We start from the raw sequence: 57,671 nt of genomic DNA, 5'->3' as shown, positions 1-57,671 counted from the left end.
TGGGATTTGCCCAATTGAGGAGGCCGTTGAAGAGATTTATTCGCCGGAGCGAGCTGAAAACGCGATTCGACTCGTTGTTGCGAAACTCGTCAAGGCAAGATAGATCAGGGCGTGAGTGGTCGTACTAAGTGCGGAGCAGTCACGCATTGCATCGTCTTGCATCGTCTGCTCTCGCCCGTATAATATGAAGCCGCTGTGCCGAGTAGCTTATCGCCGCATGGATGAGCACTCTTAAGGTCTAGCCGGACTTGACTTTCGGCAGATTGGCACCTAGCTCATCAGCAAACTGTTGAGCTTTTCTCTGGTGCGGAAATTCGGCTCGAGTTCGCTCGTACGCCTCGAGTTTCTGCCCACTACCACTGCGTCGGCATGCGGCGACGAACGAGGATAAAACAATGGTGAACGCAATCGAAGCATTCGACGCCAAGCATCTCAAGGCCGCCGAAGAAATCCCTGCTTTCCGTCCAGGCGACACTGTCGACGTGAACGTGAAGATTCAGGAAGGCAACAACTCGCGTATCCAGACCTTCACGGGCGTTGTGATCGCTCGTCAGGGCACCGGCGTGCGTGAGACCTTCGTGGTCCGCAAGATCAGCTTTGGTACCGGTGTTGAGCGCCGCTTCCCGCTGCACTCCCCATCGATCGATTCGATCAAGCTTGTGCGTAAGGGCCGTGTGCGCCGCGCTAAGCTGTACTACCTGCGCAACCTGCGCGGTAAGGCTGCTCGCATCGTTGAGCGCCGCGACAACTCCGCTAAGTGAGTTTTCTAACCCGGGTTTCGGCCCGGGTTTTCTTTTTATTTTTTGATTTTATTTATTTGTATTTCTGTTATTTCCTCTGTGAGTTTGATACGTTAGAAACCAACGTGTTCAATATTTGATAGGGTTATGCTCATTGTCAGCTCACGCGTCGCTGATATGTTGCGACGACGTATTTTTTCGACGCCCAAAGTGTAGCCCGAGGAGGAAGTATGGATTCGCAGAACCAGCCTCAATCTGCTAATGAACAGCCAAGACTTGATGCAACGATGCAGCCAATGGCGGCTGTAACGGGGGATGTTGCACAAGCTGCTGCTGAGGCTACGCCTACGAAAAAAGACGATAAAGATTTCGGCTGGAAAGACTTATTACTCTGGTGCGGTATTCCGATCCTCGTGATGGTGCTGCTGCGCATCTTTGTGGTCGGCATGTACGTTATTCCATCAGGCTCGATGGAAAACACGATTATGCCGGGCAATCGCGTCATTATTTCTAAGCTCACGCCAGCGCTAACGCCAGTGCAGCGTGGTGACATTATCGTATTCAAGGATCCTGCAGGATGGCTTAGGAATGAGCAGTCTGGCATGGATTCCGACAACCTGATTAAGCGCGTTATTGGTTTGCCTGGCGATGTTGTGGAATGCGATGGCGGCGGTGCGCCAATCAAGATTAATGGCGTTGCTATTAACGAGTCGTCATATATTAAGCCGGGCACCGAGCCAAGTATGTTCCCGTTCAAGGTGACGGTGACGCCAGATCATCTGTTTGTACTCGGCGATAACCGCAATAATTCCTTGGATTCGCGCTATCACCAAGACGATGGTGATCACGGCTTTGTGCCAATATCGGATGTGAAGGGCGTAGCGTTTATGCGTTACTGGCCACTTAATCAGATCAGCACATTGACCTCGCATCACGATGTGTTCGCCAATGTGCCAAATCCGGGTTCGTCTACGAAGTAAGCGAATCTAGGCCTATAAGACGTTGTGCTATGTAGTACATATTGTTTGTACTACATAGCATTTTTTCGATGAGTAAAGCTGAAGTAATTTATGCCCTCTGTGGTTCCTACGCTTGAGCTGGAGCAAGAGCTTGCAGCACAAGGCTTTGATGCAATTGTTGGTTTCGACGAAGTCGGTCGCGGCTCGCTTGCCGGTCCGGTTATGGTCGGATGTGTTGCAATCTGGGCACGCGATCTACCAAAGCTGCAAGTGCCAGCACATGTGGCTGATTCCAAAATGCTGACGGCTCGTCGTCGTGAAAACATGCTCGAAGACCTAGAGAACTGGGTAGCTGCATGGGCTGTTGGTCAGGCTTCGAATCATGAAATCGATGAGTGGGGTATTTCGCATGCGTTGGGTATCGCGGCTTTGCGCGCACTAACTCATGTAGAGCTACAGCTTGGTGCACGTGGTTCTCAGGTGCCTGATGAAACGCAGATTGCAGCACATGGCAAGCTCGATTTGGCAACTGCTGCAAGTAGTGCAACTGTATCTGCTTTACGTGCGGGAGAAGAAACTGCTGCAGCGGCTGATGCTTCCGCAGATGGTTTGCCTCTGCGTATTGGCGCCATTCTTGATGGTCCATATGACTACATCACGAAGGCAGTCTCTACCTTTGAGGCTCCTGATGTGCCAATCCCACCACATGTGGTGACGAAGGTGAAGGGCGATCAGCATTGTGCAACTGTTGCATCGGCTGCCGTTATTGCCAAGGTGATTCGAGATCATCTGATGATGCAGCTTGCCGAGCGCCCAGAATATGCGCCATACCAGTGGGCTTCAAACAAGGGCTATGGATCCAAGGCGCATCGCGAAGCCATTGCAGCTTATGGTCCATGCGACTTGCATCGTATTACGTGGAAACTGAGCTGATTCCCGTCTCGTTTCACGTGAAAACCGTCGGTTTTCACACTGGCGTAGGACTCAGGTTGGCGTAGCACTCAAACTAGCTGAGCGGCAGTAGCAGCCAGTGTGTTTGGTTTCGTTGAATATGCTCGCTGGCACTCATACTAGCTCAGCAGTAGCGCAATAATCGCAATGCTGATTGGGCTCAGTATGGTGCTGATGAGTACGCTATCTCGTGCCAGTGGCACTGAGGCTTTGTACTGATATGACACGTTAAACACGTTCTGCGCACTTGGTAAAGCTGCGAGCACTACGCATCCATAGAGCACTGGACCGCGGAATCCGAGTACAAAGTAGGCGAGTAGGAATGCCACAACTGGCATAATTACATTCTTGATTGCAACTACGGCATACACCGCTTTATGCGAGGCTTGCTGCATTGGTTTCGATCCGTGTATGGACATACCAAATGACATCAGCACAAGCGGAACGGCAGCGCCGCCAATTAACGATGTAGTTTGGCTAAACACTTCAGGCACAATATTGCTTCCAACTGAGGCAGAAATCAGAGAACAAATAATGCCGAGTGAAGTGCCGATAACCATTGGCTGACGCAGCGGACTGGTTAACGCGCGCTTGAGTGACGAACGGCTGGAGGTGAGGCCGTCGAGCGTTGCCAAAACGATCGGCATAAACAAGCCCTGCTGAATAAGTAACAGTGGCGCAACCAAACTGGCGTTGCCAAGAATGTAGGTAGCGACGGGCAGGCCGATGTTATTTGCGTTGCAATAGAACGAGCCGAACGCGCCAACGGCGGTATCAAGCGGCTTGAGTCGCAGCGCAAAGTGACCCACAACAATAAACAGCGCGCTGGCGGTAACGGCGGAACCAAGCGCTACAACAATCGACAAATCGAACACATCGCCAAGCTGCTGACGAGACATCGCAGAAAACAGTAAGCACGGATTCGCAACATAGAACGCCATGCGATTACACACATATTGAGCCTGCGCACCACCGATATGGAATCGAGCGCACATGTATCCAACGCCAATAATGAGGCCAATTATGGCAAAGCCTTGCATGGCATGTATAAAGCCAGACATGAGCCTCTCCTTCTCGCCTTCTTGGACGCGCAGTGCCGGATCTTGCTGCTGGATTTTGCGGTGCTGGCTTTACGGTACTGGAAATCACTTTTGAACACTGAAACTATGTCATTTTCGGAATTTGCTGTGTCAATGGGTGACGGAAATGCTACACAGCCCAGCGCGTTCCTGATACTCTATGCGTAACTTGAAGGATCCGCATGTACAGCAGGCAAAGGTGAGCTGAACACAGCAGACCGCAGCCGCTGTAACTGCAGAAGTAGAAGGCATGTCCATGAACACAGAACGGCACGAATTCGCACAATCTTCGTACGCGCCTCTCACTGTTGACGTCACTATGCCACGTCAGCAAGCGCTGAACTCGATCATGGAACAAATTATGAGCGTCTATTCGGTTAGCGACAACGAGGGTCCGCTCACCGACTTAGTTGAAGATTTTCTTGAGCAGCAGCCACATCTCACGGTGCGCCGTCATGGCGATACGCTCGTTGCCTCTACGAATTTAGGATTGCCAAAGCGCGTTATTATTGCGGGTCATCTCGATACCGTGCCCGTTATTCAGAACTTCCCGCCGCGTTGGCTCGAGCCGGGCGATCCAGCAATTCGCGAGGATGTAGCCAAAGGCCATGAATTTGAGCGCGTGATGTGGGGTAGAGGCGCCACTGATATGAAGGGATCGGACGCTGTATTCCTTTATATGGCCGCTGCGCTGACGAATCCTCGAGTTGATATTACCTACGTGTTCTACGATCACGAAGAAGTTTCGGCTGAGCAGAACGGTTTGCGCAAGGTTGTGGAGGCTCATCCGGACTGGATTCAGGGTGATTTCGCGATTATTGGTGAGCCTACAGACTGCGGTATTGAGGGCGGCTGTAATGGCACGATGCGCTTTGACGTTATTACACACGGTATTGCCGCGCACTCGGCTCGTTCGTGGATGGGTCGTAATGCAATTCATGACGCTGCTCAGGTGCTGAACCGCCTCAACGCTCACGAGAACCGCGCGATTGAAGTGGACGGTCTCGTCTACCAGGAAGGCCTCAATGCCACGCTGATTTCTGGTGGTGCGGGTACGAACATTATTCCTGACGAATGCCGCATTCACGTCAACTATCGTTTCGCTCCTGATAAGACGCTGGCTGAAGCCAAGGCGCTGATGTTTGGTGAAGAGACCTCGGCGCTCGCGGCTGAGCATGCGTATCCGCATCTGGGTAACGGCGAGCAGCTCGCGTTGGGTGGTGTTTTTGAAGGTTTTGGTATTGAGATGCGAGATGAGTCGCCGGCCGCTCGTCCTGGTTTAAAGAATGAGATTTCGGCCTCGCTCGTTGCTCTTGTTAAGGAGCGTTTGGGTGCCGATTCTAAGCCAAAGTTGGGTTGGACTGACGTCGCACGCTTCTCGCAGCTCGGCATTCCTGCTGTCAATTTGGGTGCAGGTAGCCCGCTGCTCGCTCACAAGCACGACGAGCAGCTTCCTGAGTCTGACCTCTTACTTATGGCAGACTTGCTGATCGACTGGCTTTCTTAAGTAAATTATTTATTTCTGCCTAATTTCTCAACAGCTGCGGCCCAAGGGCTCGCAGCTGTTGGCATTCTTACCATGCGTAGGTGTAGCCGTGCATATGAAGCGCTTCAAGTATTGCAATATAAGCGATTTAGAGTTCTTATAGTGGATGCGATATTGCATGTTTAGGGGGAATTGAGTAAATTTTAATTGGTTAAAAAGATATTGCTCAGAGCAATGACGTGTAACGAGTTGAGAAGACAATCCTTGGTTTTGCTGTTGGGGCAGCCATACCAATTTGGAGGATAGCGCAGAGAACTACCGTTCCCGGGGGAGAGAGGGGTATCGGTGATGAAGAAGACGTCGAAGCGAGTCGCGGGTACTCAGACGGTGCTTACTGGTCGCGATGTGAAGACGCGAGTAAAGAAGTGGTGTGCACGAGCGTGTGCATCGCTGGTTGCTGTGTGCATCGGTGTTGCTGCTGGTCCTGCATGGGCTATCGAATCTTCTGCTCGAGCCGATTACATGAATGCGTTCAAGAGCTTGATCGACTTAGCGGATGCAAGAACCGTTACTGAAGATACTGGCAATACGATGCCAGGTTCACCAATCGATGGTGCAACGAATACGCTTGGCGAGGTGAATTCGCCTACTGATGCTGGTGGCTCCAACCATACTGGTCCGGGAACTGGCACTGGCACAACTGACACTGGTACAGACGCTGAACCAGGCACTGGCACGGAACCTGAGCCTGGCACTGGTACGGACGATGCTGATGTCACTGATCCAGCAGATGGTGAGACAACTGACGAGAATCCTGCAACCAATGATGATTCGAATCAGGAACAAGCTGATGCTGATGCTGAGGCAAAAGCCAAGGAAGATGCTGCAACAAAATTAGGTACTACTAAGGCTCCCGCAAAAAGCAAGGCACAAGCATCCAAAGCGCCTCGCGCCGACGATACGGATCCGGTGTATACGCTAAAGACTGATACGCTTTCTCCAACAAGTGCCACCATCAATCTGTTTGATTACTGGGATGATGACAAAGGTAGTGGCGAGCCAGACCCTGGTGGCGGACAAGGCGGCAGAAATAAACTCGAAGCCATTAACCGAGGTCATGCGCTGAGGTTTATCCGTAGCGGCGGTGGCGGATGGGGACTGGCCAATCAATACACTGGTGGTAAACAAGTTCGGCCAGGACTTGTGGCGAAGACGCTGGATTATGGCTATCCACGCTTATCTGGCGATGTCAGCCTGTTCCCTACTGGTTCCAATACCACAGAGTCATTGCGTTACTTATTCGACCCGAATTGGATGCCTAATACAGGTCGACAGGTATATGCCAATGTGAAGAACTTATTCTCTTCGAACGATGGCTATATGACGTATAACAGCCGTGATAGTTTCGCGGAATATGATAAAGCTACGCGTTCATTCAAGGTTTATAACCAAGCGGTGAAGTGTAACCGCAACGGTGATGACGGTCAGTTCTTCCCATTCACCACGCCAGAAAATGTTGTTGCAAAACAGCAAGAAAACTCGGGCTGCCAAGCTGGTGATCTTAATCATTTCTTTGGCATGAATATTTTGGCTAACTTTGTGCAAGCCAATGATGGGTATACCGATGCGCATCACGATAAGCACACGACGTTTGAATTCTCTGGTGACGATGATGTGTGGATCTTTATTGATGATGTACTTGTTGCTGATCTAGGTGGCATTCATAGCGAAGCGTCGGTTGTTATCGACTTCGTTACTGGTGACGTTTCTATTAACGGTACGAAGTCGCATACATTGCGTGATGCATTCACCGAGGCACATCGCCAAGATATGCTCAAAGACTGGGACGCGAACTCTAATACGTTCCCTAATGACACACGTCACTTGCTGAAGTTCTATTACATGGAACGCGGTCATAACGAATCGAATATGAATATTCGTTATAACCTCGTTGATATTCCGAAGACCGCTATCTATAAGGTCGATCAGTATGGCGATCCTTTGGCAGATGTTGCCTTCGCAACGTATCGCGGTCGTCAGCAGGAGCTGTCAACGGGCAAGCTGGGTCCAGTTGAGTATCTCAAAGAAGGTACGACGGATGACTATATTACTTGGCCACACAATGCACATGTTGATGTAGAAACTGGCATCGTTTATGCAAGTGATACGCCTGATGCGCCGATACTGTTTAGGCCAACGTATGTAGCGAAAACTGACCAGTTCGGTGAGATTCTCTTTGCCAATGAATATGGAGCGTACTCCATTGACGATCTGAAGAGAATTCTGGGCGATGAGTTCGTATTGCGTGAACTGGAAGTGCCAGATGGTTACCGCACAGTGGCTGATGAAGCCGTGCTGTATTTTGCAGGTGAATTGCTGCAGTCGAAGGATCCGTATGGTACTGGTGTGTGGTCGGCGCCAAATTCGCTGGTGACGGCTACCAACAGCTTGTATCTGGTCAACGCTGATGGTTCACATTCGTTGGAAGAGTACTACACGCTTCGCAACGACGGCGAATATAAGTCGAGAGGTACGTTGTTTGCCGTTGTGCAGAAGCGCAACGGTGCTCAATGGAGCAACTTGCATGTTGATGGCAACTGGACGCCAGTGTATGGCAACGCTGATGCTGGATACACGGCAATGCCGTCAACGATGGATGGCGTTATTTCTACGGCAAAGCATCAAGATGGTATTGAAGGCGGTGTGAAGTATGGCGCTCCTGTCTTCACTCCTCGAGTGAACGGTATGCAGGCAAACCTGCAGAACTTGCCTGGCTTTACCACGCAGTACTACACCTATGTTGAGCAGACTTATTTCGATGGTGATTCAAGCAGGGTTGCTGCAGTTATTGATGAGTGCAGCAGTTTCGCAAAGGATTACAACATGAAGTCTTGTAGCACAGCCATAACCAAGGGCTTGGCTACGCAGGATCAGCTCAATGCGCTCGATAGTGTTGAGTATTACGTGGCGTACTACTGGACTGATGGATCGTTGGCTGATGCAACGTCTGCGAATACGAGACGTGTGCATTCTCACCGAAATTCGATGCCTGACCTTGGTCCAGATGAGTTTATGGGCTTCAACGTGAAGTGGGGCTCAACAATCAAGGTTCCTAATGCAGAGAATCGCTTGATTGTGCAGAACCATGTGTACGACAAGGCGCCTATGCATACTGACGGCCAAGAGGCTAATCAGCCATATATTGGTTCGTGGTTCGCTATGTATAGCGTTGGTGAAGCGAAGCAGGGCGATAGCACTGGTAAGCATGTCATGTTCTATTGGGCTACCGATAGCAGCGGGAATCAGGTTCCTATTTATCTGAATCCTGATCCTAAGCGAGATGGTCTGTTGACTGATGCTGCATGGATTGTGGATCCAGTTACGGGTCAGCAGAAGGAAGGCACTGAGAAGGGCATATACCGTATTAATCAAACTATGCCTGAAGACCAGAATTCACCTGGTGCACATGGTGGTGATATTACGGTCACGATTAGTGGCGAAACCTATAGCATCCCTGTGGCTCGTAATGCTGAAGGCAAGCGTTGTGTAAAGGCAACGGCGGCTCATGATGATCCTCAGAATCCAACGAATGAGGATGGTGCTATTTACTTCTCGAAGTTGCTGACTGGTGAATATGCAATGCGCCAGATCACAGCACCGTTGGATGCTTCGGGCACACGGTACGGCATTAACATTGCTGAAACGAAGATTGTGGTTGCTGATTCGGCTATTTATGCCAATGCTGGTGGTGATCGCAATGGTGTGCTTGTGGGTAACGGTGCAGGTTACTTGGTGAAGTCGCTGAACATGTTTGCTTCTGATGACGATGTTGATGAGACATTGCGTTGGATTGCACTCCTGCTGCGCACGAATACAGCACAGGCGTTTGCTGACTTCGAACAATTCGTATCATCGGAAGACTTCGATAATGCTCCATATGGCACAGAGAGTGACCCTGCACGCCGTAAGGGTATTGCTACGAAGACTACGGATGAACGTTCAAAGGCAATGGCGACCTATCTGGTCTACTCGCCATCCTCGAAGGCCTCATTCTTTGACTATGTGGCAAACGAGGATCAGAACGAGAAATCTGGTGATATATCACGTCAGTCGACAATGGGTATGGGCATAGGTGAAGGCACTATTCGCCTCTATGCCGACGATGGCTGGAGCAAGGTTGATATTGTGCAGGATTATGACTTCGGCTACGCCACAACGAAGCCGCATACGAATTATGCCAATATGAACGGTCGCGATCTGACTGGTTTGTTCTCGAACTCAACGTTCGTGGATTACTACAATTCGCCACCGAACGGTCCTGCAATTTTCAAGGTGAAAGCAGGAACTGAGAACTACGACGATAATGATCACGCATTGCTGGGGTATAAGACCTTGCTTACCGGTGCTACGTTCCGTGTTTCACGTGAATTCGATGTGCTTGATGAAGCAGGTAATCCGACGGGCGAGAAGGAACGTCGTTACTACTCGCGTATGGGCGCTCCAACATATGAGTTCTACTGGCAGCCAGATAAAGCGAATGCTTACACATTCACCTCTGACGCGAGCGGCATGGTCTGGCAGAACATCATGCTGCAGCCATATGAGGAAGCAACGAATGTGGATTACCGTCTTGAAGAAGTTAAGGCGCCAATCGGCTACCGTCATATCGCGGATTCAATTGACTTCCAGCTGTACAACGTAACGAGCCCAGATACTGGTGTTACAGATGCATCGGTAACAATGATCCGAATCACTGGCGTACATGGTGAAAGTGAAGAGGATATTAAGGATGGACTTGTTGCAGCTCGTACTTCCCCAGATGGTATGAGGCTGTATGTTGGCAACGCAGTTGGATTTGATATTCCACAAGATGACTATGTGGTACTGCCAGATACTGGCGGTGAAACCGCCTGGCCATTAACTGCACTAGGAGCGGCGCTCATACTGCTTGCTCTGAGTGGTGCCAAGATTGTGGAGAGGCGTTCGCAGCAGTCTAGAAATAAAGACAGGAAAGAAAAAGGTTGATCAGAAAACTGACTGTAGGATAGTAGGCTACTGAACGCAGTATCTCGACTAGATTGTTGAGGTACTGCGTTCTGCTTATCTGTCTAATTTCTTGCCGAAATTCGCTCTCATTATTGTTCCCAGTATTTCGTTTGTCCATCTTTCTTAATTAAAACTATTCTTAATGTCTAATTACGGGATGGCTGTAGCGTAAAGTCTGCAACCATTGTCATCTAGGTGGCAGTAAGCATTACGCACTATATGGCGCCGTTTATTGGACCTTAAATCGATCGTTTAACATATCAAATTTCAAAAAAACATTGCGTGTTGTGGACAAAATGTTGTAGTTTTGCTGTGTTGAACATTCGCTCAGAGCGATAATGCAATGAGCTTTTTGTGCAGGCCTCAATGAAGAAGCACGGTTGCACAAATGCCAATAGAACATCTAACGATTTATCTCTATTGCAACTTCAATTCAACGATGGACATATGGTTCGCCAATCAATGGGGAGAAGAGCCATTGAATCGCCGAAAGGGGCATGGGTGATGGAGAAGAAGTTCAGACCGAATGCGGGTGCTAATCGGGGGAACAATGCTAGTAATAAGCAGCATCGCGGCGTTGCATGGTTTATGCGTGCAACGGCTGCTTTTGTTGCGCTAGTGATTTGTACAACTGTTGCTCCTGCCTACGCGGAGGAACTGGAGCCAGCCCCAAATCCATATGCAGATCTCATTATTGACGCAGATGCATTACAAGAAGAGGTAACCGAAGAAACAGAGGCTACCGATGAAGCTGATGCAACTGACGAGGCTCAAGCAACAGAAGAGTCGGATACGAAGAAGGATGCTCCTACTGCGTATGCGAAGAAGGATGCTGCTGCAAAGAAGGATGCTCCTGTAGCTGCGGCTGCTCCAAGGGTTTCTCCTGCTGCAGGAGAGGGCTATACAATTAAGCCAGATACGTTATCGCCTACAAATACCACGATCAACATGTTTGATTACTGGGAGGTAGCCACGTATACCGATGCTAGTGGTCAAAAGCATGATGGTCGTTTGGCACCAACTCCTGGTTGGGACCACGGTGGCCCTACTAATAGCAATCAGGCAATTAATGCTGGACATAAGCTGAAGTTTGCAAGAAATACCAGTAACAATAATTGGGGAACAGCAAATCAGTACACCAATAGTAAGGATGTTAGGCAAAACATCGTTCAGAAGACCATGGACTATGGTTTCCCAAAGCTATCGGCAAATGACGGCACCATGTTCCCTAGGGATGGCGTAGAACAAGAATCTTTAGCTTATTTGTTCGATCCAGAGATGCCAGATTTTGATGGTCGTATGACGTTTGCGAATGTTCAGAATCTATTGTCAGCAACATCTGATGGCTATTTAGAATATGACAGCACAAAAAATGCTGCATGGCTTGATGAAAGCACTAAGACTTTTAGGGTCTATAACGAGTCGGCAACGTGCTCGTCTAATGGTCAGTTCTTCCCATTTAATGATCCTAATCTTGTTGAAAGTAAGCGTACTGAGACAAATGGTTGCCAAGCAGGTGATTTGAATCACTTCTTTGGTATGAGCCTTACTGCTAACTTCTCACAGCGTAATGGTGGATTTACTGATGCGAATCGTTCAAAGCATACAACATTTGAGTTCTCTGGCGACGATGACGTTTGGGTGTTCATCGATGATGTGCTTGTTGCCGATCTTGGCGGTATTCATGGTGCAGCTACGGTCAGCATTGACTTCGTGACAGGAGAAGTGCTAATCAATAACAGAATCGGTAACATTCCGAATCATAATACGACGATTAAGGATGCTTTTATTGCTGCAAATAATGCTCAAGGGGCTAGATCTTGGAAAACGAATACATTCCCGAATGATACGCAACATGTGTTGAATTTCTACTACATGGAACGTGGTAGTGGCGAATCCAATATGCATATCAAGTACAACCTTATTGATACGCCTGTGACCTCGATTTACAAGGTAGATCAGTACGGTGATGCTTTGGCTGGTGCTGTCTTCGCGACTTATAACGGACGTCAGCAGCAGGTTGCTAAGGATAAGCTTGGTCCAATTGAGTATCTGGAAGAAGGTACTGGCAACTATGTTCAGTGGCCTAGCAATGCCTATGTTGATGTAACTACTGGCAATGTGTATACAGACGCATCCAAATCAACATTGCTCTTTAAGCCTACGTATAGGGGCGTGATCAATTCATCTGGTGAATTCCGGTTCGGCACTAATCTTGGCGATTACTCAGTTGAGGATCTTAAGGGCATACTCGGTAATGAGTTCATTTTGCGTGAGATTTATGTTCCGGAAGGTTACCGTACGGTATCTGATGCAGCTGCACTATATTTTACTGGTGATTTGCTGCAGTCAAGGGATCCGTATGGAACAGGTGTGTGGTCTGCACCAAATACCTTGGTGACTGCAACGAATACGCTGTATTTGATTGACGAAAACGGCGGACATAGAAGGCAGAATTACTACACGCTGGATAGCAATGGTACTTACCAAACGAACGGAACGCTGTTCGCTACTGTGCAGAAGCGCAATGGTGCTGCTTGGAATAATCTGCATTCCAGCGGTATTTGGACGCCAATGTATGGCAATCCAGATACTGGTTATAAGACGGAGGAGAGTACGCTCCAGGGCGCGATCAATGCTTCTAAGCATCAGGCAGGTGTATTCAGTGCTGATGAGGGAGCATATGGTGATCCACTTTTTATTGCGCGCGCTAATGGTATGCAGGCAAATCTTGCAATGCTACCTGGCTTTACTACGCAGTACTACTCGTATGTTGAAGAGCAGTACTTTGGCGGCGATTCAAAGAAGATCATCGATGTAGTACGTACGTGCAGCGAGTTTGCTCAGACCTACGAAATGGCGAAGTGTAAAGCAGCTATCGACAGTGGTAAAGCTACGCAGGTGCAGCTTGAGGCCCTTGATTCCGTCGAGTTCTATGTCAGCTATTTCTGGACTTCCGCGGATTCTCTAAGGGGAGCGACTCCAAGTAATACATGGCGTGTGCATTCACATCGAAATTCAGTGGATGAACTTGATACAGATGAGTTCATGGGCTTTGATACCAAGTGGGGTTCAACCATTAAGGTGCCTAATGCTGAGAACCGCTTGATTGTGCAGAATCACGTTTATGACGAGGCTCCACAGCGTACTGACGGCCAAGACGATAGCACGCCTTATGTGGGTTCCTGGTTCGCTATGTATAGCGTAGATGAGGCTAAGAATGGCACGATGTTCTATTGGGCCATACCTGAAGGGGGGACTGAAGAGGATAAAGTAGCGGTCTATTTGAAGCCAGATCCAAAGCGAGGCGGTATTTTGACCGATGTTGCTTGGCTTGTGAATCCTGCTACTGGTGAGAGGCGTCCTGGCACAGGAGAGGGTGTATACCGCATTCTTACTGATACAACGGATGAGCAAACACAGCCAAATGGCGATATTAAGGTCGAAATTGATGGCATGACTTACACGGTTCCAGTGGCTAAAAATGCTGAAGGTAAGCGTTGTGTAAAGGCAACCGCCGAAGCTGCTGATCCGCAGAATCCGACGTACGAAGACGGTGCTATTTACTTCTCGAAGTTGAAGACTGGTAAATATGTAGTGCGTCAGATCACTGCTCCAGTTAATAAGACGACTGGTGTTCGCTATGGCATTAATATTGCTGAGTCGAAAGTAGTTGTTACGGATACAGCTATTTATGCCAATGCTGGCGGTGACCGTAATGGTGTGCTTGTCGGCAATGGCGCAGGCTACTTGGCTAAGACGCTGAATATGTTCGCATTTGAGGACGATGTCGATGAGACATTACGTTGGATTGCAATACTGCTGCGTACCGATGGCTCGCAGTCATTTGCAGCTTTCCAGAACTTCATTTCGTCGAGCGATTTCAAGACCGCACCATATGGTTCGGAAAGTGACGCTGCACATCGTCCAGGTATTGCAAGACAAACTACAACTGAGAAGCATCTAGCTATGACTTCGTACTTGCAGTTCGAGCCGTCATCTCCTGACTCGTTCTTCGACTACGCAGCGAATGCAGATCAGAACCCGCAAGGCGCTGAATTCAATCGTCTAGATGAAAATGAAGGTACTGGAACCGGTATTGGTGAAGGTATGAAGCGCCTGTACGCTGATGATGGCTGGAGCAAGTTAGAGATTATTCAGGACTTTGGCTTTGGTGATTGGGCATCAGCTAAGCACACGAATTACGCTGATCTGCGAGGCCGCGATCTTGTGGGCTTGTTCTCGAACTCTACGTTCGTGGATTACTACAATTCGCCAACGAATGGTCCTGCAATCTTCAAGGTGCTTGAGGGTACGGATCGTTATGTCACCGATGAGAATGATAATTTCGTTCTCGATGAGGATGGTAATAAGCAACTGATCGGATACGATACGACTCTCTCTGGTGCAACGTTCCGCGTCTCGCGTGAAGTCAATGTGACTACTGAATCAGGCGAAACTCAGAAGCAGCGTCTCTACTACTCGAATATGTGCGCAACAAGCGATGACGGTAGTGAAACCTGTGAATATGATTGGCAGCCAAATAGGTCCCAGGCCTATGTGTTCAGGTCCGATGATATTGGCATGGTCTGGCAGAACATATTGCTGGAACCTTATAGCGGTAATGAGGGTGGTATTCCTCAGCCGATTGACTATCGTCTTGAGGAGATTAACGCTCCAGAAGGATATCGCCACATTGCCTCGTCCATTGATTTCCAGCTGTACAATGAAGCAGATCCAGTTAATCCTGGTGTGTTCGATGCTTCGGTGACGAAGATAAGGGTCACTGGTGTCAATGGTGTGAGCGCAGAAGATGCAGATCTGTTGCCAGCACAAGTCACCGATGATGGCATGCGACTCTATATCGCTAATGCTGAAGGCCAGGATGTTCCACCAGATGATTTCGTGCTTCTGCCGAACACGGGTGGTCGCATCCCTTGGGAAATTATTGCCCTCGGACTAGCTCTGATGGTAATTGCAGTGAGTGCTATGAAGCTGGCCCAAAAACGATATCAGCAGCATGCGTGAAGGCTTACGCTGACACCTTGACTAATGTCTCCGTGCACATGCAATATAGTGGTCAGCGGTACTGCAAACCGCTGGCCATTCGGAGGCGTTGATCCCCTCGAGGCGGAGCACTCAGGAATAGTTGCGAGGCTCCCCCGAGCGATGGTGTCCGCTTTCGCATGATGTTGACTTTTTGGATTGCCTCCAATAGGTGCCCTCCGGTGAGAGCGTGGGGCACATTGGAGCTAGGACAGTGCGGCATGATTGCAGCGTGCTGCAAGGAGCTTTGCACTCGTGACTTCCCAGAATTCCCCGACCCCTTCGACCTCACAATCTAAATCCGCGAAAGCTGCGGCCGACTCTACTTCTGATGAAAACGCTGCTGCTTCAACAACTCCTGCACGTCGCCGTCGCGGTGGCCGTCGTGTGGTGCGCGGCGCTGGTGCCGCTGGTGCGCAAGTGCAGTTGACTGTAGAAGAGCATGCTCTGCTTGAACCTCCACAAGAAAAGACTTCTTCCGCTAAGTCGGAAATTTCCTCAGTTGATTCCGCTCAGTCTGAGTCGACCACTCCAGTCAGGCGAACTCGTGGCCGTCGCGTACGCCGCCCACTTTCTGACGATTCGTTAATCGAAACTTCACATGAGTCCACATCTCGAGACTCTTCTAATGATTCTGATGAGGAGCTTCAGCCTCGTCGTCGTAACCGTCGCCGCTCCGCTCTGCATGAGCGTGAGCAGACGTTCCGTGAGCCAGCCGCTCGTTCGCGTCGCCGTTCGGCCCGTAATCCTGAAGATCAGCACGATGCGCTGCTCGATGATTTCGAGGTGCCAACTTCTTCTTCCCGCGGCACTGCCCGTGCAATGACGTCGCTGCTGTTCCAGGAGCCAGTGCTGCCAACGCAGCTTCCAAGTCCATCTCGCTCGGAGCGCTCGTCTCATTCAGAAGAAGATTCTGATTCCCGCCAAACTTCGCATGAGCATTCCACTCGCCGTCGTCGCCTGAACGCTCAGGAGCGACGTGCAGCTGCAGAAGTCGAGCAGATTGAAGAAGATCTCGAGCTCGACGATATTACGTATTCGCCAATCGACGATGAGTCGCAAGAGCCTACGCGCACCACGCGTCGCCGTCGTCGCCGTCGTTCGTCCCAGAATGATGAAGATCAGTCGCAGAACAATACCAATAGTGCGGCTGAAGAGGAATCAGAAGAACAACCAGTGACCACGCGCCGTCGTCGCCGTCGTCGCTCTTCTGAAGAGAACGAAACTGAGCAGAACAACGAGTCGAATAAAGAGGAGTCTTCGAGCCGCAGCTCGCGCAGCGAATCGAAGGATGATGACGAGGAGACCACAACGCTGACGCGTCGCCGTCGCCGTCGTCGTTCGAGCTCTAAGTCGAGTGAAGAAGAAACGACTACGCGTCGTTCGCGTAAGCAGCAGTACATTGACGAAATTACTGATGTTGCTGGCTCCACGCGTCTTGAGGCGAAGAAGCAGCGTCGCCGCGATAACCGTCGCGAGCGTAATCGTCAGAACCAGCTGCTCGAGCAGGACTTCCTCGCACGTCGTGAGAACGTTGACCGCCTGATGGTGGTTCGTCAGCGCGGCCGCCATACGCAGATCTCCGTTATTGAAGACAACGTGCTTGTGGAGCACTATGTCTCCGATATTCAGGAAGTTGCCACGGTTGGCAATATTTACTTGGGTCGCGTGCAGAATGTGCTGCCAAGCATGGAAGCCGCATTCGTTGACATTGGTCAGGCACGTAACGGTGTGCTGTATGCCGGTGAGGTTAACTGGGATACCACGCGTCTTGAAGGTCAGCCTCGTCGTATTGAGCACGCATTCCGTTCGGGTGATCCAGTGCTCGTGCAGGTGACGAAGGATCCAATTGGTCACAAGGGTGCTCGTCTGACAAGCCAGGTCACGCTTGCAGGTCGCTTCTTGGTGCTGGTTCCTTCTGGCGGCATGACAGGTGTGAGCCGTAAACTCAGCGAGCGTGAGCGCTCGAGGCTGAAGTCGATCGTTTCCAAGGTTGCTCCAAAGGATATGGGCGTTATTATCCGTACGGCAGCCGAGGGTGCATCGGAAGATGCTATTACTAAGGACCTGCAGAACCTGCTGCGTCAGTGGGAAGATATCTCGAACAAGCTCGAGGAGTTCCGCCACGGCAAGCGTCCAAAGCTGCTGCAGGGTGAGCCAGATGTGGCTATTCGTGTGGTGCGCGATATCTTCAACGATGACTTCTCACATCTGATTGTTGAAGGCGACGCTGTTTACGATCGCATTGCCGAGTACTTGGACACGATGGCTCCAGATCTCAAGGAAAAGCTTGAACGCTGGGATCCTGAAGAGCATCAGGGCAAGGATGTGTTCGATAAGTGGCAGATCGATTCGCAGCTGCGTAAGGGTATGGAGCGTCAGGTCTATCTGCCAAGCGGTGGTTCGATCGTCATTGATCGTACCGAGGCAATGACGACGATCGATGTGAACACTGGTCGTTTCATTGGCAAGGGTCGCTCGCTGGAAGAGACCGTGACGGCCTGCAACCTTGAAGCTGCAGAAGAGATTGCACGTCAGCTGCGCTTGCGTGATATTGGCGGCATGGTAATGATCGACTTCGTCGATATGGTTATGCCAGCTAACCGCGATCTGGTGCTGCGCCGTCTGCTGGAGTGCTTGGCACGTGATCGTACGAAACATCAGGTTGCAGAAGTGACGAGCTTGGGCCTCGTGCAGATGACGCGTAAGCGTATTGGCCAGGGTCTGGTTGAGGCCTTCTCTGAAGAATGCCCAACGTGTAAGGGTCGTGGCTTCATTGTGCACGATGAGCCTACGGTGTCTGCTGACTTCGAGGATCCTTATGCAATTAAGGGTGGCGATCCATTCGTGAAGACGAATAAGCATGGCCACGGCACTGAAGTACATGCACCAAAGGGTTCGAGCGCTGCAGTAAAGGCCAAGCTTGCACAGATTGCAGCTGCCGCAGTTGCTGCCAGCAATGATGCCACTGCTACGGCAGATGCATTAGATGATGCTGAGCATGCTGAGCAAATTATCGAGCAGTCAGAAGACGCTGAGTGATTTTCTAAGATAATGGCTACTGCCTCAATCGGCAGTAGCCATTTTTTGTTGGTATTGTAATTTTCCCGTTATTTATCTTCTGCACGTGTCCTCTGATTGTTATCTTTTGCATGTTGCAGAGTCCCCATCTTTCTGCCTTCCTTTAGGTGTTACACCTTTTATTTCGAAATCATAACCATATTCGTAATCTCAAATATTGGGCATGACGTATATCACATGTATAAATAGTGTGAAGCTCTTACTTATGCATAGTTCATTCGTTAAAGTTAGTCTCAGTCAGACGGCTAAAACGTTAGGATTCCAGTTATTGCAAGAGCATAAATGTTGTGGATATTCAGTGTGAACTGTGCATATTTTGTAAGAATATTCATTACACATGTGGCTATTAGTTAGAATGAAAGCCATATACTGTTCACGGAGAGGAAAACTGCCTCAAAGTGCTCGTTAATGATGGGACTAACGATTTCAGATGCTCTGCACTGACGCTTGAGAACCAGTTTTTGTGAATAGGAAGCAACTAGGAGAGAGAACACTGCACTACCCAGAAAGGTAACGCAATGTCGAGAAGGATCGACTGGCTGCGACGCGGTGGCGGGGCTAGCCCACAACGCAGCGATCAAAATCAGCAGCAGAGTGCCGACCAGCACAATGCAAATCACTTAATAAATTCAACAGGGGGACAAGTGGCTAACGACACTTCGCGTTCGCAGAAGCGCAAACCATTCTTCCCAGTGGCTGTTTTGTCAGCCCTTTCCATGGTGACCGCTCTGTTTGTTGGTCCGATTGCATATAACACAGCAGTCGCAGATGAAAATCTTTCTGATGGTTCTATCTGTGAACCAAAAAATATCGGCCTTGGTGATGATGTCACGGATTCGTCTACCGATAAAGGTGTTGCTACTTGGGTTGGTGGCAACATGGTCATTGGTTACCCGGATCGAGCTGATCAGACCTATTCTCAAAATAAAGATCCAGAGCATTCTTATGCTGTGGAAGCTGAAGGTTTGACACTGGTAAATAGCAAGTTGCTCAGCAAGGCGCAAAAGCAGTCTTGGGGTAGTAGAGGTTTCCGCTTTGGTGTGGTTGGCTTCGGCTCGCAATATCGTCCAGATTCTGGTAGTGATGCACTTGCTGTTGGTGGTAATGCACCGTTGATAACAGATACTTCGGTATCGCCTAACCTGAAGCTCTACGGAAAGGGCGAAGGCCAGGATGTTGAGGCACTTGCTTTCGGTAATACTGGTCGTATGTGGCTTGGACGTATTGATGGCGTAGGACCTATTTATAACGCAAATATTGCAGGTAAGACTTCAGGTGCGTTAGATGTCAATCCACAAACCAATTCCGTGTACATTGTTGGAAATGATTCTGGAACGGTGAATTGGGGTGCAAGCCAGCCATTAACAAAGGTAAATATTAATGGTAAGGTTCAGGACCTTTCTGGTTATGGCGAAACCGTCACTGAGCTGTCTGAAAAACTTACAGATTTTAAAGCAAACGGTACGGTGAAAACTGATGAGGTAGCCCCTGATCAGTCCAATTACATCCGCGAGAAGTTCAATAATGACCCTAATACGTCGCCGTATATCGGTATGCAGATTGACTTTAACGGTAGCGGCAGGGAAAAGCTTATCCGATTCACTGGTGATGGTAAAAGTAGCATGCAGATCTTCGATCTCAAGGCTAGCGCCCTGAATAGTGATGGATATAACGGTATTACGTTTGCGTTTGAGAATATTCCGACGTATGCGTCCGTGGACATTAATGTTTCGGGTAGCAATCTTGTGTCTTTCCATAATGGTTGGCGCTTCTATTGGGCTGGTCCAAACATGCTCCCAGAAAAAAAGTCGGATTGGACTGGCACCTATAAGGGAACATACAAAAATGCGGCTGGTGAAGTGAAAACTGGTGACATTCCGTACGAAATCAGTACTGGTTACTATCTGCATCTCGCTGAATACAAAGAGCAGATGCATTACATGTACGGAAAAGCTTCACAGAGCATTATGTGGAACTTCTCGGATACCAAAGATTTGACCATCTACGGTGGCCAAGTGAGCAGTGGTCAGAATTCCAAGCGTTGGGCGAGCGAAGTTAAAGGCCAGATTACCGAAACTGGTTGGACTATATCTGATGATCCTGCAGCTGCTATGTTGGGTTCCATTATGGTGCCTAAGGGCACGTTCGAGTCACATGTAACGACTAACGGACGTGTGTGGGTGAACGGCGATTTCTATATGCGAAATCCGACCGAGTCAACCAAGGACGGTTTTGGTCCAGGTATTGGTGAAGGCCAATCCGCATCCATTACTGATATGGATCAGGAACGTCACAACATGCCATGGAGCGGCTACCTTCACGAAGACTGCCCAGCAATTGCTTGGGATAAGGTAGACGCTAAGGGTCAGCTTATTCAGCCTGCCGATGATCAGAAGATGGCTTCATTCGAGGTCTATGGCAATTTGGAAGCTGCCAAGGCGCGTGATGGTAAGAAAATGTTGAAGCAGGTTACGGATAACGAGCCTTTTGTTGATGATGATCAAGTTAAGGGTCAGATTCGTCTGCTGAATATCTCTGCGAATGCAACGTATTTCATCGTTGAGTCTGGTGCTCCAGAAGGCTATACGGCGTCGACGAATATCTACCAGATAAATACGGGGGATGATGCCAAAGCGACCTACAAAAAGATAGTTGCTGTCTACGATGCACAGGGCAATTTGATAACAGATGATAGTAAGAAGTTACTATCCGGAGATGCCGGCATTATTAATAAAAAGCCAGGCGCAACAGTTGAATGGGCAAAGTATGCAGAAGGCGATGACCAGCGTACTCCATTGGCTGGCTCTGAATGGATTTTAAAAGATACGCAATCTGGTGATTCTTGGACGGTTAAAGATAACGTAACGGCACCAGAATCAGTAGATATCTATAACGGTGATGAACGCGTAACTGGCGGACTAATCCCATTAAATGTGGGTGAGCATGTAACGTTGACCACTACTGTTTCTCCTGAGGGAGCTAATCAGCGTGTAACTTGGACGACGAGTGATTCGCACCTTGTTCGCATTACCAATGGGGTCGTCTCTGTTGTTGGTGTTGCCATTGCCGGACATGATGAAGTTACTTTGACGGCAACTACAGTTTCTGAGCCAAATAAATCTGCTTCGGTGAGGATTAAGGTTCCGTCGATCCAGGTGAATTCTGTAACTATTAAGAACACAGATGGCTCTGATGCTCCTGAATCAATTGACATGAATGTCGATGATGCGAAGGCATATCAGGCTGTTACAGATCCTGAAGGCCTTGCAGTTGAGTGGAGTACGTCAAACAACAAAGTCGTTACAGTGGATGCTTACGGCTATGTTAAGGCGGTAGGAGTTGGTGAGGCCGTCGTTACTGCGAGGGTCGGTGATAAAACGGATACCCTGAGGATTCACGTATACAATTACAACTACCTTACCGTTTACTTCAATATGGATATTGTGAGTTATTCTGGTACGCCTTACGTAACTTTCAATATTGGGGCTGATAAAAAGAACTGGGATACCCCACAGCCAATGACTCATCTTTGCGACAATTGGTGGTCTTACACAGTTTGGACTGGCAACAAGCCAGTATTCTTCTACTTCACAAAAAATCAGTACAGTAATGCCATTCTGTATAAAGCAACGAATAATTCTGAATTCTTTGCTAACAACAATGTCACTGATATGAGGGTGGAGTCTCACAACAATACTCCTTCTGGTATTCCGTCTTGTGTCGCAACCATGGATCACGACGTATCCCCAGAAGTAGCAAAGTCAAAGGCCTCTAGCCCGAAAGCAAATGCTTATAGTGGTAAGTCAGCTGCTCGTGCTGGTTCTGGCTCTCAGTGGGAGGACATCGATCCTCGTGCAGGTAGGTTTGAGCTAATTGATGTTCCTGTGGGTGAGTACAGCATCAAGGAGTCACAGGCGCCTGAAGGATATCTTTTGAACTCGAAAGAGTACTTCTTTACTGTGACGAGTGATGGAAATGTGATCTGGAATCCATCGAGCATCGTAGATGCAGATAATGTTGCTTGGATCTCAGATAGTCCTACTCAGATTGAATGGGCTAAGAGGGAGAAAAAGTCAGACGGAAGTACGGATCCTGATAAATTACTTGGTGGTTCCGTTTGGACGCTGTATTACAACGTAAAACAACCGTCACATAGCGAAGATTATCCAACATCCTATGTGATTTACGATTGCACAGAGGATCAAGCAGGATATTGCGTACCTTCTGAGGGTGCTCCTGATTGGGCTGTAGATGTTGACAAGAATCCAGGTGAATTCAAGATTCTTGGTGCGCTGATTGGTTTCTACAAGCTTGTTGAACGTTCGGCACCTAATGGCTATGAGATTGACTCAACGCCTATTGAGTTCCAAGTTAAGTCTGACGCCACTGCTCCAATCGTGATTGGCCCTATTGATAACGCCAAGAAGACTGGTGAAGCTAGCTGGACAAAGGTGGATGATGTTGATGCTTCTCAGAAGTTGAGTGGCGCTGAATTCACTATCACGTATGTTGATAGCGAGGGAAAGTCGAACTCTTACCTGATTAAGGATTGCACAGGCGAAGGCTGCACTCCTGAGCCAGACGCCCCTTCTTGGGCTGTTGATGTTGACAAAACGGCTGGTGAATTTAAGCTCAAGAATTTGCCTTGGGGTAAGTACACACTGGTCGAGACTAAGGCACCAGAAGGCTATGTTGCCTCCACTGATCCGATCGCAACGTTCGAAATGGGTCCAAACAAGGATCACTATATAGAGCAGATCGGTTTGGTAAGGAACATGAAGATGGCAATCCTGCCAAGTACAGGTGCTGGATTCAATGCAATTTCTGCAATGATCATCGGCCTGATACTCGTTGGAGCTGGTATGGCAGTGGCTCTCGAAGTGAATAGGCGTCGTAGGATGCTCTAAACACTAGGAGAGTGGTTGTCTAACCCAAGATGGATGACTAAAACTTAACCCCGATTCCTTCTGGAGTCGGGGTTAAGTTATTTATTTGAACTATTAGTTATCTTCAGGCTCGTGTGTCTTATTAATTAGCTGCTTGTGTGTCGTTGTGTGGTGTGTGCTTATAACGCTGGCTCTATGTCTAATAGACATATAAAATTGAAATGTATAGATAAAACGTTGATGTACCAATAAGAATGTGATGGACATGAAACGTAATCAGCAGTAGCATATAAGTTGTGATGAAATTGCGTGGATACTTAAAATTCATGTTGCATCGATTTGTCTCATAGCATATACTCATAGTCATGACCTGCGGAATTACTAACAGCTCGGTAATTCAGCTAGCGGCAGAGAGATAACGGGGGGGTCCAGAACGGGTTCAGACCTGGGATGGTTCTTATCGGTTGGCTCCTACCACAGAAGTCAATCTCTCACGAAATCTAAATCTTCATCGCTTAGACGACGAGAAGCGATCTGATGATGAAGAAAGTGCGGCAACAGAAAGACGCACGTTCTGATTTCATCTCCTGTTTACTGCCTACGCAGGGCTCAAGCTTCACTTTCGTGGAGCTTATTGATGAACCATTAAAGGAGAATCATGAAGAAAGTAAATAAGGCTCTCGTCGCCTTCGGTGTCTCCGCGGTAATGCTCGCCACCGGTTTTGTGGGTGCAACTTCTGCATTCGCAGACCCTCTGGGACAAGGTGTAATCACCTTTGATAAGGAAACTGTCACCAGCGGTGACAAGGTTGCTGGTTATCGTCTGCTGGACGTAGTAACTGAAGATGCAACAAATGGCACATTCATCTATGATGTGAATTCCACATATAAGAAGAATGTGGTTGAAGCAATCCGTTCCCTCGATGAAAACTTTGCTAAAGATGATGATGGCAAACTGATTCCTTTGGATAAGATTGAAAATCCAGACATTATTAAGTGGCTTGTACAAGATGCAAATCTGAACTCCACGAACATCGATCGTTTTGCTAAGGCATTCAAGGCAACGGATCCTGTTGACGATCCTGGTTTCCCAGAGACTACTCTGAACAAATCGGATGCTGACACTAAGACTGTTCCTACGGGCTATTACCTGATTGAACACAAGTGGCTTGGTGATCAGGGGTCAAATGAAACTTATTCCAAGTACATGGTGAATACGGTCGGCACTAAGGGTGTGACCGTTCAGTTCAAGAATGGTACTGTCACCTTGGAAAAGAAGGTTAAGGATAACGAACTCGGTGTTACGAACAATTGGCAGGATACTGCTGATTACAGCTACGGCGATCTTGTCCCATTCCGACTGACTGGTACTCTTCCAAAGACGTTCAAGAATGGTAAGCCAGAGCAGAACATTCCTAACGATTTCGCGTACTTCGAGTACAAGTTTGAAGATACTTTCGGCAATGGAAAAGACAATGCTCCAGCATTCACTCTCTATAACGCAGTAGGTGGAAAGGACCTGAAGGTCTCTGTGTATGCAAGCGACGGAACCCTTAAGGGTGACCTTGCAAGCAGCGATTACAAGTTTGATGATACCCATGTGACGCCTGGTGATGTCTCTTCGACAAAGAATGGTTTCACGGTTGAAGTCGGTGTTGAGAAGACCATTAACGGTGACGATCCAGCAACGGCTGAAAAAGAAACTTCTTACCAGGTTCGTGACGTTCAGTCAATCGAGACAGTAGACATTCAGGCTACCGATATGATCGTCGTTGAGTACAAGGCAATCTTGCAGAATAATGCAAACCTTGGTGAAACGGGTAATAAGAACACTGCATCGTTGAACTACACGAATAATCCAAATACTCTTATGAGGGGCGATACGCCAGAGGATTACGTAAAGGTGTTCACATTTAGTGTTGATGGTTTGAAGACCTTCTCGATCGATCCTAATGAGACTGATCTTCCAAAGTTTGAGCTTTTCCGTGATAACGGAGAGCGTAACGAAGGCCAGATCGTTTGGCATTCCGTTGGCAAGAAGGATGTAACTAAGGATCCTAAGACGGGTAATTACATCTTTGGCTGGGAAGGCCTTGATGCCGGAGATTACAAGCTCGTAGAGTACTACACTCCTGCAGGCTTCACGGCACCTATGCACCCAGTGTTCTTTACGATTGAAGCAACTCATGGAAACCGCGACGCCGATCAGGAACCTGTCCTGCTGACCCTTGGTGCAGTTGTTTCTTCTGATGAGAGCGATATTGTGAAGGTCAACCCAAGTGCGGACGGTAAGAAGCATTTGACCGGCACTCTGTCTACTGGTGCTATCGCCACTCCGATCTACAACAGGGGTGGTAACGTGCTCCCATCCACGGGTGGTGCTGGTACGGTTGCTCTGTACGTGACGGGTGCTGCTATCGTCCTGTTCGCAGGCCTCGGTATGGCAGTCGCTCTCAAGAAGCGTCGCAACGCCTGAGATTAACAACGATGATTGTTAATCATCAGTAACACTTAAGGCGGGTGTCTTCCATAGGCACCCGCCTTTTTTAGAACACCGCGTAGAATCATTATTAAATAGACAGAAGAGAGGCTAGCGTGGTGACGAAATCTGACCCTGAAATCAAAGAAACGGATCAGACTGCTCGTTCCGTGCAAGAGAATACAACCGAAAAGAAAAAGCAGAGCAACCTAGGTGTCAATATTATGATCACCATCTGCTCACTTGTTCTGCTTATTGGTATTGGTGTGCTGTGCTATCCATCTGTTGCTGATTGGTGGAATCGACTAGTGTCTTCGAGAGCTGTGGGTAGCTACTCGCAGGTAGTTAAAGAAATACCAAAAGTTGATAAAGAGAAGATGCTTGCTGAAGCAAAGCAATATAACGAGGACTTGTTAACTGTTCCAGATCGTTTCCATCCCTCAGAAGAAATGGATGCCCGATATAAGAAGACACTTGATGTAACGGGCACGGGCATTATGGGCTATGTCAGTATTCCAAAGCTGAAGCAGCAGATGCCTATTTACCATGGCACAGCAGAAACGGTGTTGCAGATTGCTACTGGTCATATTGAGGGAACCTCGCTGCCAGTCGGTGGTCCAAGCACGCATGTGGCCATTTCTGGACATACTGGATTACCAAGTGCCAAGCTGTTTACCGGATTAGACACTATGCAAAAAGGTGACCAATTCTCGGTGACTGTGCTTGATAAGCAGCTTTGGTATCAAGTAGACCAAATTAAAGTCGTGCTACCAGGTGAATTGCAGGACCTTGCTATTGAGCAGGGTAAAGATTATATGACGTTAATTACGTGTACGCCATATGGTGTGAACTCGCATCGTTTGCTTGTACGTGGTCATGCTATTCCTGCTCCTACCAATGATCCTACGCATTATGAAGATACGCGTGATCTGATGAACCAAGCTATCGCCTTGGCTGCTCTGGTGTTCTTAGTGCTTGCGCTTATTACGTTCTGGCTGATTCGCAGGCGAGCGAAGAAGCGTGCAGCAGCGGCTTTGGCAGCGAAGGCTACTGAGGAACTGCAGAAATAAAAAAGATAAGAAGGAAGCTGTAGCGCTGGGGGAGTGCTGCAGTACTGAAATAACTATTAAGAAGTGGCAAAAGTAATCTGAAAGAAAGTTAGTGGGGCGAACTTTCTTTCAGAACTTTTGCATCTGAAATCGACAAAGTCTGATAAAAAGCGTGACAATTGTGTACAAATTGAGTACGCTGGAAGCATAACTGTCGTTGCTGATGCGTGCACAAGGTGACAGGGATGCCAACCTGCACGTATCAGAGTTCATAATCACGAATCTGAAAACGCATCAGCGTGACTTTTTGAGTGAGAGAGAAAACATCCTTGGCCTAGCCAAGACCAATGGGAGGAAAGACACTATGACGAAGGCCAACGTTGCGAGACGAGCTCGGTTGGTGCTCGCAGCCATGATGTCTGCCGTGTTCGCATGCAGTGGGCTTGTTGCTGGTTCTGCACAAGCAGATATTGATTACGATCATTTGCCGGCTACTATGTCCATCCCGCCTGAGGAATACGGCAATTCGGTCAGTGTTGGTACGAATTCCATTACGGTGACGTACGAATACGATGTTGATGGAGATCCGAGTACGCCGGATGCTCCAGTACCAGGTGCTGAGTTCTACCTATACCAGGTTGCCGATTGGGATGGCAAGTCGACTCCAATGCAGGAGCACTTGACGCTGACGCCAATGTATCAGTGGTATGAGAAGGAAAAAGACATCAACATTACGGGGCAGCTGAATCCAACCTTTACGGAGGAGGATAAGGAAGAAGGCTGCTTGTCAAGTATGGACGCAACGTATGCCTGCGTCTCTAAGTACTGGGCAAATCTGAATTCAACGTTGTTCCAGACGATGAAGGCGAATACGGAGTTCTATCCAGATAGCCAGAAGACAGAAATTGAGCGCCGTAACGCACTATACGCTGTTACCGATAAGCATGGCCAGGCTCGTTTTGAGGGCATTGGTGATGGTGTGTACTTCGTTGTTTCGCCAATCTTCGCTAATCCTATGATGGTTTACTCCGCACAGCTGGTCTCGCTGCCAAACGAGCTCCCTGCTAAGGAGAAAGAGCACAACATTGAGATTAAGGCCAAGCCAGAAGCATGGAAGGGCGACGATCCTATTCACGTGAAGAAGGTTTGGAAGAACGACAACGCGCAAACGCGTCCAAGGTCGATTACGGTGCAGCTGTTCCTGAATCTGCGTGATGACAACAGGAATATGCTCCAGTTGATTGATGAAGTTGAACTCAACGAAGACAACGACTGGGAGTACACGTGGTCAAAGCTGCCTGATTATCAGGACTTCACGGTTACCGAGGCTAATGTGCCAGACGGCTACAAGGTGAGCGTTGTTGAAGAAGGCGACGGCCCGAATACCAAGTACTTCACACTGACGAATTCGAAGCCGGGAACGCCTCCAAAGCCAACCCCGACTCCAACTCCAACCCCAGCTCCAAGCCATAGCTCGGAGCGACCAGCCCAGACTGGTGCCAATGTGGCAATCATTGCACTCGTAGCTGTGGCTGCATGTGTCTTGGCTGTACTGCTGATTATCGAAAGTCGCCGAGTGGCTAAGTCGAAGCAGTAAAGCCTATCCTGAATAATTCAACTGGCATAAGCATCACTATCAATGAGCTGGCTTATGCCAGGGTTTTTAAAAAGGCGTCCTTAGTGCGAAGGACGCCTTTTTGTTTTGTTATTTGATTTACTATTTTATTACGAGCATAAAATTTCCGATAACGAGCTGAGATATTAGCTGACAGTCAACATCTATGTGTGGAAAATCGTTGATTTGTCTAGTGGTTTGTGAAGATGCTTCGGGGGTACTTGTCGCTCAGCAAAATGTGATGATGCTATTTATTTTATTCCGAGTTAAACAAATAAATACATATAGAACTGTATAGGAAACCACTGCAAAGTAGCTGGCTATGCAGGGTGAGATCTGGCACGTTTCCCCTCGCCTTTATCTATACGAAATATGAGCGTGGACCGCTTGAATTCAGGAGCGGAACCTGCAGGTTATGCTCCGTTTTCATATTTGAAATAAGGAGTATTATGAACCGCGTTCTGAAGGGCACGGTTGCGGCCGTTTCAGGTATCGCATTCGCCCTCGCAGGTATCGTAGGCGCCAGTAGTGCTTATGCAGATGACGCTTCGTCCACAACAACTGCATCTTCTACGCCAACAATTCAAGGTACGCAAGGTGTTGCAGCAACAACCACGAGTACCATCACGGTTACGAACGCACAGGCTGGCGATATGGTTGCTGGCTACCGTCTGCTCAACGTTGAGTCTCAGTCGGGTGACGCATTCGTCTACTTGGTTAATGCCACCTACAAGGACGCCATTATTTCCGCAATTAACGCCATTAACGGTGATGCAGCAGCTCCAAGCACTGATGCACAGATTATTTCGTTCTTGACGACCAAGCTGAATTCGTCAAACGTGTCGCAGTTTGCTACGGCATTTATGTCGTATAAGCCAGCTCCAACGCCAACAATCGCTGCAACTGATGCAACGAAGCCAATTTCGGCTCAGGTTGGTTACTACCTGTTGAACCAGACCGTTCAGGGCGCTGATACGGGTAAGACCATTTCTCGTTTCATGGTCGATACGCTGGGTGCGGCTCCTCTGAACGTCACGCTGAAGAACGGTACGGTTTCGATTTCGAAGAAGGTCAAGCAGAACACTGCAAACACCGATAACGCTACTTGGGCTAACGACGCTGACTATGGTCTCGGCGAGACGGTTCCATTCCAGCTGACCGGTACGCTGCCTTCGACGTATGACAACTTCAGCACGTACCTCTACACGTTCACTGATACGCTTCCTGCCGGCTTGACGCTGGTTCCTGGTTCGGAACAGGTGGAAGCTATCACCAATGGTCAGTCCACTGATATTACGAAGGACTTCACGGTAAGCCCTGCTGATAATCAGGTTTCTGGCGCACCATTCACGATGTCCTGCGCAAACCTGAAGACGATTGCAGGTCTGACTGCTGATTCCCAGATTGTGGTGACCTACAACACCACGCTGAACTCCAACGCAACGGTTGGTAACCCAGGCAATATCAACAAGGCAAATATTACGTTCTCGTCGAACCCTAACGTCAACGACGCAAGCCAGACCGAGACGACGCCTGAAGCCACGGCAACTGTGTTCACCTATGCAGCACAGCTTAAGAAGCTGTTCCAGGATGCTAGCGGCAAGACGGTTGATACGCCAACCGGCGATATGCCTCAGTTCACGATGTACGCCAGCAACGGCACTACGAAGGTTTCTGGCCCAGTAACCGTTGCTACGAATGGTGACTTCTCGTTCAACGACCTTGATACTGGCACCTACGTGCTCAAGGAAACGCATACGCCTGCAGGCTTCAACACTGCAGATCCAATTACGTTCACGATCACTGCCACGCACGGCACCGATGCTTCGACTGGTGCTCCAACGATTTCTGCTCTGACGGTTTCGCAGCAGGGTTGGACGGCAAATGCTAACGCCGGTACGATTTCTGGCACGATCCTCAACGTTAAGGGTGGCCTGCTGCCAAGCACCGGTGGTATGGGCACGACGCTGTTCTACGTCTTCGGTTCGCTGCTCGTTGCCGCAGCAGTAGCCGGCATGGTGTTCGCACTGCGTCGTCGTAACGCCTGAACGTTTTAGCGCTTCAGCATTACGCTAAATAGGCCAGTATTTCTTTGTATAATCAGAGAAGTACTGGCCTCGTTTATGCAGGCTATGAGAGAGACCCCCTACGGTGACGTTTGTTTACTGCGAAAGCGCAGAACGAACGCATACTGATTGCAAGGGCACGAACCAGATTTGGCGTGTTGCGTTTGTACGTGGGTTTGTGTAAATTTGATTGCTGGTGTCTGGCCGCGAGGCTCAAACGTGCTGGACAGTAAGCTTTCCAAGTCAATTGAAGGATTGAGTATGTACGCGATTGTGAAGGCCGGCGGCCATCAGGAAAAGGTCGAGGTCGGTGACGTTATTCTCGTCAACCGTCTCGATGCTAAGAAGGGCGACACTGTGGAATTCCCAGTGGCTCTCGTTGTGGACGGATCTAAGGTGACGCTTGCTTCGGCTGATCTTGCCAAGATCTCGGTGAAGGCTGAAGTTGTCGATGATGAGGCTAAGGGTCCAAAGATCCGCATCATGAAGTTTAAGAACAAGACCGGCGTTGCTCGTCGTAAGGGTCATCGCCAGAAGCTCACGGCCGTCAAGATCACGGCTATCGCCTGAGCTTAACAGTCGGGATAGTTCCGAAAGGATACAGACATGGCACATAAGAAGGGCGCTTCCAGCTCGCGCAACGGTCGCGATTCAAAGCCACAGTACCTTGGTGTGAAGAAGTTCGGCGGTGAAGCAGTGCTCGCCGGTAACATCATCGTTCGTCAGCGTGGTACTAACTTCCACCCAGGCATGAACGTTGGTATGGGCAAGGACCACACGCTGTTCGCTCTGACGGACGGCAAGGTCAAGTACGCTGTCCGCCGTGACCGCAAGGTCGTGGACGTCGTTGAGGCCGCTGAAGCTGTAGAAGCCTGAGGCTAGTTCAACAACATACTCAAGTTTGAGTAATGAGCCGTGAGCTCCGTTTGGGGTTCACGGCTCATTTGTTTTTCTTGAGATTTTTCTTTATTTCTGCTCTTGGAAAATAGGCATTCAACTTTACAGTCAACGGCTTTCTATCAACGAAAAGCGATATGTGAAAATCTATATACTGAGGGAAAAACGCAATAAAAGACGCCGCCTCGAACCATATAGTGAGACATATAAGGGGTAGTACGTATTCCTTCTATTCGTGAACTATGAAAGAAGTCTCCAGTGAATCGGCGTCAGTTGCCACCAACAGCATCAATTACGGCTCGCATCGCTGCAGCCCTTGGTGCATTCGCTTTGATGGCAGCAGCTTGGATCGGCTTCACGCCAGCACAGGCACAAGCACAAGAGACTGAACCTTCTCACGTTGCTGCAACGACTGCAGTATCCACTCCAAACTCGATGAGCGTGACATTTGATTATGACGGTCATGCAGTATCTGATGCACATCTTGTAGCCGTTCGTATTGCTGCTTGGAACGGTCAAGAACCATTCCAGACGCACGTAAGCGTATTACCAGCATTCAAGACTGGTCCATTTGCTGACGTTGATGTACAAGGCTTACTGACGGGCTCCTATGAGGGCATGGAAGAGGATTGGACTGCACTGGCATCCCAATTGGCACCAATCGTGACTGAGCCTGAAGAGGCGGCTGCATTAAATAAGCAGCTCGGTTCTGCATCGATGAGCCCTATGGTTACCAATGCAGCCGGTAAAGCTGCACGTAACGGCTTAGCAAATGGTATTTGGCTGCTTGCTGGTTCTGGTGCAGTTCCTGCCGCAGACGCTGCGGCAAACGGCAATACGGGGCGAACACTGAATGTTGCACAATTGCTGAGCCTGCCTTCATATAGTGAAAGCTCGCCAGAGCATAATGTTGCTGTAGTTGTTAAAGGCGCTTTAGCAAAAACAAAACATGGTCAATCAACGAACCCACAGTCGGGCACCAAGCTGGGCGTACGTACTGCTTCAGCACGTAGTGCACAAGCGCAACAGGCTGCACTAGCCCAAGCTGAGCGGGCTGAACAAGCCGAGCGCGCACGCGAAGAAATGCTGGCAAGTACGGGCGTAGAAGTCACTACGATTTGCCTAATGGCCGTCGCTGCTCTCGTGATGGGCATGGCCATTGTTCTTGAGAGTCGCAAGCTCTCTAACTGAACATTTCGTCATGGTCGTGGCCTTAATGCAGGCTCGCGGCTAAGGTAGAGCGTATGAGTGACTTTGTAGATCGCGTAACCGTACACGTCAAGGGTGGCGACGGTGGCAATGGTTCGGCTGGTGTGCGCCGTGAGAAGTACAAGCCATTAGCAGGTCCTAATGGTGGTAACGGCGGCCGCGGCGGATCGGTCATCTTCGTAGCCGACTCGAACGCGAACTCGTTATTGGATTATCGATTCCTGCCACATCGTTCCGCAGACGACGGCACGATGGGTCTTGGCGATACAAAAGATGGTTCGCAAGGTAAAGATTTAATTCTTCCAGTGCCAGTGGGCACCGTTATTTTTGAAGCCAAGGGTCGCGAGGGCGAGCCAAAGCATCCGGGCAAGCTGCTTGCTGATCTCAAGCATGTAGGTGAGCAGTTCGTTGCCGCTGCAGGTGGTGCCGGCGGTCTTGGTAACGCAGCTCTTGCTAATAAAACGCGTAGGGCTCCAGGCTTCGCTCTGTTGGGCGAGCCAGGTGAGGAGCGCGACGTTATTCTTGAGCTCAAGTCGATTGCAGATGTGGCTCTTGTGGGCTTCCCATCGGCTGGTAAGTCGAGCTTGATTGCAGCAATGAGCGCCGCTAAGCCAAAGATTGCTGATTACCCATTCACAACGCTGGTTCCAAACTTGGGCGTTGTGCAGGCTGGTGACACGCGTTATACGATCGCTGATGTGCCTGGTCTGATTCCAGGTGCTTCTGAGGGCAAGGGCTTGGGCCTGCAGTTCCTGCGTCATATTGAGCGTACGGAAATCATTGCGCACGTTATTGATTGCGCAACGCTTGAGCCAGACCGTGACCCACTGAGCGATTACTACGCACTCGAGAAGGAGCTCGGTGAATACGCCGACGAACTCGAGCTGCCACTGGGCGCTATTCCAATTCCTGAGCGTCCACGCATTATTGTGCTGAACAAGGCTGATGTGCCTGAGGCTAAGGAACTCGCAGAGTTCGTTAAGCCTGAGTTCGAGAAGCTCGATATGCCGGTTTACATTATTTCGACGGCATCGCACGAGGGTCTGAAGGAGCTCAACTTCGCACTGGCCAAGCTCGTTAAGGAAATGCGTGCTGATCTGGCTAGCCGCCAGGTTGAAGAAGAGGAGGAGCGCGTGCTGATTAAGCCGCTTGAGTCTCCTCGTGGCGCACGTCTGCGCGGCCAGGCTGCCGAGTTCACGATTGAGCGTAAGCAGGACGGCAACGGCAACTACTGGTTCGCTGTGCGTGGTGAGAAGCCTGAGCGCTGGGTTATTCAGACGAACTTCGATAACGATGAGGCTGTGGGCTACTTGGCTGATCGCCTTGCTCGTTTGGGCGTTGAAGATGAGCTGCGTAGGCAGGGTGCTCGCCCAGGTGATGAAGTGCACATCGGCCGTGGCGCTCGTGAAGTTGCCTTCGACTGGGATCCAACCATTGCTGCAGGTGCTGAGATGCTTGATGGCTCGCAGCTGGGCTCGCGTGGTAAGGATCTGCGTCTCGAAGAGGACACTGGCCGTACGCGTCGTCGTACGAACGCTGAGCGTCGTCGCCAGTACCACGAGATGATGGATGCTCGCGCTGCAGTGCGTGAGGCCATGATGCAGGAGCGTGCAGCAGGCCACTGGGCTGATCCTTCGAAGGATGATGATCGTCACGATACGCAGGCCATTCTGGGCCGTGGCGAAGATATCGAAGAGATCGCCGAAGAAGCCGCAGAAGAAGCTGTGGACGAGCTCGAAAACTGAGAGAGGACGTAGTGAAGACGCAAGAAGAAGTGCGCCGTGCTATTGCAGCGGCTGAAACAGTCGTCGTGAAAGTCGGCTCAAGTTCTTTAACGCAGCCGAGTGGTCACCTCGACACCAAGAAGCTGGAAGCGCTGGTTGGTGCCGTGGCAAGCGTGCGTTTGCAGGGTGGGCGAGTAGTACTCGTATCGTCTGGTGCAATTGCCGCTGGTTTTGGTCCGCTTGGTTTCGAATCGCGTCCAACTGACGTCGCGTTGCAGCAGGCCACGGCTTCCGTTGGCCAAGGCCTGCTGATGGCGCACTATGAAACGTTGTTCGCCCGTTACGGCCTGCGTGTGGGCCAGCTGCTGCTAACTGCAGAAGATACGATTCGTCCGCAGCAGTACCGTTCCGCTCGCCGTACGATGGCAGCGTTGCTCGACCTTGGCGTCGTCCCAATCGTCAACGAAAACGACGCTCTCGCCTCGAGTGAGATCCGCTTCGGCGATAACGACCGTCTCTCGGCTCTTGTCGCCAACATGGTTTGTGCTGACGCACTTGTTCTTTTGACTGATGTGGATGCACTGTATACAGCTCCACCATCGGAACCTGGTTCGAAGCGTATTTCGTTTGTGCCTGATGTCAATGAAATTTTGGATCAGGTGCAAGTGCGTGGATCTGGTTCCAAAGTCGGCACGGGCGGCATGGTTACGAAGCTTGAAGCGGCACGTATGGCCGCTGTTTCTGGCATTCCATGCGTATTGAGTGCAGCAAAGAATGCAGGACCTGCATTAATGGGTGATCCTGTGGGCACTGTGTTTGCTCCTATTCGCAAGCGTGGTTCGGCTCGTCGTCTGTGGCTGAAGTTCGCTGCAAATCCTCGAGGAACGCTCGTTGTTGATGCTGGTGCTGCGAATGCTGTTCGCGGTGGCCGTGCTTCGCTGCTTGCAGCTGGTGTGCTTGAGACGCAGGGCGATTACTCAGCAGGCGATCCAGTGTGGATTGTTGATGAAGCGGGTAATCGTTTGGCTCGAGGACTGGCTTCATACGATTCTGAAGAAGTGCCACGCATGCTTGGTCGTACCAGTGCGCAGTTGCGTCGATTCTTCGGCGAAGAGTACGCACATCCACTGGTTCACCGAGACAATCTGGTGCTGGTCTGAATTAGTACTTCTAGTTCGACTAGCTCTTACTGTTTTCTAATCCACACGTTGTGCGTAGACGTGTGGATTAGTGCTTTTAGGGTTTTCCACAGTGCATAACTTCAAAAAGCTGGGATTTGTCCACTGAGTTTTCAACGTTCAGTGCAGAACGCTGCTCAGAAACCTTCAATACAGAATACTGGCATGGAACTTCCAGTACAGAACGCTGACATACGACTTTTGGTACAGAACTGATGACACTACATGCTGTGTAGATTCGTTATTACATAACATTGTGGGTTGTCGAGCTGCAATTTCGTAGACTTTTGTCAGAGCCCCTCAGATTTTTACAACAATGTTCGGTTATGCCGATCATGCTGCTGTTGACTTTGGAAATGCCGATTGCAATGAATTCAAGTAGTGCTGAAGTGTATTTTGCTTGGAATTTCAGTCTTTTAGAAACGTGTTTTTTCGTTTTTTAGATTTATTTAGAAATTTATTTATTAATAATTAAAATTTTTTAAATTTATTTTAAATCAAGAAATGCTGTTGGGTGTGGAAAAGTGTTTGAAATGTTGTGCACATGTGGATAGATCATAGGTTCAATATGAACATGTGGAGAGGGATTTTACTGAGTTGTACACATGTGTATAGCGCATGAGGTGCTTATTCACCAGAAAAAGATGTGATATTGCCCTCGATACTGTCCAAATGTGGACAATTTCTTGATTTGTTGTTAGCTTTCGCCGTTACGATAGGGGCATGGCACAGCTCAATGAACTATCTTCGCGTATTTTGAACGTTTCTCCAAGCGCCACGCTTGCTGTGGACGCTAAAGCTAAGGCTATGAAGGCCTCAGGCATTGATGTTATTGGCTTTGGTGCAGGTGAACCTGACTTCCCAACGCCTCCAGAAATCGTTGATGTAGCAGCAACAGCTGTGCGCGATGACCGCAATTACCGTTACACGCCAACTGCTGGCCTTCCTGAACTGCGTCAGGCCATTGCAGATAAGACTCTGCGTGATTCTGGCTACGCTGTTGATGCTTCTCAGGTTGTAGTCACTAATGGCGGTAAGCAGGCCGTTTACGAGACATTCCAGATCCTGCTCAACGACGGCGATGAGGTAATTATTCCAACGCCATATTGGACGAGTTATCCAGAGGCTGTAAAGCTCGCTGGTGGCGTTCCAGTCCCTGTATTTGCAGGCGCTGAGCGCGATTTCGAGCCGAGTATTGAAGCGCTGGAAGCTGCTCGTTCTGAGCGCACCAAGGCCATTATTGTGACGTCGCCAAATAACCCAACAGGCGCTGTTTGGAGCGAACAGACGATTACTGAACTGGCTCATTGGGCTATTGAGCACGGCATTTGGGTGATTAGCGATGAGATTTACGAGCACCTGAATTACGACGATGCTCACACGACGTTTATTGGCGCTGCTGTGCCAGAAGTACGTGATCAGCTCATTGTGCTTAATGGCGTAGCAAAAACCTATGCAATGCCTGGTTGGCGCGTAGGTTGGATGGTTGCTCCGCAAAACATTGCCGCAGCAGCCACCAAGCTGCAGAGCCATATGACGTCAAATGTCAACAATATTGCTCAGAGGGCCGCTCTTGCAGCCGTTTCTGGCCCACTGACCACAGTGCATTCGATGCGCGAAGCATTTGATCGCCGTCGCCAGACGATTGTGCGCATGCTCAACGAGGTTGAAGGCGTTCATTGCCCAACGCCAACGGGTGCTTTTTATGCATTCCCAGATGTGACGGGCCTGCTGAACCGTCCGATCGGCCCAAATGGCAGCATTTTTACGACAACAGCTGAACTTGCAGCAGCATTGCTTGAAGAAGGCCATGTTGCAGCAGTTCCAGGCGAAGCATTTGGTGCTCCAGGCTACTTGCGCTTCTCGTATGCACTTGCCGATGAGGCTCTGGAAGAGGGCATGCGTCGCTTCCAAGCTTGGGCAAAGTAAAACAGCAATTTTTAGCGAATTTTGCACCAAAATTGTGCGCAAAAGCGCCTAACCGGCTCTCACTAAGCAAAATGCTGGATAAAAATCGAAACAATTTTTTTCGATAACGCAAAATTGGCTAAATATCGCCGAAAATAGAAGCTTTTCCTCGACGATGCGCCACGCCGAAAACACAGGTTTCGTGAAAACGATTGGACATCGTCGTGGCTAACGGCTACTATTTCAACTTGGCGGTTTTGAGAGCGAAAAGTTCTCAGAGCTCTTGCCGAAGGGGTGTGGCGCAATTGGTAGCGCAACGGTCTCCAAAACCGTAGGTTGTGGGTTCGAGTCCCGCTGCCCCTGCTCAGACCTCGAGAAGTGCCTCGAGAGCCACAATTGGGAGGTATCCATGGCTAAGTCCACCAAACAATCCAATGGTGACATCGTGGTGAAGCCGAACGTTATTCAGCGTATCGGCATGTTCATCAAGCAGATTATCGACGAAATGCGTAAGGTTGTTACTCCTACGCGTAAGCAGCTGTTCATGTGGGTGCTTGCAGTATTCATCTTTGTTGTACTGCTTATGGTGCTCGTGACTGCAATGGACTTTGGTCTCGGTAATCTGGCATTCTTGATCTTCGGCTAATTCTTTTTATCAAATATCCGAGTATCTGAAAGTGACCGTGCATGACTGACGAAGCAAATCTCGAAGAAACCCAACAGGCTGCTGAAGATGCAGTAGAGGCTGCAGCTGCTGTGGAAGATGCTGAGTTGATGGCTGATGAGGCCGAAGCCGCGATCGATCAGATTGAAGCGGATGCATCCAGCGAAGACGAAGCTGATGGCGTTGCTGAAGCAGAAGTCAATAAGGAAGACGAAGAAGAACTTGACGCCGGCGCAAAGGCTGTGAAGGAATTCTCCGATTCCCTGCGCACGCTGGAAGGCAAGTGGTACGTGCTGCACACGTACTCGGGCTACGAAAAGCGCGTCAAGAGCAACATTGAGTCCCGCGTGGCAAGCTTCGGTCTTGAAGACACGATCTTCCAGGTGGAAGTGCCAATGGAAGAAGTCGAGAAGCACACCGAAAAGGGCAAGAAGGTTGTTACCCGCGTCCGTGTGCCAGGTTACGTGCTGATTCGTATGTACCCAGATGAGAACGCACGCCGTATTGTGCGCGAGACTGAGGGTGTGACGGGCTTCGTTGGTCCAACGCGTGAACCAGCTCCACTGAGCCGCAAGGAAGTCGTGAACATGCTGGCTCCAATGATTGCTTCGCAGGCACTCAAGGATGCCGGCGACAAGCCAGCAGCTGCTAAGAAGCGCACGATCGAAGTTTCGTTCAAGCCAGGCGATCAGGTCACCGTGACGGACGGCCCATTCGCAACGATGAGCGCAGTGGTTTCCGATGTGGAGCCTACGACGCAGAAGCTCAACGTGCTGGTCTCGATCTTCGGCCGCGATACGCCTGTCGAGCTCGGTTTCGAGCAGGTCGAGAAGCTTATGTAATTGCTTCTACGGAAGCAATGAGCCTCGGCTCAAATAAACGTACGGAGAACCTCCTAGATCTTGTTGGTCTAGGAGGTTTTCTTTGTTTAACGAGTAAATGTTCTTCACACAACGCTCACAATTTGAGAAGTTTTTCCGAGCTCTTGGTGATGTCCGTAGAGTATTGACTTGGCAGCGCACTTCGCACTAGCCAACACGTTGATGCTGATTGTGTATTTCACAGCGGCAACACAACATAATCACTAGTAGTATCGCTGACGGATCGAGCAGTAGCTACCGTGCGGCAGTTCCCTGCTGTAGGTATTGCGAGGCATAGCACAAGATGGTTGTGATTGTTCTTGTGCCAATGCATGCAGTGAAGTTCAGCGATCAAGGAGAGAAGGATAAAAATATGCTCTGGAATCTTTTCCGCTTGTGCCTCATCAAGACGTGGAATCGTATGTTCCACTGATTCAATACTTGAAGCTGTTATAGGTATTGAATCCAGAGAGATGCTGACCTCATACAGCAATCTCTACCAAGGAGACATTGCAAGCCGTACTTTTTCTAGTTGATTCTTCCTGGCTCCCCGCATGAACCGAAATCATGCGGGGAGTTTGCTTGTTGCGGTCTGGCGTGAATCATAGTGCTGATCTTGGTGCGAATCGTGCTCTGCAGAGCACAGTTGTCCAAAGTGTGGAGTGCAAAGTGAATTCATGCTAAATCACGCATGAAAAGTGCGTATGAAATGTGGTTACTGAGCGATGAGCCTAAGCTTCTTTGCCATAATCTGAAGAGGGGATAGATACTTCGGATCTCAACCCTGATTCTCAGTAGTACAAGAGTGGCAAGGAGTAACAATGCATTGGATTTTGCTTGGTTTTATGGCGGCATGCGTTATTGCAGGAATTATTACGGTGGTTGTTCTTGAAGCAGTGTGCAAGTAATTGCACAACACACCTCAGATCGTGTCGCAAAATCGGCTTCAAAAAGTCTTGGAGATGCTGCATAATTGATGAGTTGTGCCCAGTCGAAGATTCGGCGTGTCTGGCACAACGAAACAACAAGTTGCGGAAGGTGTATACGCCAGTATGCGTATGTGCCGTTATACCGCTCTAGTGAAAGAAGAACCATACAATGGCTCCAAAGAAGAAAGTCTCGGCGCTGATCAAGCTCCAGATCGAGGCTGGCAAGGCTAACCCAGCTCCACCACTGGGCCCTGCACTGGGCTCCCACGGTGTGAACATCATGGACTTCTGCAAGGCATACAATGCCAAGACGCAGGACAAGATGGGTCAGGTTATCCCTGTTGAGATCACCGTCTACGAAGATCGTTCCTTCACGTTCATCCTCAAGACCCCACCAGCAGCTGATCTGCTCAAGAAGGCAGCTGGCATCAAGAAGGGCACTGAGAACCCACTGACGCACAAGGTCGGTTCGGTTACCAAGGCTCAGGTCAAGGAGATCGCAGAGACGAAGATGGCTGATCTTTCCGCTCGCGATATCGACGCCGCTATGAAGATCATCGAGGGTACTGCACGCTCGATGGGCATCACGGTGAACGACTGAAAGAGGGGATAGACAGACATGGCTAAGCACTCCAAGAAGTATCGTGAAGCGGCCGAGCGTATCGACCGTAACAACCAGTACAGCGTCTCCGAAGCTATTGCACTGCTGAAGAGCATGCCAAGCTACAACTTCGACCAGACCGTCGAAGCTGTGCTGCGCCTGAACGTGGATCCACGCAAGGCTGATCAGCTGATCCGTGGTTCCGTCAACCTGCCAAACGGCACCGGTAAGACGGCTAAGGTCCTCGTGTTCGCTCGTGGCCCTAAGGCTACCGAGGCAACCGAGGCTGGCGCAGATATCGTCGGCGATGACGAGCTCGTGGAAAAGGTTGCTAATGGCTTCCTCGACTTCGACGCTGTTGTGGCAACGCCAGACATGATGGGCAAGGTCGGCCGTCTGGGCCGCGTCCTTGGTCCTCGTGGTCTGATGCCAAACCCTAAGACGGGTACGGTCACCATGGACGTGACCAAGGCCGTCAAGGACATCAAGGGCGGTAAGGTTGACTTCCGCGTTGACAAGAACGGCAACCTGAGCTTCCTCATTGGTAAGCTCTCGTTCGAGCCAGCAGCTCTGGAAGAGAACTTCCGCGCTATTGCTGACGAAGTGAAGCGTCAGAAGCCAGCTACCGTGAAGGGCCGTTACATGACGAAGGCAACGCTGTCCTCCACGATGAACCCTGGCATCCCACTGGATACCGCTTCGGTTTTCGCCTGATCTCTGCTAACCAGTAGTGGCCGCTGAACCTTCGCGGTTCACCGCCTCTCTGGCACCAGTAAGGATTTGAAAATCCCCATGCTCTGCTTATGCGGGCATGGGGATTTTTCATATGCTGCTCATCATGCGGATATCAGACGCATAAGCAACCATCTGGGAACATATATTGGCTCTCGTGATGCAAAACGATTGCATACACGGATATTTCCAAGAATCATCACTACTACGGATGAATTTTTGAGAGATTGAGTAGAAAGTTTTGTTGTAGCAGATTGCCAGATTAGGGGTGCCCACAATGTTCGAGAAAAATATATTCGCTCATGTTATCGAATGCATGGCTTTCCTCATTACTGCAACTGGCATTCTCTTCTGGTGTTTCCATGCAACGTTGCCTTTTATTCTCTTAAGCATCTGCGGATTTGTCTGCTATGTATTAGCAGCCAAGGCACTGTGCAATAGCTCCGCAAAAGCCAATACTTTAGACATGGAGGACGCTGCATCGGCACGAGCTCACGCGTCGGCGTGCAATATATACGTGACGAATTGCTGGCGTATTGCTCTGGCTCCGGTTATTTCATTATTCCGCCCATGTGCATTCGTAATTGCCCTACTCATGGTGGTTATGGCAGGCATGATTGCAGTACGTACCATCTGCCAGCCATATGGCAATCCCGTAAGAAGCGGTAAATGGTATCGAATGTGCTGAGTCTGAGTTGTACTGGACTCAAAGAATTCATTAGCTGCGGTTGCGCATGCGACCGATAGCTAGGGCAGTGGTGAGCACGTAGGCGTCACGCGGATCTGTAGCATCCCAACCGCTGGTCTCTGCAGTGCGCTTGAGACGGTATCGCACCGTATTTGGGTGCACATTGAGCTCTTTAGCAGTGGCCTCGAGAGAACCGCCATGATGCAGAAATGTGCTGACGGTTTCAAAGTTGGCCGCATCGCTACCATCGCCTTGTAGAACGCAATACACATTGACATAGAGCTCTTCACGAGCAACCTCGTCACCGAGTAGTGCTCGTTCAGGAAGCACATCATCGCCGCGTAAAGGGCGAGGCAGGGTTTGCAATGCAGGAGCTGCTTGCAACGAATACATCGTCTCATGAATGGCTAAGGCAGCGCCCTCAAGATTTTCTCGTTCAGAACTCAAATACAAGGCATGCGTGGAACTAAACGAATCGAGTACTGACGTGCACACCATTTCTGGTCGTACAGCGCTTTCTTCGCATGCCAGCAGAATAACGAATGAATCGGTTGCACCAACAAGTGCATGAGTACCACCAAAGTCATGAATAACCTGGTGTAGTGCTTGCTCGGTGCTCTGTGCATGCTCTTTTGGAGTACCGCCCAAAGCAAAGCAGCGGTAAGAGCTTGGCCACTGCAGAATATTCATGAGTGACTGCACACGGCTGTCGGTTAAGCCATGTACTAAGCATTCAAAAGCAATGCGCTCAATATTCGCATCGTCACTATGGCCTGACAGAAGATCAAGCACATCGTTATTGGACCAATCCACCACGCGATTGAGTCTACTCGTCACCAATTGCAAGCTGCCCGTCTGCTCACATAGCGACAGTGAGCACAAACGGGCAACGGGCTAGGCTTCTTTCGGCAATTGCCTTGTGTTGGCATGACGCGAATCTCGGATGAAGGTCAGTACCAAGAATCCGAAGACGAAGGCAACTGGCAACATATGGCGTTCGAAGTTATTGGCTGGAGCTGTAATCATCACGCCCATCAGCAGCAACAATGGAATATGCCACGACAGCGTACGCCAACGACGCAGTACCAGTTCAGCTGCACCAAACAGCAGCGTCAAAATCACATAGAAGTTGCCATGCGTCAGCCAGCCAAGGACTGGAATACGACCCCAACCCTCAGTGAACTTCACAATATTGGTACGCCATTGTGCGTTATAGGATCCAATCCACGATGTTTGCTTACGTACATTGTCGTTATCGACGTAGTAGCTCATTGGCACATATGGCTCATCAAATACATCGAAATAGCCATAACATTCAGCAAACAAAGCATCCATAGCAACGCGTGGATTAGCTTCAACAATTTCAAGCCAAGCCGAGTTGAATTGCTTCAAATCATCAGGCTGCACAGTGCGCCAACGATAGCTCGTCTTCTTTGACTGAATACCTGAAGACTTTACAGGATCAGCATCCTGACGACGGTATGCCTCGGCCATCTGATCCAAATTAAACACTGGCTCAAGCTTCTCACGAGCCGACTGAGGAATAGATTCAGGCGCAACCTTGGCCACACGAGCAATCATCTGCAGCTGTACGCCACGGCTTTCAATTGGGTCGCCACTAATAATGGCGCCACGAGCAGCAAGTGCAGAAATGCCACCATGAATAACCAGCGTTGGCAGCAACAGTGCAAGTACAAAGAACTTCCAACGACGCTTATCGGCCAGTATGCACAGTACCAGCTGCGCGAGCAAGATATACCATGCGTATTTGGCAGAAATCAACATAACAATAACCGACAGCACAAACGCAACAGTGGTGCGCGGACGGACGCGGCCGCGGGTGCAGGCGAGCTCATACAACGTGCCGAACCACCAGACGAATGCGAACGCAAACAATGGCGACTTCGTCAACGAAATAGTGGAGAACACACTCAGCGGGCAGATCAAGAAGAACAGCAGAATCAGGAAGCGCGTGAGACCGCTGGCTGGGCGGATGCGGCGCAGGAAGCCGCGTTCAGGGTGACGGAAGTCGCAAGTTTGCAGGTCGCTGCCCTTTGACGGGTCGACGGTGCAACGCATGTCAGCCCAAGGCAAGTTGAAGAAGCGATGGCAGGTTGCGGCGACGACGAATACGGCGAACAAGAACTGCAGGTCGGCGAGAATAACAAAAGCGAGATCGTTCGAACCCGTCCAATAGCGCGAAATCGCAGCAGCGCCGCCGTAGAACACGGTCAACACAATGTTGTGCTGATCAGTCAAATACGTTGGGGAACTTGGCCACAGATAATGTGCGGTCGGATAGATATCCATTGGTACGAACGAGAAGAAGCCAATATATGGCTGATCGAGACCAATGTGCTGATTCCAATACCAACTGAACTCACGTGCCTGCGAACGCACGTCGGCACCAAACGCGGCAAGCAGCGTTGTTGGTACCCACAGCCAGCCAATAAACAACACGAGCAGAAGCTTCCAGAAGCGGTTCGTACCACGCGTAATACCGCGGCCAATGCGGTAGAAGAACAAGCGGATGCGTGGCTGATGGCGGCTTATACGCTTAGCAAGGCGCGTGCTCTGGGCCTTGCGAACGAGTGGGCGAGTGGCTTGACGCGCTCGCGGACACAAATGTAGATGCAAGCGATTGGAGCCTGCGCGTACCAGCAGCCAAACAATGGCAAACGTCACGATGAACGTCAGTACGAGCAGAACAACGTTTCCAGATTCGAATGTAGCGAGTCCGCGATCGGAGCGCATGCATGGGCCAATTGCCGTGCACCAGGAGATCCACAGGCATGCCAGCACAGCTACAGCCCAGACAAAGAACGTCGCGAGCTTGTTGGAGCCGTGGGAGGTGTGCTTGGTTGCAGTAGTATCAGCAGAAGTCGCAGAAGAAGCAGAAGTTGCTGGAGTGGCTGAGGTTTCGGGGGTTGCCGGTTCAGCGGGGGTTGCTGCCTTTTCTGATACTGCTGTTGGGGACGCGGGTTCGGTTCCCGTCGTCTTGGAGGAAGTGTTCGCAGAGTCGCTTGTCATGATTTTCAAGCTTATTACGAGCGTGCGAATGCGAGAGCGGAAACTGAATAAGCAGCAAAATTTCGTTGATTTTCTGCGGTTTTAGAGATGCAGTTTCTGTTGTAAAACCAGCAAATTCAGCGATTTTTAACGTACAAGTTCGACGCATACCGACAATTCGACTTGCATACGTAGGGTGCTTGTGTATAATGACACACGTTGCTTTTAAAGCAAACGCGGATGTAGCTCAATGGTAGAGCCTCAGTCTTCCAAACTGATTACGCGGGTTCGATTCCCGTCATCCGCTCCACTAAAACCGCTGGAATTCCAACGGTTTTTCTTGTATTTAGCGCCGTAAGGTAACACATAGGTAACATTTTTATTCGAGCAGATCATGCTCATAACGGTCTACTCAATTTGCAAAGAATCAGTAGCCGTGCAACTTAGCCGTATATCTGGCAGAACTGCACGGGAACGATACCTTCGCATGCAAATTCACCACGTATGCGGTGGAACTGCACATAAGGCCCCAAATCTGGCGGATTTATCTGCTTTGCGTGCATCTGTGCCATGAACATGGTCGGTTTGCATGCGAACGGTACCTTCATGTGCAAACCCACCACGTATCCGGCAGAGGTGCACATAAAGCTTGAATTTCCAGTATTTTGCTACCTTCATGTGCCGTCTCACCACCAATCTGGTCGGTTTGCACGCAAAGGCTATGCTCGCGTGATTTCCTACCGCATATCCGGCGAGATTGCACAGAATTGCATAGCAGATCGCACAAAATTGCAAAGCAAAGACCCTTCATATGCATTGCCGCCACGTATCTGGCAGTGCTGCATATCAAGGGTCTTCAGTCTTCAAATACACCGAATCATTGTTTAGCCCAACAACGATTGGTTCAAGCCGAAGTTGTTACCTCTTTGCCACCTTCGGCTTACGGCCTTTCATAATCCATGGCTTCGTGCATGCCGCATACACAATCAAATAGGCGAGCGAGAACAGGAATCCAGCGCTGACATCACTTGGATAATGCACACCCAGATACACGCGGCTCACAATAATGATCACAATCAGCGCAGCGAGCACAATCGTGCCCAGCCAACGCAAGAAACCGTTACGGCAGAACCAGAACAGCAGCACAATGAGGAATCCATAAAATGCGGTATTAACCATGGCATGGCCCGAAGGGAAGCTGAAGCCCCATTCTTGAATCAAACGATGTTCCGATGGGCGAGGCCTACGCATAATCGACTTCAGCAGTTCGTTCAAACCATAAATCAGCGCCAAATTCAGCGTGACTGCAATACCAATGCGACGATTACGGCACAGAATTAGCATGAGCAGCGAAATAGCAATCAGCGGTACGGCGGATCCCATGTAAGTGCAGCTCTTCATAAAAGGCGTTACCGATGGGTCAATCAGATGCTGTGCAATCCATCCATACACAGCGTCATCGAATGGCTTCACACGATCCTCAGACACGAGCATCCACAGCCAGACGAACAGTCCCGTGCATACCACCAGCAACAGCATTTCAATAATGATTGCGCCTGCCGAACGCGAGGCCACTGCATTCGATCGATTCTGCGTTTCGTTCATTGTGCCCAATCTAGGCGCAGACGCCTACAGATTCACTACTTGCTCGCACTGCGGAGACGTGCCTGTATACTAGGCCTCGATTTGTCGTATAAATTGGCCAAAAATAAGTCACGAAGGGTTGACTTGGCTGTGAAAGGACGTTTGCATCATGGTTGCCGATGAACAGAAAAACATCGTATCCAAGCATCCTGATGCGACGATTAGCGAAACCGATATTTCGCTCGCCGATATCGAAAGGCGCCGCGCTAAGCCAGGCCGCTGGGTTATTTACGTGCTGATCACGCTTGCTGCCGTCGTGGCCCCGTACTGGTACGGCCGCTCGATCGCCGTCACAAAGACTTACGCCATTCTCGAGTTCTTCCAGCGCATCGAACCTCGCGGTATTGCCATGGTCAGTTGGGAAGTCACCGTGCTCGGCTTCATCGGCATCGGCATGATGATTTTGGATTCTCATAAAATCCCTTGGTTCAGCTTGTTTACCGTCTGCCTCGTTATTGAGCAGTTCATTGCTGGCATGTCGTTACTCAAGTTCAACTTCTGGAATTCCACGTACGTGATCTATGGTTCGTCCGCTCGCGTCGCCAATGCTGCCAATCTTGGTATTATTTCTGCTGCGCTGGGACTAGCCGTATTCGCCGTGATTTGGGTTGGCCTTCTCGTATGCATCCGCAAAACTTCGCCATTCAATGTGCTGACGCGTGGATGGGTGTCGTTCCTGTTCTTCATCGTCATTGAAGTGCTGGCATTGCTCATTGTTGAGTTCGGCGGTCTGATCACTACGGTTTGATGCGTTCCATTTGTTGAACAGCATCAACACAATATTTGACTTCGAACCTCGTGTGTTGTCTGCGGGGTTTCGGTAATATTTCCATTTGGCGTATAACGCCCGCGGAACCAGAGCGCTTATGACATAAGGTCTTAGGCACCGCGCAGCTATTTAGAGGAGGAAGCCGTGGCACTCACGACTGAAGAAAAGAAGCAGATCATCGCTGACTACGCTACCCATGAGGGTGACACGGGTTCGCCAGAGGTCCAGATTGCTCTGCTCTCGAAGCGTATCTCTGACCTGACCGAGCACCTGAAGATGCACAAGCACGATCACCACTCCCGTCGTGGTCTGCTGCTCATGGTTGGCGATCGTCGTCGTCTGCTTGATTACCTCAAGCGCGAAGACATTGAGCGTTACCGTTCTCTGATCGCACGCCTCGGCCTGCGTCGATAATTCACGCTCAAGCGTTAAGGCTTTCTGGCTCGAATCCATCGGATTCGGGCCTTTTTGCTTTTTAACCCCAGTTTTGCGTGCAGTCTGGTCGCATATCCGACGATGTGACACGAGAAGAGACTCTTCGTGTGCCGTTTGCTCGGGTATCTGACGTTTTGGCACGGGAAGGGGTCCTTCGTGTGCAGTTTTCTCGGGTTCCCGACGTAGTTGCATTTGAAGCGCCAGAATTGTAGGTTTTTGACGCTTCGTGTGCTGTTTAGTCGCATACCCGACGAAGCGGCACTTAAAGCATGGCTTCGTGTGCAGTTTGCTCAGGTTTCCGACGGCATTGCATTTGAAGGTCAGAGAATCGTGAGTTTTGATCCTTCGTGTGCGGTTTGCTCGGGTATCTGATGATTTGGCACGGGAAGGGGTCCTTCGTGTGCAGTTTTCTCGGGTTTCCGACGTAGTTGCATTTGAAGCGCTAAAATTGCCGGTTTTTGACGCTTCGTGTGCTGTTTCGTCGCATACCCGACGAAGTGGCACTTAAAGCATGGCTTCGTGTGCAGTTTGCTCAGGTTTCCGATAGCGCTGCATTTGAAAGTTGAAAAATCGTGAGATTTGATCCTTCGTGTGCGGTTTGCACAGGTATCTGACGTTTTGGCACGGGAAGAGGTTCTTCGTGTGCGGTTTGCTCAGGTTCCTGATAATGATGCACTGGAAACATCGATTATTGGGAGTGGTCTCTGCGCGAGAAGGGCATTCATGCTAGCGGTGATTATTTGGAAAAGTTTTTGGGGGCTTTGGGAATGCTGGCAGCGATGTGATGTTGTGCTAGCGGAGAGTACGTGAGGCGAGGGTAACAGAAGTGGGGATGAAATGCCCGGATCGTCAGAATAATTAAGCAAATATTCAGAATTCTGGGCGGTCGACGTACTACAATCGTGCGCGGTGAACAATACGGATTGTCAGGCTGACGAGCCGTGATGATCATGACGATGCTCTTCGGCGCTGGAAACGGTGTCGAGCGTAACGCTTGCACCCTTTTCGGGCGTGAGGTGAGAGGGCAGCGGAGGAATGATGAACGCCTGAGCAGAGTGCTTAAGCGGACATAATTCAAAACGCGTGCAGTTACTCAGGGAGCAAACAGTAACTGATTACGCAAGGCTACGAAACCAGTAAGTACTGGCGTGGCCGACTAAAGAGACATGGCGCTGACGGAAGGAAACCGGCGAAAGCTCAAGTAATCACAGATTACGATGCGAGTCATGTCAGATGGATGAATGAAGTAGGAATAATAGAAACCCTAAGGAGGAACCCTATGGAGGGTCCCGAAATCAAGGCTGTTGAAGCCGTAATTGATAATGGATCGTTCGGTGTGCGCACGCTGCGCTTTGAGACCGGACGTCTCGCACAGCAGGCAGACGGCGCTGTTGCCGCTTACCTCGATAACGAAACCATGATCCTGTCTACGACGACTGCAGGATCCAGCCCAAAGGAGAACTACGACTTCTTCCCACTGACTGTGGATGTGGAAGAGAAGATGTATGCAGCCGGTAAGATCCCTGGCTCGTTCTTCCGCCGTGAAGGTCGCCCAAGCTCGGAAGCTATTCTGGCTTGCCGTATTATTGATCGTCCATTGCGTCCTCTGTTCCCACATACGCTGCGTAACGAAGTGCAGGTTGTGGAGACCGTTCTGGCTGTGCACCCAGAAGATGCATATGACGTTGTGGCTCTGAACGCTGCTTCGGCTTCGACGCTGATCTCGGGTCTGCCATTCGGTGGTCCTGTGTCGGGCGTGCGCCTGGCTCTGATTGATGGCCAGTGGGTCGCATTCCCTCGCTGGAGCGAGCGTGAGCGCGCTGTGTTCGAGATCGTGGTCGCAGGCCGCGTGATCGACAACGGTGACGTCGCAATCGCAATGATTGAGGCTGGCGCTGGTAAGAACGCTTGGAAGCTCATCTACGAAGATGGCCAGACCAAGCCTGATGAGGAAGTTGTGGCTGCTGGCCTTGAGGCTGCAAAGCCATTCATTAAGGTTATTTGCGAGGCTCAGAACGAGCTCAAGCGCATTGCTGCTAAGGAAACGCGCGAGTTCCAGCTCTTCCCTGAGTACACCGACGACCTCTATAACCGTATTGACGAGATTGCTCACGAGGACCTCAACGAGGCTCTCTCCATTGCAGAGAAGCTGCCTCGCCAGGAGCGCATCCATGAGATCAAGGAGAAGGTGCGCGAGGCTCTGTCCCTCGAGTTCACCGACATGGATGAGGCTGAGAAGGAGAAGGAACTCGGCAACGCATTCAAGGAGCTGCAGCGTCAGATTGTGCGCCGCCGCATCCTGACTGAGGACTACCGCATCGACGGCCGTGGTCTTCGCGATATTCGTACGCTGTCTGCTGAGGTTGGCATTGTGCCACGCGTTCACGGCTCGGCTCTGTTCCAGCGCGGTGAGACCCAGATCCTCGGCGTGACCACGCTGAGCATGCTCAAGATGGAGCAGCAGATTGACGCTCTGTCGGGTCCAACCTCGAAGCGTTACATGCACAACTACGAGATGCCTCCATATTCGACGGGTGAGACGGGCCGCGTTGGTTCGCCAAAGCGTCGTGAGATCGGCCACGGTGCACTGGCAGAGAAGGCACTGGTTCCAGTGCTGCCAAGCCGCGAAGAGTTCCCATACGCTATTCGCCAGGTCTCTGAGGCAATCGGTTCGAACGGCTCCACCTCGATGGGCTCCGTCTGCGCTTCGACGCTGTCGCTGCTCGAGGCTGGCGTTCCACTGAAGGCTCCTGTTGCAGGTATTGCGATGGGCCTCGTCTCCGGTGATGTTGACGGCAAGCACATCTTCAAGACGCTGACCGATATTCTCGGCGCTGAGGATGCATTCGGCGATATGGACTTCAAGGTCGCTGGTACGTCCGAGTTCATCACGGCTCTGCAGCTCGATACGAAGCTCGACGGCATTCCTGCAGACGTGCTCGCAGCTGCTCTGAAGCAGGCTCACGAAGCACGCGCAACGATCCTCGAGGTCATCAACGAGTGCATCGACGGCCCAGCTGAGATGAGCGAGACCGCACCACGCATCATCACGACGAAGGTCCCAGTTGAGCGTATTGGTGAGGTTATTGGCCCTAAGGGCAAGATGATCAACCAGATCCAGGAAGACACGGGTGCTGAGATCGCCATCGAAGATGACGGTACGGTGTTCATCTCTTCTGAGGGTGGCACGGCTGCAGAAGCTGCTAAGAAGATCATCGACGAGATCGCTAACCCACACGTTCCAGAAGCTGGCGAAACCTACACGGGTAAGGTCGTCAAGACGACGAGCTTCGGTGCATTCGTCAACCTGCTGCCAGGCACCGACGGTCTGCTGCACATTTCGCAGATCCGCAACCTCGCAAACGGTGAGCGCATCGATGCTGTTGAAGACGTGCTCAAGGAAGGCGACGAAGTAGAAGTCGTCGTGCAGAACGTTGACGATCGCGGCAAGATCAGCCTCGCAATCCCAGGCTACGAGGATCAGGAATCTGCTCCTCGCGGTGACCGTGGTGAGCGCGGCGAGCGTGGCGACCGCCACGAGCACCGTCGTCCACGTCACGATGATCGTGATGATCGTCGTGCACCACGTCGTCACTCTCGCGACGATGACCGCGACCGTGATGATCGCGATTTCGATGATCGTCCACGTCGCCACTCCCGTGACTTCGATGATGACGATTTCGATGACCGCCCACGTCGCCGTCACTCCCGCGATGATGAGCGTGATGATCGCGATTTCGATGATCGTCCACGCCGTCGTTCGCACCGCGATGATGACCGTCGTTCGTCCCACCGCGATCGCGATGATCGTGACGATCGTCCACGCCGTCGTTCGTCCCGTCGCGACGATCGCAACCCACGTTATGTCGCTGACGACGAGGGTTACGACGAGTACCGCGCAGGCCGTGAAGAGCGTCGTGAGCGCCCTCGCCGCCGTGTGCGCCGCGATTTCGATCCATACGACGACTGATCGCGCTCAGCACTTGCTGCTGCCTACTGCTGAATAAGTTTTCAGTAGGACGCATAACAGCACAGCAACCTGCTGTCAGTTCGTAACAAACAGGTCTCGAAGGACTTTGTACAAGTTCCTTCGAGGCCTGTTTTGTTGTATCTATAGGCGCTGTAATGTCCGGTTCTTGGAAGATATCGCACCGCTTAGGGGGTGTTTTGAAACAATGAAGTTCAGTGTCTTCCGATCCGTAGGCAACTCACAGTGATGTGCGTATGCAAATATTCGGAATCCACGCCGCGAGAACATATGCCATTAAGGAAAGGATGCTCTCATGCCATTGTGGGGAATTATCGCCATTGTTATTGGCGTCATTCTGTTGCTGGCCATTATCAGCATTTATAACAATCTGGTGCAGCTGCGTAATCGTGTGCAGAATGGCTGGGCTCAGATTGATGTGACGCTTAAGCAGCGTGCTGATCTCGTGCCAAACCTCGTGTCAACCGTCAAGGGCTACGCCGCTCATGAGTCAGGCGTTTTTGAAGCTGTGACTAAGGCACGTTCGAATGCCGTGGATGCTGCAAATAATCCACATACGACGCCTGAGCAGCGTGCTCAAGCAGAAAATGCGCTGTCGCAAGCACTGGTCAACCTCCGCGCCGTTGCTGAGGCTTATCCAGAGCTTAAGGCTAATCAGAACTTCATGGATCTGCAGAACCAGCTGTCGCAGCTCGAAGAGCGTATTGCCTATGCTCGCCAGTTCTACAACGATGTGGTGCTCAAGTACAACAACGCTATTGCGATTGTGCCAAACAACATTGTGGCAGGCCTGTGCCACTTCGAGTCCGAGCAGTACTTCCAGGTCGATCAGGCCGATCGAGCTGTTCCGCAGGTGCAGTTCTAGTACCGTACGCACTCGTGGATTCAACGCGCAAAGGAGGGGACATCGCGCGCGGTGTTCCCTCCTTTGAGTCGGTATCACAGGAATAAAAATTTAAACAGCCGTGAGCACACAAAGGGGTGGGAATATGCCGAAAAAATTTAATGTGAGCGCGAGAGCAGGCATTGCACTGCTGATTGCGGTAGTACTCACGGTTGTGGCGATGGGTATTGCGTGGGTTGTGCACTCGGATGCCGACGGTGCGGACCTGCGATACACTTCAGCCGATTACGACGTAACTGTGCAAGACAATGGTGACTTGCGCATTAGCCAAACGATTGATATCCATCTGGACAAACGTGAGTCCGACGATCAGGTGAAGCCGTGGAAGCAGATGTATCAGCAGTACAAGCTGAACTCAAAAAATCTGCTTGATATTACTGATATCAGCGTTACTGATCTGTCAACGAACCACAAATACACACAGAGTGCACCGGTTGTGGCCTCGATGGAATCAGATGCGTTGTGGGATCAGCAGCATGCGGGCACTTGGTATATTGCCGATGTTTCTGGCGGTGACAGTGATCAGCGTCCATATACGCCAATTAGTAGGCCAACGACGGGTGCTGAGCGAGCGGAACGTAAGACGGTGGAAATTGGATGGAATATTCCGATCACTGAGTCGGCAGAAAGCCTGAAATTCCGCATTGATATGACGTGGCGCGGCATGGGCACTAGCTATAACGACATCACGTCGATCAAATGGGAGCCGTTCGGCGCTTCGAACCAGACGCCAATTCGAGACTTGAGCATTAAGCTGCGCATGCCATCCATGTGTACTGCTTCGAACAGCTTGACTGGTAACTATCGCGATGGCAAGAGTGCTGATTGCCGCACCTGGGTGCATTACTCGAAGAATGCCACCACGCAGCTTGACGATGGCATGCTGGTCATTCATGCCATTAACGTGCCAGTGGACACGTATTTGGATGTGGTCGCACTTTGGCCAACCGTTTCTGGCGATGAGGCACAGCGTCGCGTGCATAAGGATTATCGCGCCGTGCTCGAAAAGCTGGAAATGCAAGAAGAAAGCGACTGGCAGCAGCAACAGCAGAAGCAGGCGCAACTCAAAGTTGTGTCATGGATTCTTGTAGCTGTTGGCGGTCTTGCGCTTGGTATTTTCGGCGTTGTTCGCGCAATGAAACTGCAGAAATATGCTTCATATTTGGGCGGTATTGAGTATTACCGCGATCCACTGTCGATTACGCCAGCTTCGGCTGCAGTGCTGTGCAAAGTGCTGACGACTGGAACCGAATTGGGTGCGGAATCTGAGCAAATGGGATCGACGATGCTGTCTCTGATTTCGCGTGGATTCGTAGGTGTGTATCCAGGACCGGCATCGATGTATGCAGGTTACGACATGAGCAAGGTGAATCCTGCGGGACTTGCCCAGTTTGCTGAGCAACGATTCGCCGCAGATCCAAAGCTTGCCAAGAACAAAACGAGCACGATTGTACTGCTGCCAATGTGCTTTGACGATGCTGCTGTGGCCCAACTTTCGGCTTCAGAACAGGCTTTGCTCGATATGTTGAAGTACGTGTGCTTGCTGTTGAACAATACGCCTGTATTCGACATGAAGACGATGACGAAGCAGATGCGTAAGCATGACTCTCAGTCGCTTAAGAAGCTCAACGCATTTAAGAAGGCGTGCCAAGACGAAGTGGATGCACTGCATGCTGTCACTGATGTACGTGGTGGTGGCTTTGTCTGCTCGATTTTGGCCTGCATTCTGGGCATAGTTTCGATGTTCATGTTTGTAGTTGGCGGTGCTGGCAATGTGGCGCTCGCTGTTCTGATTAGCTTCCCAATTCTGCTGCTGGGCTTGATCGGCTCGATGATTATGCCAACGCGCGTATTTACGGGCCAGCCAGAGGTGAATGCTGTGGATGCAATGCAGATGGCTGCGAACAATTCGGGCGCAGCAGCTGGTGTGCCGGGCGCTCCTGCCACAACGGCAGTCAGCACTACGCATGTGCCGTCATTTGCACAGCAAGGTGACGGCCAGAAGCTAGCCGGCCAAGTGCAGGGTTTGTACCGTTATTTGACGGAATTCTCGGACTTCTCTGATCGAGGCGTTCCAGATTTGGTGCTGTGGGATCGATATCTCGTCTATGCAACCGCATTCGGTGTGGCTGACAAGGTGCTTCATCAAATGCGTCAGGCATATCCACAGTTGAACGATCAGTCATGGCTTGACGCCAATGTCAATTCGCCATCTTCAATTCTGTACTGGTCGATGCGTCCGCACTTCTACAGCAGTTCCACCATGTCTATGGCTGACACCATGGGTATGGGTGGCTTCAACGATTTGGGATCTATGCTTTCGTCTAGCTTCTCCGAAGTCAGCAGCACAATTCGCAGTGCTTCTGGCGGTGGCGGATTCTCTGGTGGTAGTTTCGGCGGCTCCGGCGGTGGAGGCGGTGGTGGTAGCTTCGGAGGCCGCTGAGGCACGCAATGCTGAAATATCACTGATAATTCTCTGATGATATGTGCTGGGCGTAGTCTCAGGAAACTTTCATGTTTGGATATGTATAACAAAGCCATCACACGACGACGAGTGTTCGATGGTGTTCATATCCATGACCTACCGAGCAAACGTCATGACCAATCTTTTTTGGAAGGACATGCTATGGAAGACATGAGGATTACTTCGGCACACACCGCTCTTATGGAACAGTTCCCAATCGAGAAGGGTGCTGTTGAGATCCACAACATCATCGAGAACCCACTCGTTCAGAACAAGCTCGTGGTGTTCGATGCAGGCGAGGAGCGCCCAGAGCACGCTCAGGACTCGGTCGTCATTGTTACGCTGATCAACGGTTCTGTTGAGTTCACTGTGAACGGCAAGACCGAGTACATGCACGGCGGCGACGTGATCTACATGGCACCAGGCGAGCTGCACTCCGTCAAGGCTATGGAGCAGAGCTACCTCTCGCTGACGCTGATCAACGCTCAGGCTGTTGATTGCCTCGAGGACGAAGAGGCAGAAGAGAAGGCTGCTGAGATCAAGGCTTGCAACTGCAACTGCAAGTGATTTCGACGCCTTTGCCGAATAGCGTTCAATAACGCACAAGCTTCTAACACAAAGGTCCTAACCGGAACAAGAACTCCACTCCGGTTAGGACCTTTTGTTATTGCTAGAGACCCGCTAGAGATCTGGTAAAGATCTGCGCTCAAGCTAAGCTCAGCACAGTGCCGTTCTCAATGAGCCAATCAAGCTAATCAAGGCAGCATAGCCAAATCTTCTGGCGTCAGTGCCAGCTCGCCAGCCTTGAGCGAATCCAGAATCGTAGCTGGACGGTGAGCGCCAGGGATAACGAACACATGCTCGCCCTTCGACAGCTCCCAAGCCAGCACAACCTGCTGGTAGCTCACGCCATACTTAGCAGCCACAGTCCTGAATGGATCGAACTTCGACTCGTCATAAGGCTTACGGAAACCACCCAGTGGGCTCCAGCACACGAACGAAATACCAATACGCTTAGCGTGCTCAAGCGTATCCTGCGTCTCCAAGAAGATTGGCGAATACTGGTTCTGCACAGCCACAAGGCGATCCGACAGAATCTCCTGAGCAATATCCATCTGCTCAATAGAAGCGTTCGAAACACCAGCCTCGCGAGCAATACCCATATCTACGATCTCGCGAATAGCCTCGATCGACTCACCATATGGCACCTTTGGATCTGGACGGTGGAAGTACAGCAGATCAATCGTGTCAACACCGAGCTCGAAAGCGCTTTCCTTAGCGCGACGAATCAGGTTTTCTGGACGACCATCCACATCCCACGTTGGCTTGCCATCGGTGAAGTTACGGAAGTGACCAACCTTCGTAGCCACAAGCACTTCGTCACGTGGACCATCCCACGTCTTCAAAGCCTCACGCACGAGCTTCTCGCCGGTTTGCTCTTCGCCACCCGAGCAGTAGTAAGCCCAAGCCGTATCAATCTGACGGCAACCAGCATCAAGAGCGGCATGAATCGTCTCAATACCCTTAGCCGTACCAAGGTTGTTTTCAATCGTCAGTGGCATTTCGCCAAGACCAATGGCCGTTGTATCAAACGGACCGAGGTTCCTGTGCAGCACCATAGGTGTGTCCTTTCCCTGTTGCTCTAACAAATTTGCTCGAACAAATTGCTGCTGCCCACTGTAGCAATGAGTCAGCCAGTAGCGTGCGTCATGATTCGCGCTCGAGTACCCCAATGCGCGTTGTACCCCCCGCGTAGCACCCCCGACTCGACATGTTCGCATGCTGCCGATGACAGCGTGCCATATACACTGGAATGTATGACTTTTAGCCCCAATACTGAATCAGCAAATTCGGCATCGTCAACCATGCCAACCCGTGCCCGTCGCCGTCCTGAGGTCCTCGCACCAGCCGGCAATTTACAGGGGCTCAAAACCGCCATTGATTATGGCGCAGACGCCGTGTACTGCGGTGGTAAAGCATTCGGCATGCGTTCGGCTCCGCGAAACTTAAGCCTTGATGACTTCCGCGAGGGTGCAGCCTACGCTCATGCCCGTGGCGCTCGCGTTTACGTTACGCTCAACATTCTGCCTCGTAACAATGAGGTCAGCCAGATCGAACGTTACATCGCTGAGCTCGCCGAAACTGGCATTGACGCTCTAATCGTCACCGATATGGGCATTATGATGATGGCTAAGCGCATTGCGCCTCAGCTTGAGCTGCATATTTCTACGCAGGCAGGCGTTACGAATTACGGTGCTGCCAACGCGCTCGCTGAGTTGGGTGCCAGCCGCGTTGTACTTGCACGCGAGATGGATCTGCAGGCTGTGCGCGATATTCGTGCGAACATTCCAGATTCGCTCGATATTGAAACGTTTGTGCACGGCAGTATGTGCATGGCTTTCTCGGGCCGCTGCCTGATTTCGAACTACTTCACGGGCCGCGACGGCAACCACGGTGAATGCGCTCAGCCTTGCCGCTGGCGTTACAGCCTTGTGGAAGAGAAGCGTCCTGGTCAGACGTTCCCAGTCGAAGAGACGAAGAATGGAACGTATCTGTTCAATTCTCAAGACATGAACATGCTGGAG

36 protein-coding genes and 2 tRNA genes (2 of these 38 only partly in view) are annotated in these 57,671 nt (G+C 50.4%); 33 read left to right on the top strand and 5 right to left on the bottom strand.

What is annotated here, in order from left to right:
- The 4 genes from D2E26_RS05770 to D2E26_RS05755 all read left to right on the top strand — a co-directional run.
- On the top strand, window positions 1-103 hold the 3' end of the coding sequence (locus D2E26_RS05770; RefSeq protein ID WP_125963750.1) for a DUF1893 domain-containing protein. 323 nt of this gene lie to the left of the window's left edge; 103 of the gene's 426 nt are visible here — the last part of the coding sequence; the start codon falls outside the window, past its left edge; its stop codon occupies window positions 101-103.
- Window positions 104-395: 292 nt separating this feature from the next.
- A complete protein-coding gene (rplS, locus tag D2E26_RS05765) occupies window positions 396-761 on the top strand; it encodes a 50S ribosomal protein L19 (protein WP_125963749.1) in 366 nt (121 codons plus the stop codon).
- 209 nt (window positions 762-970) lie between these two features.
- Window positions 971-1,720: a signal peptidase I gene (lepB, locus tag D2E26_RS05760; protein WP_125963748.1), complete on the top strand. Its 750-nt coding sequence runs from the start codon at window positions 971-973 to the stop codon at window positions 1,718-1,720.
- Between the two features lie 90 nt (window positions 1,721-1,810).
- On the top strand, window positions 1,811-2,632 hold the full coding sequence (locus D2E26_RS05755) for a ribonuclease HII (protein ID WP_125963747.1): 822 nt from the start codon (window positions 1,811-1,813) through the stop codon (window positions 2,630-2,632).
- Window positions 2,633-2,769: 137 nt separating this feature from the next.
- On the opposite strand, the gene D2E26_RS05750 is transcribed toward D2E26_RS05755, so the two are convergent.
- Window positions 2,770-3,711 (bottom strand): AEC family transporter, encoded by a 942-nt coding sequence (locus tag D2E26_RS05750; protein ID WP_125963746.1) that lies wholly within the window; start codon window positions 3,709-3,711, stop codon window positions 2,770-2,772.
- Between the two features lie 337 nt (window positions 3,712-4,048).
- Between D2E26_RS05750 and dapE the strand changes: the two genes are divergently transcribed.
- The 21 genes from dapE to D2E26_RS07475 all read left to right on the top strand — a co-directional run bounded on the left by dapE (window position 4,049) and on the right by D2E26_RS07475 (window position 41,873).
- On the top strand, window positions 4,049-5,236 hold the full coding sequence (dapE, locus tag D2E26_RS05745; RefSeq protein WP_125963932.1) for a succinyl-diaminopimelate desuccinylase: 1,188 nt from the start codon (window positions 4,049-4,051) through the stop codon (window positions 5,234-5,236).
- 324 nt (window positions 5,237-5,560) lie between these two features.
- A complete protein-coding gene (locus D2E26_RS05740; RefSeq protein WP_125963745.1) occupies window positions 5,561-10,240 on the top strand; it encodes a PA14 domain-containing protein in 4,680 nt (1,559 codons plus the stop codon).
- Window positions 10,241-10,762: 522 nt separating this feature from the next.
- Window positions 10,763-15,289, top strand: coding sequence for a PA14 domain-containing protein (locus D2E26_RS05735; RefSeq protein WP_125963744.1), 4,527 nt, complete (start codon window positions 10,763-10,765; stop codon window positions 15,287-15,289).
- 438 nt (window positions 15,290-15,727) lie between these two features.
- Window positions 15,728-18,349 (top strand): Rne/Rng family ribonuclease, encoded by a 2,622-nt coding sequence (locus D2E26_RS05730; RefSeq protein ID WP_420897211.1) that lies wholly within the window; start codon window positions 15,728-15,730, stop codon window positions 18,347-18,349.
- A gap of 683 nt (window positions 18,350-19,032) precedes the next feature.
- Window positions 19,033-23,295, top strand: coding sequence for a SpaA isopeptide-forming pilin-related protein (locus tag D2E26_RS05725; protein ID WP_164515886.1), 4,263 nt, complete (start codon window positions 19,033-19,035; stop codon window positions 23,293-23,295).
- A 637-nt stretch (window positions 23,296-23,932) separates the two neighbouring features.
- The gene (locus D2E26_RS05720; RefSeq protein WP_125963931.1) at window positions 23,933-25,750 is read left to right on the top strand and encodes an LPXTG cell wall anchor domain-containing protein; all 1,818 of its coding nucleotides are present in this window, start codon (window positions 23,933-23,935) and stop codon (window positions 25,748-25,750) included.
- Window positions 25,751-25,869: 119 nt separating this feature from the next.
- Entirely contained in the window at window positions 25,870-26,823 is a 954-nt protein-coding gene (locus D2E26_RS05715) for a class C sortase (protein WP_241218889.1), read from the top strand.
- Window positions 26,824-27,166: 343 nt separating this feature from the next.
- Complete coding sequence (locus tag D2E26_RS05710; RefSeq protein ID WP_164515885.1) at window positions 27,167-28,399, top strand: Cna B-type domain-containing protein; 1,233 nt, start codon at window positions 27,167-27,169, stop codon at window positions 28,397-28,399.
- A gap of 467 nt (window positions 28,400-28,866) precedes the next feature.
- Entirely contained in the window at window positions 28,867-30,465 is a 1,599-nt protein-coding gene (locus tag D2E26_RS05705) for an isopeptide-forming domain-containing fimbrial protein (RefSeq protein WP_125963929.1), read from the top strand.
- Window positions 30,466-30,744: 279 nt separating this feature from the next.
- Window positions 30,745-31,053, top strand: coding sequence for a 50S ribosomal protein L21 (gene rplU / locus D2E26_RS05700; RefSeq protein ID WP_125963740.1), 309 nt, complete (start codon window positions 30,745-30,747; stop codon window positions 31,051-31,053).
- Window positions 31,054-31,089: 36 nt separating this feature from the next.
- A complete protein-coding gene (gene rpmA, locus D2E26_RS05695; protein ID WP_125963739.1) occupies window positions 31,090-31,359 on the top strand; it encodes a 50S ribosomal protein L27 in 270 nt (89 codons plus the stop codon).
- A 279-nt stretch (window positions 31,360-31,638) separates the two neighbouring features.
- Window positions 31,639-32,571: a hypothetical protein gene (locus D2E26_RS05690; RefSeq protein ID WP_125963738.1), complete on the top strand. Its 933-nt coding sequence runs from the start codon at window positions 31,639-31,641 to the stop codon at window positions 32,569-32,571.
- 53 nt (window positions 32,572-32,624) lie between these two features.
- Window positions 32,625-34,334 (top strand): GTPase ObgE, encoded by a 1,710-nt coding sequence (gene obgE, locus D2E26_RS05685; protein WP_125963737.1) that lies wholly within the window; start codon window positions 32,625-32,627, stop codon window positions 34,332-34,334.
- An 11-nt stretch (window positions 34,335-34,345) separates the two neighbouring features.
- Window positions 34,346-35,473: a glutamate 5-kinase gene (gene proB / locus D2E26_RS05680; protein WP_125963736.1), complete on the top strand. Its 1,128-nt coding sequence runs from the start codon at window positions 34,346-34,348 to the stop codon at window positions 35,471-35,473.
- Between the two features lie 741 nt (window positions 35,474-36,214).
- Window positions 36,215-37,420, top strand: a complete 1,206-nt coding sequence (locus D2E26_RS05675) for a pyridoxal phosphate-dependent aminotransferase (protein WP_125963735.1) — start codon at window positions 36,215-36,217, stop codon at window positions 37,418-37,420.
- Window positions 37,421-37,689: 269 nt separating this feature from the next.
- Window positions 37,690-37,762, top strand: a tRNA-Trp gene (locus D2E26_RS05670).
- 46 nt (window positions 37,763-37,808) lie between these two features.
- Window positions 37,809-38,045, top strand: a complete 237-nt coding sequence (gene secE, locus D2E26_RS05665) for a preprotein translocase subunit SecE (RefSeq protein ID WP_125963734.1) — start codon at window positions 37,809-37,811, stop codon at window positions 38,043-38,045.
- 41 nt (window positions 38,046-38,086) lie between these two features.
- Window positions 38,087-38,905, top strand: coding sequence for a transcription termination/antitermination protein NusG (nusG, locus tag D2E26_RS05660; protein ID WP_125963733.1), 819 nt, complete (start codon window positions 38,087-38,089; stop codon window positions 38,903-38,905).
- A gap of 1,116 nt (window positions 38,906-40,021) precedes the next feature.
- Window positions 40,022-40,453, top strand: coding sequence for a 50S ribosomal protein L11 (gene rplK / locus D2E26_RS05655; protein WP_125963732.1), 432 nt, complete (start codon window positions 40,022-40,024; stop codon window positions 40,451-40,453).
- 18 nt (window positions 40,454-40,471) lie between these two features.
- Window positions 40,472-41,167 (top strand): 50S ribosomal protein L1, encoded by a 696-nt coding sequence (rplA, locus tag D2E26_RS05650; protein WP_125963731.1) that lies wholly within the window; start codon window positions 40,472-40,474, stop codon window positions 41,165-41,167.
- 535 nt (window positions 41,168-41,702) lie between these two features.
- The gene (locus tag D2E26_RS07475; protein WP_164515884.1) at window positions 41,703-41,873 is read left to right on the top strand and encodes a hypothetical protein; all 171 of its coding nucleotides are present in this window, start codon (window positions 41,703-41,705) and stop codon (window positions 41,871-41,873) included.
- Window positions 41,874-41,903: 30 nt separating this feature from the next.
- Here the strand turns inward: D2E26_RS07475 and D2E26_RS05645 are convergent, their stop codons facing one another.
- Window positions 41,904-42,689, bottom strand: a complete 786-nt coding sequence (locus tag D2E26_RS05645) for a PucR family transcriptional regulator (RefSeq protein WP_125963730.1) — start codon at window positions 42,687-42,689, stop codon at window positions 41,904-41,906.
- A gap of 78 nt (window positions 42,690-42,767) precedes the next feature.
- Window positions 42,768-44,903 (bottom strand): DUF6020 family protein, encoded by a 2,136-nt coding sequence (locus D2E26_RS05640; protein ID WP_241218888.1) that lies wholly within the window; start codon window positions 44,901-44,903, stop codon window positions 42,768-42,770.
- 215 nt (window positions 44,904-45,118) lie between these two features.
- Between D2E26_RS05640 and D2E26_RS05635 the strand changes: the two genes are divergently transcribed.
- Window positions 45,119-45,192 (top strand) — tRNA-Gly (locus D2E26_RS05635).
- Window positions 45,193-45,800: 608 nt separating this feature from the next.
- On the opposite strand, the gene D2E26_RS05630 is transcribed toward D2E26_RS05635, so the two are convergent.
- Window positions 45,801-46,487: a phosphatase PAP2 family protein gene (locus D2E26_RS05630; RefSeq protein ID WP_125963729.1), complete on the bottom strand. Its 687-nt coding sequence runs from the start codon at window positions 46,485-46,487 to the stop codon at window positions 45,801-45,803.
- Window positions 46,488-46,635: 148 nt separating this feature from the next.
- Here D2E26_RS05630 and D2E26_RS05625 point away from each other — a divergent pair, with 148 nt between their 5' ends.
- The 6 genes from D2E26_RS05625 (at window position 46,636) to D2E26_RS05600 (ending at window position 55,653) form a co-directional block, all read left to right on the top strand.
- On the top strand, window positions 46,636-47,274 hold the full coding sequence (locus D2E26_RS05625; RefSeq protein ID WP_125963728.1) for a hypothetical protein: 639 nt from the start codon (window positions 46,636-46,638) through the stop codon (window positions 47,272-47,274).
- Window positions 47,275-47,439: 165 nt separating this feature from the next.
- On the top strand, window positions 47,440-47,709 hold the full coding sequence (rpsO, locus tag D2E26_RS05620; protein WP_125963727.1) for a 30S ribosomal protein S15: 270 nt from the start codon (window positions 47,440-47,442) through the stop codon (window positions 47,707-47,709).
- 1,300 nt (window positions 47,710-49,009) lie between these two features.
- A complete protein-coding gene (locus tag D2E26_RS05615; protein ID WP_125963726.1) occupies window positions 49,010-51,700 on the top strand; it encodes a polyribonucleotide nucleotidyltransferase in 2,691 nt (896 codons plus the stop codon).
- 313 nt (window positions 51,701-52,013) lie between these two features.
- Window positions 52,014-52,583 carry a LemA family protein gene (locus tag D2E26_RS05610; RefSeq protein ID WP_125963725.1) on the top strand — a complete coding sequence of 190 codons (570 nt, stop codon included), beginning with the start codon at window positions 52,014-52,016 and terminating at the stop codon, window positions 52,581-52,583.
- Between the two features lie 124 nt (window positions 52,584-52,707).
- Entirely contained in the window at window positions 52,708-55,065 is a 2,358-nt protein-coding gene (locus D2E26_RS05605; RefSeq protein ID WP_125963724.1) for a DUF2207 domain-containing protein, read from the top strand.
- A gap of 183 nt (window positions 55,066-55,248) precedes the next feature.
- Window positions 55,249-55,653: a cupin domain-containing protein gene (locus D2E26_RS05600; RefSeq protein WP_164515883.1), complete on the top strand. Its 405-nt coding sequence runs from the start codon at window positions 55,249-55,251 to the stop codon at window positions 55,651-55,653.
- 188 nt (window positions 55,654-55,841) lie between these two features.
- Here the strand turns inward: D2E26_RS05600 and D2E26_RS05595 are convergent, their stop codons facing one another.
- Entirely contained in the window at window positions 55,842-56,705 is an 864-nt protein-coding gene (locus D2E26_RS05595) for an aldo/keto reductase (protein ID WP_125963722.1), read from the bottom strand.
- 246 nt (window positions 56,706-56,951) lie between these two features.
- Between D2E26_RS05595 and D2E26_RS05590 the strand changes: the two genes are divergently transcribed.
- Window positions 56,952-57,671, top strand: the 5' portion of a protein-coding gene (locus tag D2E26_RS05590) for a peptidase U32 family protein (RefSeq protein ID WP_125963927.1). 954 nt of this gene lie beyond the right edge of the window; only the first 720 of its 1,674 coding nucleotides appear in the window; it begins with the start codon at window positions 56,952-56,954; its stop codon lies beyond the right edge, outside the window.

It is taken from the genome of Bifidobacterium dolichotidis (assembly GCF_003951975.1).
In the GTDB taxonomy this organism is placed as follows: Bacteria; Actinomycetota; Actinomycetes; order Actinomycetales; family Bifidobacteriaceae; genus Bifidobacterium; species Bifidobacterium dolichotidis.
Note: the sequence above shows the minus strand (reverse complement) of the source record. Positions and strands in the feature narration are given on the sequence as shown.

Excerpts from the sequence above, each read along its gene's own strand:
- D2E26_RS05625 (WP_125963728.1), top strand. The coding sequence starts at position 46,636 with ATGGTTGCCGATGAACAGAAAAACATCGTATCCAAGCATCCTGATGCG.
- D2E26_RS05605 (WP_125963724.1), top strand. The coding sequence starts at position 52,708 with ATGCCGAAAAAATTTAATGTGAGCGCGAGAGCAGGCATTGCACTGCTG.
- D2E26_RS05630 (WP_125963729.1), bottom strand. The coding sequence starts at position 46,487 with ATGAACGAAACGCAGAATCGATCGAATGCAGTGGCCTCGCGTTCGGCA.
- rpmA (WP_125963739.1), top strand. The coding sequence starts at position 31,090 with ATGGCACATAAGAAGGGCGCTTCCAGCTCGCGCAACGGTCGCGATTCA.
- secE (WP_125963734.1), top strand. The coding sequence starts at position 37,809 with ATGGCTAAGTCCACCAAACAATCCAATGGTGACATCGTGGTGAAGCCG.
- rplS (WP_125963749.1), top strand. The coding sequence starts at position 396 with ATGGTGAACGCAATCGAAGCATTCGACGCCAAGCATCTCAAGGCCGCC.
- lepB (WP_125963748.1), top strand. The coding sequence starts at position 971 with ATGGATTCGCAGAACCAGCCTCAATCTGCTAATGAACAGCCAAGACTT.
- D2E26_RS05615 (WP_125963726.1), top strand. The coding sequence starts at position 49,010 with ATGGAGGGTCCCGAAATCAAGGCTGTTGAAGCCGTAATTGATAATGGA.
- rplA (WP_125963731.1), top strand. The coding sequence starts at position 40,472 with ATGGCTAAGCACTCCAAGAAGTATCGTGAAGCGGCCGAGCGTATCGAC.
- D2E26_RS05705 (WP_125963929.1), top strand. The coding sequence starts at position 28,867 with ATGAACCGCGTTCTGAAGGGCACGGTTGCGGCCGTTTCAGGTATCGCA.
- rplU (WP_125963740.1), top strand. The coding sequence starts at position 30,745 with ATGTACGCGATTGTGAAGGCCGGCGGCCATCAGGAAAAGGTCGAGGTC.
- obgE (WP_125963737.1), top strand. The coding sequence starts at position 32,625 with ATGAGTGACTTTGTAGATCGCGTAACCGTACACGTCAAGGGTGGCGAC.
- D2E26_RS05640 (WP_241218888.1), bottom strand. The coding sequence starts at position 44,903 with ATGACAAGCGACTCTGCGAACACTTCCTCCAAGACGACGGGAACCGAA.
- D2E26_RS05720 (WP_125963931.1), top strand. The coding sequence starts at position 23,933 with ATGAAGAAAGTAAATAAGGCTCTCGTCGCCTTCGGTGTCTCCGCGGTA.
- D2E26_RS05610 (WP_125963725.1), top strand. The coding sequence starts at position 52,014 with ATGCCATTGTGGGGAATTATCGCCATTGTTATTGGCGTCATTCTGTTG.
- D2E26_RS05755 (WP_125963747.1), top strand. The coding sequence starts at position 1,811 with ATGCCCTCTGTGGTTCCTACGCTTGAGCTGGAGCAAGAGCTTGCAGCA.
- D2E26_RS05750 (WP_125963746.1), bottom strand. The coding sequence starts at position 3,711 with ATGTCTGGCTTTATACATGCCATGCAAGGCTTTGCCATAATTGGCCTC.
- D2E26_RS05600 (WP_164515883.1), top strand. The coding sequence starts at position 55,249 with ATGGAAGACATGAGGATTACTTCGGCACACACCGCTCTTATGGAACAG.
- dapE (WP_125963932.1), top strand. The coding sequence starts at position 4,049 with ATGCCACGTCAGCAAGCGCTGAACTCGATCATGGAACAAATTATGAGC.
- D2E26_RS05675 (WP_125963735.1), top strand. The coding sequence starts at position 36,215 with ATGGCACAGCTCAATGAACTATCTTCGCGTATTTTGAACGTTTCTCCA.
- D2E26_RS05710 (WP_164515885.1), top strand. The coding sequence starts at position 27,167 with ATGACGAAGGCCAACGTTGCGAGACGAGCTCGGTTGGTGCTCGCAGCC.
- D2E26_RS05595 (WP_125963722.1), bottom strand. The coding sequence starts at position 56,705 with ATGGTGCTGCACAGGAACCTCGGTCCGTTTGATACAACGGCCATTGGT.
- nusG (WP_125963733.1), top strand. The coding sequence starts at position 38,087 with ATGACTGACGAAGCAAATCTCGAAGAAACCCAACAGGCTGCTGAAGAT.
- rplK (WP_125963732.1), top strand. The coding sequence starts at position 40,022 with ATGGCTCCAAAGAAGAAAGTCTCGGCGCTGATCAAGCTCCAGATCGAG.